Genomic DNA, 57,210 nt, shown 5'->3' with positions numbered 1-57,210 from the left:
GCCGCGGCGAACGAAGGCGGCGGGTGAGGAACCTCCCGACGCCGCTCCGATGTTCCGATTCTGAGCCGGAAATCCCCAACTGGAGGTGGACCATGCACGCGAAGAGAACCTGGCTCGCCGGTCTCGCCCTGTTCCTTTTCACCCTTCCGATGATGGCCTCCGTCGAGGTTCGACTGACCCTGCCGCAGAAAGCGCAGCTCGATCTCAAAGGGCGCAGCTCGATGACCATCGCCCCCTTCCTGGTGGTCACCCAGGAGGGGCAGGAGCGGGTTCAGAACCGCAACATCGATGTCCAGAAAGAGTTCGAGAAGTACCTCTCGAAGACCCTGCGTCGCGAGACCAAGCTCAAGCTCATCGAGGCGCCGCGCCTCGACTATCCGACCTTTGATCTCGACCAGCTGTCGCGCGAAGGGGATTTCTGGGTCTCCGTCGGTGAGCGCACCCAGGCGGACCTGATTCTCGCCGGTGGCCTCGACTTCGACATCCAGGATCGCACCGGCTACCGCACCGAGGAGTACACCTCGCCGTTCAATGGCCGACAGTATTTCCGCCAGGTTCTGGTGGAGCAGACGGGCTTCGAGTACGACATCTTGATGCACGTCTACGACGGCCGCACCGGCGAGCTGCTGCACAGCGACAACTTCAAGGATTTCCAGAGCTACGAGCGCGAGCAGGCGGATCCCTTGGCCGGCATGTTCGAGAACCTCTATGCCCTCGAAGACCGCATCGTCGGTGTGTTCACCCAGAAGGAAATCGAAGCCACCCGTGTTCTCTTCACGGACTGAGAAGGAGCCCTCCTTGAAGCTTTCGAAGACTCTTTTCCTCGCCGCCACGGGGCTCGTCGCCCTCTCTCTGGCGTTGCCGCTGGTGGCTCAGCTCGGTCCTCAATACGGTGGGCGCGGCTTCGGCAAGAACAAGGTCCAGTACCGCGATTTCGACTGGAAGATCTACCACTCGACCCACTTCGACGTGTACTACTACACCGAGGAAGAGGCCTCCCTCGAGAAGGTGGTGTCCTTCGCCGAAAGCGCCTATGACCGGCTGTCGCGGGAGTTCGATTACCAGATTCAGGAGCCGACGCCCCTGATCTTCTATGCCACCCACTCGGCCTTCGAGCAGAACAACATCATTCTCAACTTCATCCCCGAGGGGGTGGGGGCCTTCGCATCACCGGTGCGCTTCCGGATGGTGCTGCCGATCGACCTGCCGGACGATGAGCTGATGAACCTCATCCTCCACGAGCTGACCCACATCTTCCAGTACCACATCCTCTTCCAGGGCCGCTTCGGCAAGGCGATCGCGGCGCGGCCGCCGCTCTGGCTGATCGAGGGCATGGCGAGCTACATGGCGGAGGACGAGACCACCCGCGACAAGATGTTCCTGCGCGACGCGGCGGTCAACGACATCATTCCGCCGATGACGAGCTGGAACGGCGGTGGCTTCTTCGCCTATCGCATCGGCCATGCGGTGCTCGATTACGTCGAGGAGACCTACGGTAAGGACGGCTTCCAGGACTTCGTCTTCGAGCTGCGGAGCTCGATCGGCTCTTCCGTCGGTCGCGCCGTCGAGCGCGCCTTCGGGGTCGAGCCGGAGGACTTCGATGCCGATTTCCGCCGCTGGCTGCGGCGCAAGTACCTGCCGGAGCTGCTCGAGACCGGTGAGCCACGGGACTTCGGCCGTCCCTTCCGGGTGACCCGCGGTCTGCCCAGCCAGATCATCTCGCCGGCGGCCTCGCCTTCCGGCGATCTCCTGGCGGCCTTCACCTCGGAGCGCGGCGACGTCGACATCACGCTGTTCGACACCAAAAAGCGGCGCAACCTGCGCAACCTCACCAAGGGCTTCAGCAGCGACTACCAGTATCTGGTGGCGCAGGAGCTCACCCTGGGACGCAAGTTCGGTCGCGATCTCGCCTTCTCGCCGGACGGCAACACCATCGCCGTCTTCGCCAAGCGCGAGCGCAATCGCAGCCTGCTGCTGGTCGATGCCCTCAACGGCAAGGTGCGCAAGCGCCTCGACCTCGACCACCTCGACCAGCATCTCGCGCCGGCCTGGCATCCGGACGGCCGCCGCCTGGCCTTCTCGGCGATCAAGGATGGCGCCTTCGACATCTACATCGTCGACACCGAGACCGGCGAAGTCGAGAACTTCACCCAGGATTCCTTCTTCGATGCGGCACCCACCTTCTCGCCGGACGGCAAGAGCCTGGTGATGACGACGGTGATCGGCGAGGGCCACGCCAAGCTTTTCCGCATTCCCCTCGACGATCCGAGCAAGCGCTTCCAGCTCACCTTCGGCGATTGGAGCGAGACCGATCCGATCTTCTCGCCCACCGGTCGGCGGCTGTATTTCACCTCCGATCGCACCGGCGTCGAGAACATCTTCGGCCTCGATCTCGAGAGCGGCGAGCTGCACCAGTACACCAACGCCGTGACCGGCTGCTTCATGCCGACGGTGTTGCCGCAGGCGGACGGCACCGAGCGCTTGGTCTACACCGCCATGTGGAAGGGTCGCTTCGACCTCTACGCCATCGAGGTGCCGGAGCCGGTGGTCGAAACGGAGACGGTGCAGATCGCCTCCGAGGCGTCGGATCCGGAGGCTCTGCCGGTCTTCGAGCCCGACATCCAGGTGCCGATCGATGATTCGAACATCGAGGATTACGGCGGCTTCAAGCTGTTTCTCGAAGGCGCCGACGCGGTGGTCGGCATCGACGATGATCAGACCCTGCTCGGCCAGATCGTGCTCAGCTTCACCGACTACCTCGGCGACCAGCGGGTGATCGCGGTGCTGAGCTCGGTCGAGAGCCTGTCGAACTTCGACATCACCTACATCAACCTGAAGAACCGCTGGCAGTGGCAGGTCAACCTGTTCGATGATCGCCTGTTCTACCGCACCTTCGATGATTTCCGCGGCGTCGAACGGGGCGATTCCGCCTACGAGCAGCGCGGTGCGGTGTTCTCGGTGGTGTATCCGTTCACCTTCCAGACCCGATTCGAGGTTGGCGCCGGCTATGTCTTCCGCGAGTTCGACCAGGTCGTGCAGGTGTTCGATCCGGAGCTCGGTCCGGGCACCGGCATCGTGCGAGTCGAAGACGATTTTCCGATCTTCAACCTCGCCTTCGCCGGCGACTCGTCGGCCTTCAACGAAACCGGTCCGGTGAGTGGCCGCCGCTGGCGCCTCGACTTCAGCTACGCCCTCGACACGGAGGAATCGGGCTCGCTGTTCACCTCGACGGAGCTCGAGGTCCGTCAGTACCTGCCGGTGACCCGGCGCAGCGGTTTCGCCCTGCGCGGCTTCTTCGGCGTCAGCGATGGCAACCAGCCGGGACTCTTCGCCCTCGGCGGCTTGGACAACCTGCGCGGCTTCGACTTCCGTTCGCTGGTCGGGACCCACGCCTTCGTCACCAATATCGAGTACCGATTCCCGCTAATCGATGTGCTGGCGACGCCGATCCTCGGCTTCCAGGGCATCCGCGGGATCATCTTCCTGGATGTCGGTGGCGCCTGGTTCGACGAGTTTGAAGATTTCGATATCTGGGATTCGGACAACGATCAGTTCGCCGATGCCCGGGCGTCCTACGGTTATGGAATCTCGGCGCGCTTCGCCGGTCTGACCATCAACTGGGACTTCGCTCGCCAGTACCGCTTCGACCTCGCCGAGGAAGGCTTCAAGACGGACTTCTGGATCGGGACGCGGTTCTAGTCTTTCAGGGGGGTTGTTCCAACCCCCCTCGCCGCAAGAAATGCGATTCTTGCGGCTCACCCCCGAGACGAGCCTCCGGCTCGCGCGCCCTCCTTTTCGGAGGGCGCGTGCGTTCCGTGTCTGGTTCGGCTTCGAGGCCTGAGCGTCAAGTTTGTTCCACTCCTGTCGCCCCAATTCGAGGAGGTCCCGAGACGAGCCCCCGGCTGGCGCGCCCTCCGTTCGGCGGGCGCGTTCGTTTCGTGCTCGACATGGGTTCGATGACCTTTTCGGGGAATTGCTCTCACCCCTCGCCGGGCGTCCCAGTTCAGGGCGGCCCCGACGCGAAGTGTCCTGGCCCTTCGTCCCCCTTCGTGGAGGGCGTTGCCTGTTTCCTTGTTCCCTGGGGATTCCGGGGAATACAATGGTCCCTCCATGCAAATCGACGTGCTAGGAGCTTTTGGCGGCGAGAGTCTCGACTGCCGGATGACCTGTTTGCGGGTCAACGGGACGGTGGCGGTGGATGCCGGCTCGCTGTCCCAGGCGCTGCCCGTCGAGGAGCAGGGGCAGGTGCGATCGATCCTGCTGACCCACTCGCACATGGATCACACCAATTCGTTGCCCTTCTTCATCGAGAACGTCTACGGGCAGACTTCCGAGGCGATCGATCTCTATGCCTCGGCGGCCACCATCTACGCCATCCGCAAGTACCTCTTCAACAACGCCACCTGGCCCGACTTCAGCCGCTTGCCGAACCACCTGTTGCCGGCGGTGCGTTTTCACGAGCTGCGCGACGAGGTGCCGGTGGTGCTCGACGGCGTGACCTTCACTCCGATCTCGGTGCATCACCCGGTACCGACCTTCGGCTTCCTCATCGAGCAAGGCGGCAAGGCGGTGCTGTGGTCGAGTGACACCGGCCCGACGCGCCGACTCTGGGAAGTGGCCAATCAGACCCCCGGCCTGGGCGCGGTGTGTATCGAGACCAGCTTCGACAACTCGCTGCAGCAGGTCGCCGACGTCTCCCAACACCTCACGCCCTGCACCCTCGAGCTCGAGCTCCACAAGTTGGAGAAGAAGGTGCCGGTGCTCCTGCACCACCTCAAGCCGCCTTGCGTGAAGCAGATCCGGCAAGAGGTGAAGGCGCTCAAGAACCCGGATCTCGACTTCCTCGAGCAGGGCCGCAGCTACACCTTCTGATTGCGTCGCGGGTGACGCTGGCCGGTCGCCGGCGGCGCCATTCTCATCTCGCTGTCACCGGTGAGTCGTGATACCTTCAAAGCGCGAAGAGAACGAGCTCTCTCGATCCACCCCAGACAAACGGTCCCACTCGTGATTTCTCACGTTTCTACTCGAATTCGGCGGGAGAGGTACCAGCCCTGATGCGCATCGCTGTGCTGGGTTCCGGGAGCCGCGGCAACGCCCTGGTGGTCGAATCCGAGGGGCGATTGCTGCTGGTCGATGCTGGGTTCTCCTGCAAGCAGCTCGAGAAACGTCTCGCCTCCCTCGGGGTCGAGGCGGCGGACCTGGCGGCGGTGCTGGTGACCCACGAGCACGGCGATCACATCCGCGGGGTCGACGTCCTGGCGCGGCGCTATGGGCTGCCGGTGTATGCCACCGAGGGCACCTTGGAGGCCTGTCGCGGACTCCGCGACGAGGTCCGCGAGGGGGCCTGCATCATCGCCTCGGGTCGGCCCTTCCATGTCGCCGATTTCGAGGTCGAGCCCTTCGCCGTGCCCCACGACGCTCGCGAGCCGGTGGGGCTGGTGATTCAGAGCGCCGACGGTCACCGCCTCGGGCTGGCGGCCGATCTCGGCAGCCGCAGCCGTCTCGCCTGGGGCCGTTTGACGGACCTCGACATCCTGGTGATCGAGACCAATCACGATCTCGAGATGCTGCGCAACGGTCCCTACCCGTGGTCCCTCAAGCAGCGGGTGGCGGGGCGTCACGGTCATCTTTCGAATCGCGATGCGGCGGACGGCTTGCCGGAGCTGATCAATGATCGGCTGCGCTGGGTCGTCCTGTACCATCTTTCCCAAACCAACAATCTGCCGGCCCTGGCCGCCTCGGAGGTGGGGGAGACCCTCGCCCGCGAGGGTGCGCCGGCGCAGGTGGCCATGACGGAGCAGGATCGTCCCACTTCCTGGCTGGAGGTATCCCCTTGAAGGCAAGAGTCACTGTCTATCCGCGTCGCGAAATCCTCGACCCTCAGGGCAAGGCGATTCTCGCTGCCCTCGCCGGCGTCGGCTTCGACGATGTCGAAGACGTGCGGGCCGGCAAGAGCTTCGAGATCGTGCTCGGCACCGACGACTCCGAGCAGGCCAACGCCCGGCTCGACGAGATGTGTCGCAAGCTGCTCGCCAATACGGTGGTGGAGGACTACGCCATCGAGATCCTCGAGGAGCCCGAACCGTGAGGTGTGGAGTCGTCGTCTTTCCGGGCTCGAACTGCGATCACGACGTCTACCACGTGCTGAAGCACGTTCTCGAGCAGGAAACGGTGTTCCTCTGGCACGGCGACGAAGACCTCAAGGGTTGCGACCTGGTGGTGTTGCCGGGCGGGTTTTCCTACGGCGACTACCTGCGCGGCGGAGCGCTGGCGGCGTTGTCGCCGGTGATGGCGGCGGTCAAGCGCCATGCCGAAGCCGGCGGGTCCGTGCTCGGTATCTGCAACGGCTTCCAGATCCTGCTCGAAGCCGGCCTCCTGCCGGGGGCGATGCGGCGCAATGAGAACCTGCGCTTTCTTTGCCAGGATGTTTTCCTGCGGGTCGAACGGGACGACCTGCCCTTCACCCGCGAGTACTCCACGGGGCAGGTGGTGCGCATGCCGATCGCCCACGCCGAGGGCAACTACGAGGACACGGCAGAAGCCCTCGACCAGCTCGAGGCCGGTGACCAGGTGGTGTTTCGCTATGTCGACGCCGACGGTGGCGACGCCGGCGGCAACGTCAACGGCTCGGCGCGGGCGATCGCCGGGGTCTGCAACGCCGGTGGCAACGTGCTCGGCATGATGCCGCACCCGGAGCGCTGCTCCGAGCAGATTCTGGGCAACACCGATGGCTTGGCGCTGTTCGCCGGCACCGTGCGGTCGACCCTCTCGGGGGTGGTGTCGTGAGCACTGCGGAGCCCACCGTCGATCAACAGCTCGCCGCCGAGCACGGTCTGACGGAGGAGGAGTTCGGCACCCTCTGCTCGCTCCTCGGGCGGACCCCGAACTACACCGAGCTCGGCATCACCTCGGCCCTGTGGTCGGAGCATTGTTCCTACAAGTCGTCGCGTGCGTATCTGCGCACCTTCCCGACGGAGGGGCCCCATGTCCTCCAGGGACCCGGCGAAAACGCCGGCGTCGTCGACCTCGGCGAGGGGCTGGTGGCGGCCTTCAAGATGGAGAGCCACAACCACCCCAGCTTCATCGAGCCCTACCAGGGGGCGGCGACCGGCGTCGGCGGCATTCTGCGCGACATCTTCACCATGGGGGCGCGGCCCGTCGCCTGCATGGACTCGCTGCGCTTCGGCGAGCTCGACGCACCGCGCATGAAGTACCTGGTGGACGGCGTGGTGCGCGGCATCGGCGACTACGGCAACTGCGTTGGCATCCCCACCGTCGGCGGCGAGACCGGCTTCCACCGTTCCTACAACGGCAACATCCTGGTCAACGCCTTTGCCGTCGGCATCGCTCGCCGCGAGCGCATCTTCACCGCCAAGGCCACCGGCGTCGGCAATCCCATCCTCTACGCCGGCAGCCGCACCGGCCGTGACGGCATTCATGGCGCCACCATGGCGTCCGAGTCCTTCGACGGCGAGAGCGAGGCCAAGCGTCCGACGGTGCAGGTGGGCGATCCCTTCACCGAGAAGGTGCTCCTCGAAGCCTGCCTCGAGGCCATGCGCACCGGCGCCGTGGTGGCGATTCAGGACATGGGGGCCGCCGGCCTGACCAGCTCGGGCTTCGAGATGGCCGGCCGGGGCGGCACCGGCGTGAAGCTCGATCTCACCGCCGTGCCGCTGCGCGAGCCCGGCCTTTCGCCCTACGAGATCATGCTCTCCGAGTCTCAGGAGCGGATGGTTTTGGTGGCGCGTCGGGGGCGCCAGGAGGAGATCGAAAAGGTCTTCCGTCGTTGGGGCCTCGAGGTCGCCCAGATCGGCGAGGTCACCGATACCGGTCGGGCGGTGCTGTCGATGCACGGCGAGGTGGTGGCCGATATGCCGATCGCGCCGCTCACCGAGGAAGCGCCGATCTACCGCCGCCCGGCGGAGCCGCCCCAGGATCTCGCCGAGCGCCATCGGCGGCAGGATCTCGACCTGCCGGACGATCCCGGGCAGGCGCTGTTCGATCTGCTGTCGACGCCGGAGATGGGCAGCAAGGAGTGGATCTGGCGGCAGTACGACCACACCGTGCGCACCAACACCATTCAGGGTCCTGGCGGCGATGCCGCGGTGCTGCAGATCAAAGGCGCCGCCTCGGGCCTGGCGATGACCAGCGACGTCAATCCCACCTACTGTTGGCTCGATCCCCGCACCGGCGGTGCTCAGGCGGTGACCGAGGCGGTGCGTAATCTCGCCTGCGTCGGCGCCGAGCCCCTCGGGCTGACCGATTGCCTCAACTTCGGCAACCCCGAGAACCCGGAGATCGCCTGGCAGTTCCAGGAGGCCATCGTCGGCATGTCGGAGGCCTGTCGGGCTCTCACTGTGCCGGTGATCTCGGGCAACGTGTCCTTCTACAACGAGACCGATGGAGTTTCCGTCCACCCGACGCCGACGGTGGCGATGGTGGGCGTGGTGCCGGTGCTCGATCGGGTTCCGGAGTCGAGCTTCGTCCGCGAGGGGCATCGTTTGGTGCTGCTCGGCGAAGATCGCGAGGAATATGGCGGCTCGGCCTATGCCCGCCTGTTGCTCGATGTCGAGCAGGGAGCGCCGCCGGCGGTGGACCTCGACCACGAAGCGCGTTTGGCGGAGCTGCTGCGGGTGCTGGCCTTCAACGGCAGCCTGTGGACCGCCCACGACCTCTCCACCGGCGGTCTCGCGGTGGCCCTGGCGGAGGCCACCTTCGGTCGCCGCCTGGGGGCGCGGGTCGAGGTTCCGGGGAGTGCCCTGGGGCTGTTCTCGGAGACCCAGGGGCGAGTGCTGGTGGCCTGCGATGGCGGCGAGCTCGACACCGTCCTCGGCCGGGCCGAAAAGGCCGGAGTGGCGGCCCGGGAGATCGGCGAGGTCGGCGGTGAAGAGCTCGACATTGGCTTTGACGGGGGCCGCCTGCAGCGTTCCGTCGCCGAGCTTCACGAGGCTTGGTCGACGGCTTTGCCGCGAGCGCTCGGAGTCTGAGGCCCCGCGCCGGGAGGGGTAAGCCGTGGCATCGAGGTTACGGACGATGGCACGGACCTCGCCGACGCGCTTCCGCTGTCGGCGGCCGACCGCCGGCCGGCGGTGCACATCCCGCTCCGCGGAGGCCCCTTGATCACCGTCGAGGAGCGCTGGGGAGTCGTCCGATTGAAGATGACCCGGCGCCTCTTCGGGCGGCCGATCCACAGCGTTTCGGCCTATCTCTTGGACCGTCTGCTGATCGACGCCGGGCCACCCGGCTGCGGCGCTGCCCTCGTCGAGTGGTTGCGGCAGGACCGGCGCGGTCGGCGGGTCGAAGCGGTGCTCTTGACCCATCACCACGAGGACCACGTCGGAGGTGCCGCTCGGCTGGCGGCGGAGCTGCGTTTACCCCTCTTCGCCCCCGCGCTGGCGGTCGAGCGCTTGGCTCGCCGGCAGCCCATTCCGCTCTATCGCCGGCTGGTCTGGGGAGTCCCCACGCCGTGCGTCGCTCAGCCCCTCGAGGACGAGTCACGCTTCGCCGGTCGCTCTCTCGAGGTGATCGCCACTCCGGGCCATGCCTTCGACCACGTGTGCCTGCTCGACCGTGAAAGCGGCTTGCTGTTCAGTGGCGACCTCTATGTCCACGAGCGGGTGCGCTCGCTGCGGCGCATCGAGAACCCCTGGATTCACCTCGACTCGCTGCGCCGGGTGCTGGCGCGGGAGCCACGCAATCTGGCGTGCGCCCACGCCGGCTTCGTGGCGGCAGCCGATCCGGCCCTGCAGCGCAAGATCGACTTCTGGGAGACCCTGGCCCAGAGCGCTGCCGAGCTCGCCGCCGCCGGCTGGTCGCGGCGCCGCATCCGCCGCCGACTGCTCGGTCGGGAGAGCTGGCTGACCTGGCTCAGCCTGGGTGACTTCTCGAAGGCACGCCTACTGCGGTCGCTGCTCCGGCCGCCGGGGTCAGACTCCCGGTAGGGTGAGGGGAGTGGTCGCCGGCGCCGTCTGCCAGGCGAGCTGGGCGGCCCGACTCAGCAGCAGAATCAAGAGCACCAGGCCGGCTCCCGCGGCCGGTCGGCGCAGCCGCTCCGGGAGCCAGCGGGCGCCAGCCAGCAGTAGCGCCGCCGCCGCCGCCGACAGCCACCAACCCTCGCGCAGCAGTGCCTCCGCGATGGCGCTCGGCAGCGCCGTGAAGTAGAGCGGTACGGCGACGGCCCCGGCGAGCGCCCAGCGCGGCCGGCGGCTGAACAGGATCTCTCCGGCAGCGATCATCCAGGAGCAGCGGGCGAGGCTGGCGATGGCGAGATCCGAGAGCGAGGTCCAGGGCCCTTCGCCGCTGCGCAAGAGCTCCTGGAAGACCGCCACGGCGAGGCAGGTGATCGCCCCGAAGGCGGCGGCGAGGCGCCATCCCAAGGGCTCGAGCTTGCGCCAGCCGGCGAGCAGCGTCAGGTCGATCAGCAGCAATATCGGCAGACACACCATCAGCGCCCGCACCGCCGCGTCCGTCGGCCGGTAGGTGCCCCAGCCGGCGGCGATCAGGGCGTCTGGTCGCGCCGCTGTCTGGAGGGCGGCGAACATGATGGCGGCGAGCAAGAGGGGGATCGCCAGCAGTGTCCAGGAGCGCCGTTCGTCGGGCTCTCGGCGGGCGAGCTCCCAGGGGCCGAAAACATGGCCACCGAAGGTGACGAAGGTGATCGCGAGGGCGAGGATCTCGATCACGGCTCAGCTCGGCCGCGGCCCGGCGTCGGGCCAGGGGATTTCGACCAGCCACTGTTCTTCCCCCAGGGCCGCGAGATGGTGCGAGACGGAATCGCCACCGGGCGGCACCGGCCAGTGCGGGGCGATGGCGGCGAGAGGGGCGAGGGCGAAGCGGCGCTCCAGCAAACGGGGATGCGGCAGCCGTAGCTCGCGACGCTGGCTGACGGTGTCGCCGTAGAGCAGGAGATCGATGTCGAGGGGCCGGGGGCCGTCGCGCTCGCCGGGCCTCGCCACCAGCGCCCGGCCGGCGGCCAGCTCGAGACCCTTGGCGAGGGCGAGGACCGCATCTGGCGAGAGCACCGTTCGCCCGACGGCGACGGTATTGAAGTAGTCCTGTTGGGGAGGGGCGGCGCGTTGGCGCCGGGCGGCGAGGGGGCGGCTGCGGTAGAGGGGGCCGACCTGCAGGGAGCCGACGAGGTCTTCGAGGCAATCGAGAGCCTGCCCCAGAGTGCCGACCGCCGACTCGCCGCGAGACGGTAGGTTGGCACCCAGGCCAAGGGCGAAGGGCACGGCGTCAGTCGTCGTCTTCTTCGTCCTCGAGGTCGACATCGATCGGCTCGCCGGTGGGTTCGGCGACCTCTTCCTCCTCTTCGTCTTCCTCTTCTTCCTCGTCGCCGTCCGACTCTTCTCCGAGCTCTTTCTCCTTCTCGTCGTCTTCGAGCTCTTCTTCGTCGGTCACTTCCTCTTCTGGCTCCGGCTCCGGCTCGGCCGCCTTCTTCTTCTTCTTCTTCTTCGGGGGTTTCGGGGTGGCGGCGTCCTCATCCTGGTTCCAGCCGCACTTCGGGCAAATCTTTTCCGGCCTGCCGAGGTCGTAGAACTTGGCATCGCAGTTCGTACAGGCGTGCTTGGCTCCCAGCTTTCCGTCCGGCATCGATTGTCTCCCCGAGAGATCGTTCCCTGATTCGAGAGGCGCAGAAGCTAGCACCGAGATGTCGAGGCTGTCAACCGACTGCGCAGGGACCGAAATGAATCGTCCGGAGGATCCGTTATGCCCTGGTGGAGGCGCTCCTGCAGGGCGTCGTTTGCACCGGATTCTCGCCGGGAGGTAGCATGAATTCCATGACGCGCTTGCGGAACCTTCTTCTCTTGTCATTGCTGCTGTCGGGGACCTTCTCCGCGGTTGCCGCCGAGATCGCGGATCCTCGCGATAAGAGCCTCTCCGGGAGCGCTCGCCTCGAGGCCCTGATCGAGCGCATCAAAGGCGCCCAGGGCGATCTCGAAACCCTCGAAGCGCGCTTCGTTCAGCATCAGGAAAGCGCTCTCCTGCTGGAGCCCGAGGAGTCCTCGGGCACCTTTCAGTTCGCGGCCCCCGATCAGGTGCGCTGGGAGTACACCGACCCGACGCCGATCTCGGTGGTGATCGATGGCAAGTCGATGACCACCTGGTACCGCGATCTGGGACGGGCCGAGACGCTCGAGGTGGGACGCTACTCGAGCCAGATCTTCAAGTATCTCGGTGCGAGTGGCTCGATGGAGACGCTGCTCGATTACTTCGACGTCAACGTTCGTTTTCCGAGCGATGGCGCCGATCCCTATGCCTTGGTGATGAAGCCGCGCTATTCGCGCATTGCCAAGAAGCTCGAGTCGATGACCCTGTGGGTCGATGCCGAGGCCTATCTGCCGGTCCGGCTGCGCTACGTCGGGGCCGACGGCGATTCGACCGAGTACCGCTTCGAAAACCTCAAGATCAATCAGGGGATCCCGGCGGAGCGCTTCGAGCTCGACCTGAACGAGGAAGTCGACGTGCAGCGCATCGACCTGCCGCGTAGCGGTTAGCCCGTCCGATGCCCCTGTCCTTCGAAGTCCTCGAGCGCTGCGGCGCAGCGCGGCGGGGACGGCTGCACACTCCTCACGGGGTGATCGAGACGCCAGCCTTCATGCCCGTCGGCACCCTCGGGGCCGTCAAGGGCCTTGGCCCGCCGACCCTGCGCCAGCTCGGAGCCTCGGTGATGCTCAGCAACCTGTACCACCTCGAGGTGCGGGCCGGGGTCGATCGCATCGAGCGCCTCGGAGGAGTGCACGCCTTCACCGGCTGGTCCGGTCCGATTCTCACCGACAGCGGCGGCTACCAGGTCTTCAGCATGGCCGATCGCCGCACCATCGACGACCAAGGGGTGCGCTTCAAGAGCCATGTCGACGGCCGGGCGATGGCCTTCACGCCGGAGCGGGTCCTGCGCCTGCAGGCCCAGCTCGGGGTCGATATCGCCATGATGCTCGACGAGTGTCCCCCCTGGCCGGTCGACCTCGCCACCGCCAGCGCCTCCTGGCGCCGTACCTTGGACTGGGCCCGGCGGGCACGACAGGGCTTGGCCGAGGAACACCGCCGGGGTTGGAGCGGTGACCTTTTCGGCATCGTTCAGGGAAGCGTCTACCCGGAGCTGCGGGCCCGCGCCGCCGTCGAGCTGGTGGAGCTCGATTTCGCCGGCTACGCCATCGGTGGGGTGAGCGTCGGCGAGCCGACGCCGGAGCGTCGGGCGGTGGTCGAATGGACCGCTCCCGAGCTGCCCGAGGACCGTCCCCGCTATCTGATGGGGGTGGGCTATCCGGCCGACCTGGTGCACGCCGTGGCCCACGGAATCGATCTCTTCGATTGCGTGCTGCCGGCGCGCAACGCTCGCCACGGCTACTTCTTCACCCGCCAGGGGCCCCTCAAAATCAAGAACGCGCGCTACGCCGAGGACCCGGAGCCCGTCGACGGCGATTGTGGCTGCCCGGTTTGTGGCTCCGTCAGCCGTGCCTTCCTGCACCACCTCTTCCGTTCGCGCGAGATCACCGGCGGGGTGCTGGCGACGCAGCACAACCTGTTCTTCTATCTCACCCTGATGGCCGATCTGCGAGCCGGGATCGCCGCCGGCGACCTCGACCGGCGCGCCGCTCGCTGGTTGCCGGAGGGCTGAGCCGAAGACGGCCTTCGGAGGGGCTTCCGGGAGGTCGTTTGAGGCCCCTTCCGGGCGGCCGTGGCGGCGACTTGCAAAGCGCCGTCCGGTCCTCTATTCTCCGGGTTCTCGGTTTGCGCCGCGAAGGGTTGTTGTGTGCCCATGGACGCTGTGCCGAGGAAGTTTTTAGAAACGAGGAACCGACCGATGCCCTCAGCTTTCATGACTCTGGCTCCCTTCTCGATTCTGGCGCAAGGGGCCGCTCCCGCCGGCAACTCCCTGATGAGCTGGGTGCCGATGATTCTCATCTTCGCCGTTTTCTACCTCGTGCTCTTCCTGCCCATGAGGCGGCGACAGAAGGCCCTTCAGAACATGATCGCGAACCTCAAGAAGGGCGATCGGGTCTACACCAACGGCGGCCTCTACGGTGAGGTCAGCTCGACGGAAGGCTCGACGGTGATCCTCAAGGTGGCTCAGAACGTCAAGGTCAAGGTCGCCAAGTCGGCGATTGCCGGGCTCGAAGGGCAAGAGGAAGGACAACGTCAATGAAGAACCGCAGCCTGTTGGTCCGCGGCCTGGTGATTCTGGGTCTGGTGGTGTTGGCCGCTTTCTCGGCCCATCCGCTGGACGAACGCATCAAGCTCGGTCTCGATCTCCAGGGCGGCATGCATCTGGTGCTCCAGGTGCAGACCGCCGATGCCGTCGATTCGGAGACGGACAAGGACATGACCCGTCTGCTCGACGTCGCCGAGGAACGCGATCTCGCCAATCTCGAGGCGCGCAAGACCGGGCCCCAGTCCTTCGAGGTCACCGGCGTCGATCGCGCCACCCAGGACGTCTTGGTCGACATCGTCAAGGACTTCCGCAACAGCGTCGGTGCCGAGTCCTGGGACAGCCGGCGCAGCGCCAACACGGTGCGCTTCGACATGACCGGAGCGAGCGTCAAGGACATCGAGCGATTGTCGGTGCGCCAGGCCCTCGAGACGATTCGCAATCGTGTCGACGCCTTTGGCGTGTCGGAGCCGGTGATTCAACCCCTCGGCGACAGTGATCGCCTGGTGGTGCAGCTCCCCGGCGTCGACGATCAGGATCGCGTTCGCGATCTGATCAAGCGCACCGCGTTCCTCGAGTTCCGGTTGACCGATTTCCCGCGCTCCGGCGGTGGCGGCGCGCCCACCCGGGAGGCGGTGCTGGCCAACTACGGCGGCACCCTGCCCTCCAACGTCGAGATTCTCGAGGGCAGCGAGCGCGACGAGCGCGGCCGGGCGCGCGAGTACTTCGCCGTCGAGGCCACCAGCGTGGTCACCGGTCGCGACCTCAAGAATGCCCGACCCAGCCTCGGTCAGTTCAACGAGCCGGTGGTCAACTTCACCTTCAATGCCGAGGGTGCCGACCGCTTTGGCGAGGCCACCGGCAACAACGTCGGACGCGGCCTGGCGATCATTCTCGACAACAAGGTGGTGACGGCGCCGGTGATCAACAGCCGGATCAGCGACTCGGGCATCATCGAGGGCAACTTCACCCAGCAAGAGGTGGAGGACCTCTCGACGGTGCTGCGCACCGGTGCCTTGCCGGCCGGCATCACTTACCTCGAGGAGCGCACCGTCGGTCCGTCCCTCGGGCGCGACTCCATCGAGCAGGGCCTGCGTGCCGGCTTGGTGGGCTTCGGCCTGGTGATCCTGATCATGTTCGTGGTCTACCGGTTCACCGGCATCAACGCCATCGTCGCCTTGGTGCTCGATGTCGTGCTGGTGTTCGGGGCGCTCGCCTACTTCGGGGCGACCCTCACCCTGCCCGGTATCGCCGGCATCATCCTGACCGTCGGTATGGCGGTGGACGCCAACGTGCTGGTCTTCGAACGCATCCGCGAGGAGCTGCGGGTCGGGCGCACGGTGCGCTCGGCCGTCGATGCCGGCTTCAGCAAGGCGTTGTCCTCGGTGCTCGACGCCAACATCACGACCTTGATCGCCTCCCTGTTCCTGTTCCAGTTCGGAACCGGGCCGATCCGAGGCTTCGCCGTGACCCTCTCCATCGGTATCTTGGCTTCCGTCTTCACGGCGGTCATCGTCAGCCGCTGGATCTTCGATCTGATTTTCTCTCGCCGCGGGCGGGTCGAGCGGCTGTCGATCTAGACAGCGTTATTCGCCGACGAGGGTTGAGAAGGAGTCGTTATGGAGTTCTTCCGCGACAGCCGCATCAACTTCATGAAGTACCGGAAGGTGATGGTGGTCATTTCGTGCATCTTCCTGACGTTGGGAGTTCTGGGGGTTTTCGTCCAGAAAAAGCTCAACATCGGGATCGATTTCGCCGGCGGTACTCAGCTCACGCTGCAGTTTCGGGAAGAGCCCGAGATCGATACCGTTCGCGCCCTGCTCGCCGATGCCGGCATCGACGACGCGGTCATCCAGCGCTTCGGCGAGGTCGAGGCCAATGAGCTCATCCTCAAGGCGCCGACCGTCGCCGGCAGCGAGGAAGGCAGCCGCGCCGCCATCATCGCCGCCCTCGATCAGCGCTACAACGAGGGCCGCTCGGTGGAGTCGGACCTCAATCGCGAAGGCGTCGAGGATCTGACCGCGACCCTGATGCAGGCCGACCCGCTCGCCTTGATCTCGGCGGAAGGGGCGGAGGAGGCGCGCGCCCGCTACACCGTGATCGCCGACTCGGTGATCGAGGAGCGTCGCGAGCGCGGCATCCTGACCTCGTGGGACGACCTTGCCGGCGTCGGTCTCGATCCCGCGGTCCTGGACGTCCTCAAGCGGGACATCTACCTGGGCTCCTTCTCGGTGCTCGGGGTCGAGAACGTCGGACCGCAGATCGGCAAAGAGCTGCGCCAGAAGGGCATCTTGGCGGTGGTTCTGTCGATGCTCGGCATGCTGGCCTACATCTGGGTGCGCTTCGAGCTGCGCTTCGGCATCGGTGCTCTGGTGGCCGTGTTCCACGATGTGCTGGTCTGCCTCGGCATCTATGCCTTCGCCGGATTCGAGTTCAACCTCACCACCATCGCGGCTTTCCTGACCCTGGTCGGTTACTCGGTCAACGACACCGTGGTGATCTTCGACCGGGTGCGCGAGAACATGCGCAAGTCGCGCCGTCGCCCCCTGATCGATGTCATGAACGAGAGCATCAACCAGACCCTGTCGCGCACCATCCTGACCTCCGGCACCACCCTGCTGGCGGTCGGTTCGCTGCTGGTGCTGGGGGGAGACGTGCTGCGTGGCTTCGCCTTCGTGGTGACCATCGGTATCGTGGTCGGCACCTACTCTTCGATCTACGTCGCCAGCCCCTTCGCCTTGCTCTGGGAGCAGTTCTTCGGCTCCGAGGCGAAGGCCGCCCGGGCCGCCCGCAGCAGCGCCTAGCGACCGGAGAAGAAGCCGTCACCCGGCTTCTTCTTCTACCGCCTGTGTTTTCCAGGGGGGCGCCCCTAGCCCCTCTGGAAATTGCCGTATAATCGAGGACCCTCTGAAATGGTGCGGCCTTCGGTAGGCGTGAGAGGTCGCGCGGAAGGCCTCCGGAGACCATGCCGACGGTCCGCAAGATCAAGCCCAAGCCCCCGGTGGCAGGGCCGCGGGTGGGCTCCATCGATCAGGTCGTCGCCCGCCTCGAAGAGCACGGGCGCCTCGTCGACGAGGGCTTGATCCGGCGCGTTTGGGACTACGCCGTCGAACGGCACGGCGACCAGAAACGCCGCTCCGGAGAGCCCTACGTCAGCCACCCCCTGGCCGTCGCCTATCTACTGGCGGACCTCAAGTTCGACCACGTCTGCGTGGCCGTCGGCCTGCTCCACGATGTCCTCGAGGACACCGAGTCGAGCCGCGCCGAGCTCGAGAAGCTGTTCGGCGTTGAGATCACCGACATGGTGGACGGCGTCACCAAGATCGGCCGCCACGAGTATGTCCGCCGGGACCAGGCGCAGGCGGAGACCTTCCGCAAAATGATCCTGGCCTCGGCCAAGGACATCCGCGTGGTGGTGGTCAAGCTCGCCGATCGGCTCCACAACATGGAGACCCTCGAGCACATGCCGAACGATGCGCGGCGCCGCATCTCGCGCGAAACCCTCGAGATCTACGCGCCGATCGCCCACCGTCTGGGCATGAGTCGGGTCAAGGGCGATCTCGAAGACCTCGCCTTCTACTATCTCTATCCCCACCAGTTCGCCGAGCTCTACTCGCGGGTGACGGAGAAGATGAAGGGGGCCAAGGGGGCGATGGAGAAGATCCGACGCTCCCTCGCTCGCCATCTCGGCGACGGCGCAATCGAGGCCGAGATCACCTTCCGGGTGAAGCGCTATTACTCGATCTACCAGAAGCTGCGGCGCCAGGGCATCGACATCTCGCGGCTCTACGACTTCCTGGCCTTCCGCATCATCACCCGCACGTTGCGCGACACCTATGCCGCCCTCGGTGTGGTCCACCAGCATTGGCGCCCGATTCCCGGTCGCTTCAAGGACTACATCGCGATGCCCAAGCCCAACCTGTACCAGAGCTTGCACACCACGGTGGTCGGCGAGAGCGGCCAGCCCTTCGAGGTGCAGCTTCGCACTCGCGAGATGGACCGCATCGCCGAGGAGGGTATCGCCGCCCATTGGCGCTACAAGGAGGGCAAGTCCTCTGCCGGCGAGGACGCCAACATTCTCTGGTTGCGCCAGCTCCTCGATTGGCAGAAGGAGGTCAAGGACCCCCGCACCTTCCTCTCCACCCTCAAGATCGACCTCTATCCGGACGAGGTCTACGTTTTCTCTCCGAAGGGGGAGGTGTTCTCCTTTCCGCGCGGCGCGACTCCCCTCGACTTCGCCTACAAGGTGCACACGGATCTCGGTCATCAGTGCTCCGGGGCACGGGTCAACGGCAAGCTGGTGCCGCTGCGGGCCAAGCTCCAGAACGGCGACATGGTGGAGGTGATGACGTCTCCCAATCGCCGACCGAGCCGCGATTGGTTGAGCTTCGTCGCCACCTCGCGGGCCAAGAACAAGATTCGCCAGTGGCTCAACACGCAGCAAAAGCAGCGCTCCGTCGAGATCGGTCGTCGCGTCCTCGAGAAGGAGTTGCGACGCTACAAGATGAGCCTCAAGCGTTTCCTCGATCAGGAGGGATTGACCCGCTACCTGGAGGATGAGGGCATCGGCGGGGTCGACGATTTGTTCAGCCGCCTGGGCTTCGGCAAGCTACCGTCGCGCTTGGTGGTGAATCGAGTGCTGCCGGAGGAGGAGACCTCCAAGCCGTCCGAGGAGCCGAGCCGCATCCGCCGTGCGGTCGAGAAGATCCTGCCCTTCGGTAAAGGTCCGATCGTGGTCAAGGGGCACGGCGACATGCTGGCCTTTCTCGCCCAGTGCTGCAATCCGCTACCGGGGGAGAACATCGTGGGCTACATCACCCGTGGCCGAGGGGTCTCGGTGCACTCGGTGGATTGCCCCAACGTCCGCAATCTGCTCTACAACGCCGAGCGTGAGATCGAGGTCGATTGGGCGCGGCAGAAGGACGACCTGTACCGCATCTCGCTTCTCATCGAGACCGAGGATCGCCCCGGCATCCTGGCGCGGCTGGCGGAGGCCATCGCCGGACAGGAGAGCAACATCACCCACCTCCAGGCCGAGACCGAGGAGATGGGGAAGGGCATCATCTCGGTGGTCGTCCAGGTGCGCGACAGCAAGCACCTCGACAAGATCGTGCGTCGCATCCGCGGCCTCGCCGGGGTGCGCACCGTCGATCGCCGCATGAGCGGCGCCATCTCCTAGCCCGACCATCTTCCGCAACCTTCGACCTTCGCCACGAAATCTGGTGAGAAGCTCGGGTTCCGGGCAGCGCAAAGCCGCCCCCGGTGGGGGGCGCTTCCGTCGCAATCCTGCGGATGGGGGACGCTCGGCGTTGGCCGGGCGTCGGATTCCTGCGGTCCTTCGGGGTCAGCTCTCGGCGGGGGCCTTCCAGTTGCGCGCCACCGGCTTCTGGACGGCACCGTTGCGAATGCAGCGGGTGCAGGCCCAGATGCGCTGGGTGGTACCGTCGATGACGGCGCGCACTTTCTGGAGGTTTGCCCTGAAGGGCCGATTGGTCACGTTGTGGGCGTGACTGATGCTGCGCCCGAAGGTCGTTCCTTTACTGCACAGAGCACACTTAGCCATGGTTTCGAAATCCTCCGTTCACCAAAGACGGCGAAGATATCAGATGCCCCCAGGTGGGGCAAGAGCCCTCGGGAAGGGCTCAAATGCACAGGTTCTTGGGCAGGTTTTCGTGGGTGGCAGCGAACATTCCGGTTCGTGCCCGATGACGTATGTGCTTCATTTTCAACAGCATTCGGGGTTATAATCTTCGATGGTCGCTGGATATTGCCATAGATGCATTCAATCCTTGACTCCCAGATTTTTTGCTGGTACGCTGCGGCGGCACTTTAACTATTTGCCGTTAAGTCGCCGCCATTATTGATTTTTTTCGAGGGGCTGGGCTGACATGTTCTTCGCGCGCAATAAGGGGGTCGTGGGCCTTGACCTGGGCAGCTCTGCCGTCAAGTTGGCAGAGATCCGGGAAAAGAAGGCCGGGGAGTACCATCTCCAGCGTCTCGGCATCGAGCCTCTGTCGCCGGAGGCGATCGTCGATGGATCCATCATGGATTCGTCGTTGGTGGTGGACGCCATCCACAAGCTCAACAACGAGGCCAGCGTCAAGAGCACCAGTTACGCCACCTCGTTGTCTGGCCATTCGGTCATCATCAAGAAAATCCAGTTGCCCTCGATGCCGGCCGAGGAGCTCGCCGAGTCGATCCAGTGGGAAGCCGAGCAGTACATTCCCTTCGACATCAACGACGTTCGCCTGGACTACGTTGTTCTCAGTGAAGGTGAGCCCGGTCACGACAACATGGAAGTGCTGCTGGTAGCGGTGAAGCGTGACAAGGTCAACGACTACACCTCGGTGATCAGCCAGACGGGCAAGTCGCCGGTGTTGGTGGATGTCGATGCGTTCGCGGTCCAGAACGCCTTCGAGGCCAACTACGACCTCGACCCCTTGAAGACGGTAGCGCTGATCAACATGGGCGCGGGGGTGACCAACATCAACGTCCTGAGCCGCGGCGCCACCGTCTTCTGGCGAGACATCTCCTTCGGCGGGAATCAGTTCACGGAGGCGCTGCAGCGCGAGTTCAATCTCTCCTTCGAGCAGGCCGAGCAACTCAAGCGCGGCGAGTCCGTCGATCGCTACAGCATCGCCGACGCCCGGCCGGTGCTCGATGCGGTCTCGGCCGAGATGGCCTCCGAGATCCACAAGACCTTCGACTTCTTCTCGGCGACCTCTTCCGAAGGGCCCGTCGATCAGCTCTACCTCTCGGGCGGTTGCTGCCTGACCACGAATCTCGAGCAGATTCTGCGCGAGCGCTTCGAGGTGCCGGTCGAGAAAATGGATCCTCTGCGCCGAATCAACTATCGCGAGAGCGACTTCAATACCGAGTGGTTGAGCGCCATCGCGCCGATGTTGGCGGTGGTCATCGGGTTGGCGATCCGCAAAGTGGGGGACTGAAGAGCCCATGATCAAGATCAATCTCCTTTCCGAGGGACGCAAGCCCGTCGCGGTCCGCAAGGGTCGTCGCGAGGCCGGCCCGTCGACGCGGGAGTGGGCGCCGATCATGTTGGGCCTGGCAGTGCTGGCCGGAATTCTGGTCTTCGGCCTCTGGTGGTGGAGCCTGCACAAGGAGATCCAGTCGAACCAGCGCGCCCTGGTGCAGGCGCGAGCCGAGTGGGCCGAGCTCGAGCCGATCATCCGCGAAGTCGAGGACTACAAGCGCAAGCAGACGGAGCTCGAGCACAAGATCGCAGTCATCAAGGATCTGCGCCGCAACCAGCGCGGTCCGGTGCAGGTGATGGACGAGATCTCGCGCGCCCTGCCGGAGCTGCTCTGGCTCGACAACATGTCGATGAACAACAGTGCAGTGACGCTCACCGGGAGGGGCTTCAACCCCAACGCGGTGGCCAACTTCATCGAGAACCTGGACTCGGTGCCGGAGTTCCAGGAGCCGATTCTGCGCGACACCCAGCAGCAGGGCAACGTCTACAACTTCACCGTTGTCTTCAATTACAGCTACTTGAAGCCGGCCGACGAAGAAGGCGACGAAGCGGCTGTGGCGGCGGGCGGATAGGAGGCGGAAGCGATGGCACTCGAAACCGGCCTCGAAGGCAAGCCCTGGTACTTCGGCCTGATCCTCGGCCTCGTCCTGGGCGGTGCGCTGCTCTTCCTCGGCAAGAAGGTTCAGATCGAGCCGAAGCAGCAGCAGATCGATTCGCAGCGCAGGGAGCTCGCCCAGCTCGAGACTCAGATCGAGCAGGGGCGGGCGGCGAAGCGAGAGCTGCCGCAGTTCCGCGAAGAGGTGCGCAAGCTCGAGATCGAGCTCGACAAGCTGCTGCGTATCCTGCCGGCACGGCGCAACACGCCGGAGCTGCTGCGCCGGATCCGCGCTCTGACCGAGCAGGGGGACTTCGGCTTCCAGCGCTTCACGCCGGGTGGCTTCATCGATCGTGAGTTCTACAGCGAGTGGCCGATCAGCATCTATGTCACCGGCGACTACCACAACCTGGCGCTGCTCTTCGACCGGGTGAGCCGGTTCTCGCGCATCATCAACATCGAGAACCTCAACGTGGGTGCGGCGCCGGGGCCGGGCGGACAGACCATCTCGGCATCCTTCACGGCCAAGACCTTCATCTACAAGGAGCCCGATCCAGAGGCGCTCCAGGAGCCAGCCAATTGAACCGCGCACGATGGATCCGTAGCCGACTGATGCTGCTGGCGCTGGCCGGCCTGCTGCTGGCGGTTCCCGCCGTCCTGGCGCAGGAGCCGGAGGCGGTCGAGACGAGCGCCGACGGCGACGAGGTGCTCGCCGACGACGGAGTCGACTCCGACCTCGCCGCCATCAATCAGATGCTCGAGGGCGACGAAGAGGCCTTCGAGGGCGATAGCGGCTACACCTACGATCCGGGGGATCGGCGCGATCCCTTCAAATCGCTGCTGGCGGCCCGCGACCAGACCGAGGTCGAAGGGCGGCGCCCCGATGGTGTTCCCGGCCTGTTGATCGACGAGATCGACTTGACCGGCGTTTTCAAGACCGGTGGGCGATGGGTGGCGCAGGTACAAGCCGCCGACAAGGACAAGGGTTACCTGCTGCGAGAAGGCGATCAGCTCTACGACGGCGACGTCATTGCGATCAACCGCAGCGAGGTGATCTTTCGCCAGATCGTGCGAGACCGAACCGCTTTGAAACCGTTTCGCGAGGTGGCGAAGAAGCTCAATCCTTAGCCGAGGTCCGAACCGGTTCCGCGCGGCGGAGCCGATTGGGAGGCGAGTGCCATGGGAGAAGGGGATAACCGAATGATGAGGTCTAGAGCCAAAACCTGGGTCCTGATGCTGGCGTTGCCGGCCGCTTTGTCCTGGGCCGGGTGCGCTTCCTCCGCTGCCTCGCAGCCGGCGTCGGGAACCGATGCCAGCGCCGAGACGACGGTGAGTGGCTCCCCGTCCGCGGCAGTCGAGCCGACCGATACGGCAGTCGAGGTGCGGACCGTCGAGCTGCTCGAGGGGGCGCCCGACGCTGCCCTGCGGGTCTCCGCCGACGGCGACCTGATCTGGACCGGCTACCGGGACGAGCTCGGCCGCCTGATCGTCGAGCTACCCAACGCCGTCCTTGCGGATGCGCTGCCGGAGGAGATGGAAGGGGCCGGCTTCGTCACCGCCATCGCCCTGTCCGAGAGCTACGAGGGGGGCAAGCCGACGACCCGCATCGTGGTCGACTCCGGAGTACCTTTCGAGCACTCGATGGCCGGAGAAGGAGCCTCCCTGGAGGTCTTCCTGATGCCCTCCGAGCGGACCGCGGAGGCCGCGCCGACGGCGACCGCCGACGCGGAGCTCGATTACGAGCCGCTGCCGGCCGCCGACGAAGAAACGCTGGCCGCAGCCGAAGAGCTCGAGGCGCCCCCGGCGATCGAGACGGCGGCCCTCGAGCCGGCCCCGGTGGCGGTCGACCAGCGGGTGGGCACGGCCGACGAGCCGCTGCACGCACCGGCGCCGGCGGGCCCCTTGGCGAGCCGCCTCGATGGGGTCGAGATTCTGCCCTCCGCCCGCGGTACGGCGGTGCGCATCGCCGGCGACGGCGAGTTCAGCTACTCGACCTTCGCCCTCTCCGACCCCAATCGTTTCGTGATCGACCTCGAAGGGGTGATCAACCAGAGCGCCACCTCGACGATGGTGATCGACGGGGTCGATGTCGAACGGGTTCGCATGGCCCAGTTCCGACCCGATCCGGATCCGGTGTCGCGGGTGGTGTTCGATCTCACCGAGCAGGTGGTGCCGCAGGTCGAGCGCACCGGCGAGGGTTTGGTGGTGCGCTTCGGCGCTCCGGCGACCCCCGCCGTCGAGAGCGCGGACCTCGCCGGTGTCGGCGCCGAGAACGGTACCGATGGCTTCGCCCAGGGCGGTAGCGAGGTCGAAACCTCGGACCTCTACGCCGACGACAGCTACGAAGTCGAAGAGGCTTACGAGGCCACGCCCGATGCAACCACCGGCTATGGCGCTCCGGAAGTCGCCGAGGAGCCGGCAGTGGCGGCCTACGAGCCGGTTGCGGTGGAGCCGCAGCCGTCGACCTACGAGGCTCCCCTGGAGACCTATGAAGTGACGGTCGAGCAAGAGCCGGTGATCATCGCCCAGGCGACGCCGCCGGTCGAGGTCACGCCGCCGGCCGCTCTGGAAGGCTCGTCGACCAGCGATCTCGAGCTCTTCCGTCGTGCCGAGGTCAAGCTCGAAGAACCGACCGATGCCGCTGCCGGAACCCAGAGCTTCACCCCTCAGGCCATCGGCGGTGCCGAGAAGGAGTATGTCGGCGAGCCGATCTCCTTCAGCCTGCGGGACTCGGATCTGGTCGAGACGCTGCGCGCCTTCGCCGTTCTGAGCGGTCTCAACCTGGTGATTCAGCCCGGAGTGCAGGGCAGCGTCACGGTCGAGCTGGTGGACGTGCCCTGGGATCAGGCCTTCGAGCAGATCCTGAAGATCAACAGCCTCGGCTACGAGCTCGAAGGCAACGTGATGCGCATCGCGCCGATCACGACGTTGCGGGCGGAAGCCGAAGAGCGGCAGCGCCTCGAGCAGGCGCGCTCCCTCTCGGTGCCGCTGTTGACCATCATCAAGCGCCTGAGCTACGCCAACGCCCAGGCGGTGGCCACCCTGCTGCAGTCGCGCGGTGGCGTGCTGAGTCAGCGTGGCAGCGTGATCGTAGACGGTCGCACCAACACTCTGATCATCAAAGAGCTGCCCACCATCATGGACACGGTGATCGCGGTGATCGAGAACCTCGACATCGCCGAGCCTCAGGTGATGATCGAAGCGCGCATCGTCGAGACTCGCAAGAGCTTCACCCGCACGCTGGGCGTCGATTGGTCCCTCGGTGGGGCGGCCAATGCCGCCAACGGCAACACCACCGGCCTGACCTTCCCGGCGACGGTCGATGGCTCCGGCGGTGTCAACCTGGTGACCGGCGGCAACACCGGCTTCCTGAACCTCGCCCTCGGCTCGCTGGGTGGGACCTTCAACATCGACGCCGAGCTGGTGGCGGCCGAGAACGAAGGCCTGGTGAACGTCCTGTCGGCACCGAAGGTCGCGACCCTCAACAACGAGCGGGCGTCGATCCAGAGCGGTTTCCAGATCCCGATTCAGACGGTGGCGAACAACACCGTCAGCGTGCAGTTCGTCGAGGCCACGCTCAAGCTCGAGGTGACGCCGCAGGTGACCGCCGAAGGCACCATCCTGATGCAGATCAACATCCAAAAGCGCAACCCGGAGTTCGCCCTCGCGGTGCAGGGAGCGCAGGCGGCACCGATCTCGACTCAGGAAGCCCAGACCCGGGTGATCGTGCGCGACGGTGGTACCACGGTGATCGGTGGCATCTACGAGGTCTCGACCAACGATGGTCAGGATCGCGTACCGGGTCTTGCCAACATCCCGATCTTCGGGCATCTTTTCAAGAACAAGAGACGCGAGGACTCGAACAACGAGCTCCTCATCTTCATCACTCCGCGAGTGATGCGGCTGTAGCCCGCGGGAGCCTGGATCATGAAGAAGCAAGCCATTCTCTTCCTCGTTTTGCTCACCCTCCTGGGGTTGGCTGGTTGTGAGTCCCGAACCGACCGGAGCGAAGGCGGCGTCGTTCTCTCGGTATCCGACTTCGACGGTCTGCCGGTGCAGGCCGCCGTCAATGCCCAGGCCGGTGCTCCTCTGCAGCTCGGTCAGGTGACGATTCAGAACATTCCGAAGGATGCCGGGGCGGCCGTCTCCGACTTGATGAACGTCGAGATGCGGTCCTACGAGATCGTCTACACCCGGACCGACTCCGGAACCCGGACGCCCGGAACCCTCGTCGGCAGCATCTTCGGCGTGGCGCCCGTCAACGGCACCGTCGACTACGACAACCTGGTCATCTTGCCGGGCGATCAGTTCAACAATCCGCCGCTGTCGGATCTGCTGTTCATCAACGGCGGAACCGACACGGAAACCGGTTTTCAGACGATTCGCCTCAACTTCCAGATCCGGTTCTTCGGCAGAACCCTGACCGGCGATGAGGTCGTGACCGCTCCCAGTCGGTTCGATGTCGCCTTCGTACCGTAAGAGACGAGAGGGCTGATCATGAACGTGCGTACGACTACCATCCTTCGATTCGCCCTGCTGGCGATCGTCGGCCTCTGCGTCCTGATGCTGCCGGGCTGCTCGAGCGATTCGTCGAGTGAGCCGGCGCCCACCGGTGGTGGTGGAGCCGGCGGCGGTGGAGGTGGCGGCAGCAACTTCACCGTCACCGTGACGGCCTCGCCGACGATTCTGCCGGCTGGCGGGACTGATCCGTCTCTCATCCAGGTGCAGGTGCGCCAGGCCAACGGCGCGCCGCCGGCCAACGGCACCACGGTGGTGGTGACCACCACCCTGGGCAGCCTCGGTACTCCCGGTGGACAGAACTCCGTCGCCCTCAGCCTGACCAACGGCAACGGCGCCATCCAGCTCTTCCCCGGCACCAGTGCCGGTCTGGCCTCGGTGCAGGCCCAGATTCAGGGCAGCGTCGGGGTGGCGCGGGTCGAGTTCCGCGAGGCCGAGACCTTCTTCGTCTCCTTCATCGACCCTGGCGTCGGTCTGCCCGCGGGAGGTGACACGGTCACCGTCAACGGTGGTGGCTTCGTCGCTCCGGTGCGGGTGACCTTCGGAGGCATCAACGCGCAGGTGCTGTCGGTGTCCTCGAATCGGATTCGGGTGGTGACGCCGCCATCGCCGAACCCGGGGAACGCCCAGGCGGTGGTCAACATCGTGGTGACCATCGGTCTCAACACGCCGGACCAGGCCACCGACAACCTGTCCGGCGGATTCACCTACTCGCCGGGTGGCGAGACCGAGATCCCGACGGTCTTCTCGGTCACCCCGTCGACGGGTCCGAACGAAGGCGGCACCCTGGTGACCCTGGCGGGCTCCGGATTCCAGGCGCCCCTGCAGGTGGTCTTCGGGCAGGGTGGCTCGCCCGACGCCTTCACCGGTCAGGAAGCCGAGATTCGCTCCGTCTCGCCCACCCGCCTGGAAGTCTTGACGCCGGCCGCGACGGGCTTCGGCCAGAACAACCAGAACGCTTCGGTGGATGTGCTGGTGCGCAACCTCGATAGCGGGCTGGCGTCGATTCGGCCCTCCTCTTTCCGCTACGGCTCGGAGGTTCTGATCACCTCCGTCGGACCGGGCTCGACGCCCTATTTCGGAGGCGATCTGGTCACCGTCTTCGGCCAGGGCTTCGATGCGCCGGTGGCCGTCGGACTGGCCGGCTTCGCCCAGAGCGTCCGCTCCGTGACCGGTACCGAGATCGTCGTCGAGACCAGCGCCATCGTCACCGACACCTGTGACGATGTTTCCGGTGGTGCGTCGGTGACGAATATCGAAACCGGTGACAACGCCGAGATCAACCAGCCGATCTTCACCTACCTGGTGGAGCTGTTCTCACCGGTTGCGACCTTCCTGGATCCGACCTTCGGCCCGCAGGGCGGAGGCACCCTCGTGACCATTCGGGGCGCCAATCTGCGGGACCTCCTGGTGACCCTCGGCGAGCGGCCGGCGGAGATCATTTCGGTCAACGCTGACTTCAGCGAGATCGAGGTGCGGACGCCGTTCCTGCCGACGGAGCTCCTCGGCGAGGAGGCCTGTGACGACAACAACGACGGCACCGCCGGCACGCGTTACGTGCCCACGGCGGTCGATCTGCAGGTGGTCAACCGAGCGACGACCTGCCAGTTCAGCTTCCCGGACGCCTTCGTCTACAACCCCAGCAACTCCAGTTGCCGGGGAGACACGGCTCCGCCTCCGCCGCCCTCGAACTGATTCGAGCGGCGTCGTAAGAAGCTGACCAAATCTCGGGGCGATCTACCTGGACGGTAGGTCGCCCCTCTCCGTATACTCGTTTGTCATGAGCCTGAAACGGATCTTTGGGGTTTCCCTCTGCCTGTTGACCATCCTGCTGACGATGGCGGCCTGCGACAGCGCGTCGCCGGTCGCTCCGGCGGGCACCACTCTGTCCATCACCGTCGGTCAGAGTCGGATCTCCATCAACGGTTCGACCACCGTGCGCGTCACGGCCCTGCGTTCCAATGGAACACCGGTCAACCCGGGAACTCAGATCCGCCTGAGCACGACGCTGGGAACCATCGACGGCATCATCACCACCGATGCCGACGGCGTCGCCCTCGGAACCTTGCGGGGCGACGGTCGCATCGGCATGGCGACGGTGAGTGCCTCCGTCGGCACCACCGAAGCGGCCACCGTCGATGTCGAAATCGGCGAGGCGGCCGCCAACGTCAGCCTGCAGGCGAACCCTTCGTCGATCGCCGAGACCGGTGACCGCATCGAGCTGCTGGCGTTGGTGCGCAATGCCGACGGCCAGCCCTTGCGCAACGGTGACTCGCTGGTCAATTTCACCGCCGATCTGGGCAGCTTGTCGTCGGGGGGCATCTTCCTCGACACCGACTCGGACGGCGTCGCCCGCGACACCTTGCGGGTCTCCGAGAGCGACATCAGCACCCTCTCCGGCGACTCCTTCAGTGTCGGCGCCCAGGCCGGTGGCGCCGGGGCGCCGGCTTCCGTGACGATCAGCATTCAGCGGCCGCCCGATGCCGAGTTCAGCTTCGTGGTCAGCGGCCTGACGGTGGCCTTCACGGACGAGTCGACCAACAACCCGACGCGTTGGCGTTGGGACTTCGGCAACGGTCAGTCGAGCACCTTGCAGAACCCGACCTTCGTGTTCAGCTCGGCGGGCGAGAAGCTGGTCACCCTGGAGGTCGAGAACGCCATCGGCATCGACCAGATCTCGAAGGCGGTGCAGATCACCAACTAGGGCGCAAGCCTCGGAAGGCTCTCAGGGCGTGCCGACGGGCACGCCCTTTTTGCTGGCTGGGGCTCGGCGACGATCTTCCTCCAGCCTTCCATCGGCTGCTGTGGCGCGGACCCTGAGCTGGTCCCCGAGCAAGCCGCTTTCTCCTTGGCGGAGAAGGCGTTACAATCAACCGAGCTCCCTGTTCAAGGTCGGCGGCTATAATTGCTCGACGGGCAGAGGAGCGCCTGGGTGAACGCGAAAACGGATTCGGCAGGGCCGGCCTTCGTCGGTCTTCGAGGGGACTTCCATGGCTGACAACGATCCCGCGCAGGGGCGCCTCGCGGAGCTGCGAGAACGCTGGGAAGCCGACCGCTCTTCGCGCATCTTCCTGCAGCTCGCGGAAGAGTATCGCCGCGTCGGCCGCACCCACGAGGCGCTGGCGGTGCTGCGCGAAGGTCTCGAGCAACACCCCAACCACCTCTCGGCCCAAGTCGCCATGGGGCGCAACTTCCTCGATCTCGGGGAACCGGTGCAAGCGACCACCACCTTCGAGGAAATCGTCGCCAAGGATCCCACCCACCTGGTCGCCAACAAGCTTTTGATCGAGGCTCGCCTGCGGTGCGACGACGCCGAAGGCGCCGCCGATCGTCTGGCCCACTATCGCCAGCTCAACAGCGGCGATCCGGAAATTCCCGATCTCGAGGGCCGGATTCACGCCCTGCTCGAGCAGGCGGCGGCGGTCCCCGAGCCGGATCCTGTTCCGCGGGCAGCGAGTGAACCCTCTCCCTTCGGGGAGATCTTCGCCGACCCCGATCGCCGCCGATATCTGCGCTCCCTCGACGAAGGAGGGCTGTTTCCAGTCCCCAAGGAGTACTACGAGGAGCCGCCACCTCCCGCCCCTGCGGCCGCTTTCTCGCAAGTGCCGGAAGCGGACTCGGCACCGCCCGAGATGGCGGCCGTTGCGGTCCACGGCGGCGATCCCGTGGCGGAGTCGCCGCCGGAAACCGATCCGGCGGCGACCGCGACCCTGGGCAGCCTCTACCTCGAGCAGGGGCACCATCGCGAAGCCGGCGAGATCTTCGAGGAAGTGCTGCGCCAGGAGCCCGAGAGCCCGCGGGCGCGGGAAGGGCTCGATCGTGTCGAGGCCCTGGGCGATCCGCCGCTGCAGGCAACCGACTTCCTGGTGGGGACGGAAGATTCCGAAGATCCGCCCCGGGTCAGCCTTCTGAAAGCCTACTTGGACCGAATTCGGCGGCGGAGCAAGCGTCATGTTTCTTGAGAAGCTGAGCCAGATCAGCAATCGCATCGACGGCGCCATCGCACTGTCGCTGATCGACAAGGACGGCATCGCCGTCGAATCCGTGAGTGCCGACGAGAACCTCGATCTCGAGCTGCTGGCGGCGGAGTTGGTGACTCAGGCACGGACGATCTCCGACCACCATCGGGACCTCGAGGTCGGGGATGTGCGTCAGTTCTCCATTGCCACCGACCGCATGACCCTCATCGTGAGCGCGGTGACCCCGGGCTACTACCTCCTCCTCGTCCTCGGCCCTCGCGGAAACTACGGCCGCGCCCGCTTCGAGCTGCGGCGCGCCAGTCTCCTGCTGGAAAAGGACCTCTACCTGTAAGTCGGCCAGGCGACCAGCGCCGGCCCAAGCGATTCAAAGGGGTATGGATGTGCTGACCTTCGAGCAGATCAAGGAGTTGATCGAATTGGTGGGGAAGCGAGAGCTGAGTGGGCTCGAGATCGAGCGCTCCGGCTTTCGCCTGAAGGTCGATGGCAAAAGCGCGCCGGTCGCTTTGGCGCCAGCGGCGGCCCCGGCGGTGGAGGTGGTGGCTGCGCCGGCGCCGACGGCGGTTGCCGCGCCGGTGGTGGTCGAGGAAGAGCCGGCCGAGGCCGTCGACGAGGGAGGCCACACGGTGACCTCGCCGATCGTCGGTACCTTCTACAGCTCACCCTCTCCGGATGCCGATGCCTTTGTCGCGGTCGGCGATCGGGTGCGCCAGGGGCAGGTTCTCTGCATCGTCGAGGCGATGAAGATCATGAACGAGATCGAAGCCGACGCCGCCGGTGTGGTGAAGCAGATCCTGCCCAAGAATGGCCAGGCGGTGGAGTACGGCGAGCCCCTTTTCGTCCTGCAGGCGGACTAGTCGGCGGCGCCAGATGTTCAAGAAGATCCTCATCGCCAACCGAGGGGAGATCGCCCTTCGGATCATCCAGGCATGTCGCGAGCTCGGCATCCAGACCGTGGCGGTGCACTCCACCGCCGATCAGGAAAGCCTGCACGTCACCTATGCGGACGAGGACGTCTGCATCGGCCCGCCGCCGCCGGCGGGCAGCTACCTGAACGTCTCCCGCATCATCTCGGCGGCCGAGATCACCGGTGCCGACGCCATTCACCCGGGGTACGGCTTTCTGGCGGAGAACGCCGCCTTTGCGGAAGTTCTCGGCGAGTGCGGCCTGAAGTGGATCGGGCCGCCGGCGGAGACCATCCGCTTGATGGGCAACAAGGCCCAGGCGCGCAAGTCGGCCGATGCCGCCGGCGTGCCGGTGTTGCCGGGCAGCAAGGAACCGCTCGAGTCGCCGGAGGAAGCCGCCCGGCGGGCGGCCGAGGTCGGTTACCCGGTGATTCTCAAGGCCAGCGCCGGCGGTGGCGGTCGCGGTATGCGCATCGTCCAGGAGGAGTCGGAGATCCGGGGCCAATTCGCCACCGCTAGCGAAGAGGCGGAGCTGGCCTTCGGCAACGGCGACATCTACCTCGAGAAGTACCTCGTCGAGCCTCGCCACATCGAGTTTCAGGTGTTCGGCGACTCCCACGGTAACGTCATTCATCTCGGCGAGCGTGAGTGCTCGATCCAGCGGCGTCATCAGAAGTTGATCGAAGAAGCGCCGTCGCCGGCCTTGGACGAAGCTCTGCGGGAGCGCATGGGACGGGCGGCGGTGGCCCTCGCCGAATCGGTGGGCTACGAGAACGCCGGTACCATCGAGTTCTTGCTCGATCAGGACGGCTCCTTCTACTTCATGGAGATGAACACTCGTATCCAGGTCGAGCACCCGGTGACGGAGATGGTGAGCGGCGTCGACCTGGTGCGGCTCCAGCTCGAGGTCGCCGCCGGCGATCGGCTGACCATCCCGAGCGGTCGCAAGCCGCGGGGGCACGCCATCGAGTGCCGCATCAATGCCGAGGACCCGGAAAAGTTCACTCCCTCGCCGGGGCCGCTGAAGACCTTCCACCTGCCCGGCGGGCCGGGAACGCGAGTCGATACCCACGGCTACGAGGACTACGTCATCCCGCCTTACTACGATTCGTTGGTCGCCAAGCTGATCGTTCACGACCACGATCGCCGGGCGGCGATTCGGCGCATGGCGCGAGCCCTCGACTTCTTCGTTGTCGAAGGGATCAAGACCACCATCCCGCTGCATCAACGGATCCTGCGCGATGCCGCTTTCCAAGAGGGAGATTTCTCGACCCGCTTCATGGAGCGATTCCTGGCGTCCAACGCGCCGGATCCGGCGGCCCAGTGATCCCCCGGCGGCGCCCGCAACCGTCGGCGATTTATGGCATCGCCGATGTTCGGGCGCTGGCGCCGACGGCGCTACCGGATGCGGTCGAGGAGCTGGCCGACGCCGGCCTCGAGTGGATCCAGCTACGCTGGAAAGAACCCGATGATCGCCGCTTTTACGACCTGGTAGCGGCCACCCTGGAGCGCCTCGAAGGCCGTTCCGTCGCGCTCTGGATCGACGATCGCGCCGACCTCGCGGCCCTCTTTCCGGTGGCCGGGGTGCATGTCGGCCAGCGCGATCTGCCGCCGGCGGCGGTGCGTCGAGTGGTGGGGCCGGACTGCTGGATCGGCCAATCGACCCATGATCTCGACCAGGTGCGACGAGCCCACGACGACCCGGATGTCGACGTCGTCGCCCTGGGACCGATCTTTCCGACCGTCAACAAGCAGAATCCGGATCCAGTGGTCGGCCTCGACGGCTTGCGGCAGGCGCGCGCCGCCACCGACAAGCCCTTGGTCGCCATTGGCGGCATCGACGCCGACCGACTGCCCGAGGTGCTGGCTGCCGGTGCCGACTCGGCAGCGGTCTTGGGAGCTGTCACGCAGGCACCGCGGCCGCGAGCCGTAGCGCGCTTGCTGGCCGCCGCAACGGCCGCCGTCGAAGTCCAGGGAGGGACCGCACGATGAGCGCAAAAGAACAGTTCGGCAGTCGCTGGGGGCTCCTGCTGGCGACCCTCGGCATGGCCGTCGGCACCGGCAACATCTGGCGCTTTCCGCGGGTCGTGGCGTCGAACGATGGCGGCAGCTTCCTGGTCGCCTGGTTCGTCTTTCTGCTGTTGTGGTCGATTCCGCTGATGATCGTCGAGTTCTCCTTCGGCAAGCAGTCGCGCCTCGGCACCGTCGGTGCCTTCCGGCGCCTCGCCGGTCGAGGCCGCTCCTGGATGGGTGGATGGGTGGCGCTCTGCGCCACCGGCATCATGTTCTATTACGCGGTGGTGGCCGGCTGGTGCCTGCGCTTCCTGGCCGCTTCCTTGACCGGTGAGCTGCAGCGGCGCGAACCCGGGGCGCTGTGGGACGAGTTCTCCGCCTCCTGGGCCGCCGTCGGGACCCAGGTGTTGGCCCTCGGCGCCGCTCTGGTGGTGGTTTGGTTCGGGGTTCGCGGCATCGAGCGGGTCGCCAAGGTGTTGATTCCCTTGCTGGTCGTCCTGGTGGTGATCCTGGCCGGCCGTGCGATCACCCTGCCGGGAGCGGAACGAGGCCTGGAGTTCCTCTTCACCCCCAACTGGGCGGCCCTCGGTCGACCCCAGGTCTGGCTCGAGGCGCTGACCCAGAACGCTTGGGACACGGGGGCCGGTTGGGGGCTGATCCTGACCTACGCCATCTACATGAAGGTGCGCGAAGACGTTCCCCTGAACGCCGCCCTCATCGGCTTCGGCAACAACTCGATGTCGCTGCTGGCCGGCATCATGGTGCTGTGCACCGTCTTCGCGATCAACCCCGGGGCGCGCGACGAGATCGTCGGCGCCGGCAACGAGGGGCTGACCTTCGAGTGGATGCCCCAGCTCTTCGCGGCCATGCCCGGCGGCAGCGTCTTCATGGTGCTGTTCTTCCTCGCCCTCTCCTTCGCCGCCCTCACCAGCCTGGTGTCGATGCTCGAGCTGGCGACGCGGGTTCTGATGGACTTCGGTTTCCGTCGGCGCCGCGCCTTGCTCTGGGTCGGGGGCGCCGGCGTGCTGTTCGGAATGCCGTCGGCTCTCTCGATGCAGGTATTCCAGAATCAGGATTGGGTGTGGGGCCTCGGCCTCATGCTTTCGGGCCTCTTCTTCGCCCTCGGGGCGCGCAGCTATGGGCTCGAGAAGCTGCGTCGGGAGGTGGTCAATGGCCCGGGGTCGGACCTGCCGGTGGGGCGATGGTGGACCTTCGTGGTCGGCGTGCTGGTGCCCCTCGAGGCGCTGATTTTGATGCTGTGGTGGCTCTATCAGGCCTCCGGCGGTGACTGGCTCGACCCCTTCGGATCGTTCAGCGTCGGGACCATCATTCTGCAGTGGGGCGTTGCGCTGCTGGCGCTGGTGGCGATGGAGCGCTGGTTGTCCCGCGCCGGGGAGGGAGGCTGATGGACGGAACCGCGATCTTGTGGATGGTGATTCTCTGTGGCTGCGTTTGGGGTGGATTCCTGACGCTTCTCTTTCGCGCTTTGCGTAGTGAGGGGAGGAAGGAGGAACGCTCCGGGCGTTGATCGCCGGGTGATCGCATGCGAGTCTTTCTGACCGGCTTCATGGGGGCCGGCAAGACCTCCGTGGGCCGGATGCTGGGGCGTCGCCTCCAGTTGCCGTTCCGCGACCTCGACCAGGAGATCGAGCGCACCGCCGGTAGGCGGGTCGCCGAGATCTTCGCTCGTGAGGGCGAGGCCGGCTTTCGGCGCCGCGAGCGAGAGGAGCTCGAGGGTCAGTGTCAGTCCCCTCGGCTGGTGCTGGCGACGGGCGGTGGGACGGTGGTGCAGCCGGGGATCGCCGACCGTCTGCGGGAGCTCGGCCGGGTGGTATGGTTGCGGGCTGATTTCGCTACCCTGATCGAGCGTCTCGAACGCCGCGCTCGGGGTGTCCGGCCGCTGTTTCGGGATGCGGCGCAGGCGCGCGCTCTCTACGAGGCCCGTCTGCCGTTCTACGGACAGTGTGACCTGGTGATTGAGATGGGCCCGCGGGAGGAACCGAGCGAGGTGGCCGCCCGGGTGGCTTTGGGGCTCGAAGAGCTGGTGGTGGGAGGACGATGAAGTACTTGATCCTGTCGGACATGCACGGCAACTGGGAGGCACTGCGAGCTGTGCTGATCCATGCCCGCCGCAAGCGCTTCGACGCCGTCCTGATGCTGGGCGACGTGGTCGGCTACGGCGCGGCGCCGAACCAGGTGGTCGAGGGCCTCCTCGGTCTGTCGCCGAAGGTCTACGCCATCCGCGGTAATCACGACAAGGTGGTCGCTGGAATCCAGGAGGGCGAGAACTTCAACCATGCCGCCCTCGAAGCCGCTCGCTGGACGGCGGAACGGTTGACGGCCAAGAACCGGCGCTACGTCTACGAGCTGCCGGAGGGTCCGATCCGGGTGGCGGAGGATGTCGCCATCTGTCATGGCTCACCGCTCGACGAAGATACCTATGTGCTGTCCGACTTCGACGCCTTCGAGATCTTCTCGGCCTTCGACTCGCCCTTGACCTTCTTCGGTCATACCCACGTGACCTCGATGTTCTGGGTGCGCGGGGGGCATGTGAGGGTCGAGGCCCTGCGTGGCAAGACGGGACGGATCGCGCTCCATCCGGAGGCGCGCTACCTGATCAATCCCGGGTCCATCGGCCAGCCGCGAGACCGCGATCCGCGAGCCTCCTACATGACCTACGACAGCAGTCGCCGAGTGGTGCGCTGGTATCGCGTCGCCTACCCCATCGATAAGGCCCAGAAGCGCATCCTGAGCGCCGGCCTGCCGGGCATGCTCGCCGAGCGGCTGGCCTTCGGAATGTAAGCGCGATCTCGCGTCGGCCGGAGGCGCTGCCGACAGCGGCGGCGGCCGTCCGTGTCCTCAGGCAGCGCCGTCAGCGAGCTGCTCGCTCAGACGGGCCTGCCGAAAGCGGCGCACCATCGCCAGCACGCCGCCGAACAGGATCACGTAGAGCCCGAACCAGACGAGCTGGATCAACGGTTTCTCGGTGAGATCGAGGGCCAGCCGCGGCGGCTCGGCGGTGACCGCCATGCCGGCGGCGCCGATGACTTCCAGGATGACGGCACCGTCGGTTGCGTTGATGCCGCCGACCCGCAGGGCTCCACCGCCCGGGAGGGACAGCGGCGGAGCTTCGGCCGCGCCGCGCTGGTCGAAGGTGTAGCGCGGCGTCAGGGCCGTCGTCTGCCCCTGGTGAACCACCTCGAGGGTGGCGCCGACGGTGATCGGCTGATCGCTGGCCATCTGCGCCATCGCATTGCCGCCGGCTGACAGATCGAAACCCAGGAACTGGACCCGCAGGTCGCCGACCTCGAGCTGCTGGCCCTGGGCGAGCTGCAGCCGCTCCGGCGCTCCGGCGGGGCGTCCGGGATCGTACTCGATGGGCGAAATGTAGAGGTCCATGTTCCACAGCTTGCGAATGTGGGGATTGACCATCAGCTGACGGGTGCGGTCGTTGATGAACATCTTGGGGTAGGCGTAGTACTCGGAGCCGTTGGGCCGCTCGACCTTGATCTCCAGCCGCTCGCGCTCGGTGGCGGTGCGCGGCATGGTTCGGGTGAAGGTCAGGGTGGTGCCGTTGTCGAGGGTCTGCGGCTGGTTCTGGGCCAGGGTGACCTTGACCTGGCGATCATAGGCCGACGACGCCAGGAATCCGATCAGGATGATGCCGACGCCGACGTGGGCCAGATAGCCGCCGGCGGCGGTGACCCCGCCGACGCGGGCCCGCGCCATGGTCTTCTCGAAATTGGTCACCAGGGCGACCGTTGCCAGGAAGATCAGCAGAATGTGGAGCTTGCCGTAAGCGCCCAGGTAGAGCGAGAAGAGGCAGGCGGCGACGCCCACCAGGGAGGGCACGATCAGGCGTTTCAGGATTTCCCGCGGCGGGCGCTCGCGCCAGGTGAGGTAAGGCACCACGCTGAGCAGGAAGGCGGTCAGCAGGGCGATCGGCTGGTTGACCTGGTTGTAGAACTCCGGCCCCACCTGTCCCGGGTTCTCCATGAAGCCGGTGAGCAGAGGCGCCGAGGTGCCGACGGCGATGACCACCGCCGATGCCAGGACGGTGATGGTCGAGAAGACCAAGAAGAACCCGCGGGTGAGGAGAGAGTCTTCATTGGTCTGGGTCGGAACCTGGCCCAGGCGGGTGGCGATCAGCCAGGTTGGAAGCACGATGAAGAAAACCATCAGGGCGACCAGCCAGCGCGAGATGCCGAGGTCGACGAAGCTGTGGACGGAAAAGTCCGCCAGCACGCCGGAACGGGTCAGGAAGGTGCCGTAGAGCACCGCCAGGTAGGAGAGGACGGACAGGATGTAGTTGGCTCGCCGGTAGCGCTTCCGGGTGCGTTCCATGTAGAAGCCGTGGATCAGCACGACGAGCAGCAACCAGGGAATCAGTGAGGCGTTCTCGACCGGATCCCAGCCCCAATAGCCGCCCCAGCCGAGGGTCTTGTAGGCCCAGTACCCGCCCATCAGGATCGCGGCGCCGAGAATCAGGAAGCCGGCGAGGGCCCAGGGGAAGGCGCGCGCCGCCCAGTCGCGATAGTTACGGCGCCAGAGGGAGGCGACAGCGAACGAGAAGGGGATCGCCGTCAGCGAGTAGCCGATGAACATCACCGGCGGGTGGATCACCATCCAGTCGTCCTGCAGCAGGGGGTTCAGGCCTTTGCCGTCGATCGGCGTCTCGGCCAGCATGACGAAGGGGTTCTCCCGCACCAGGATGAACAGCAGGCCGAGCTGGGTGAGGGTGTAGACGCCCATCACCGGCGCCTCGAGATCGCGGCCGGTGGTGCGCCAGAGGAGAACACCGAGCAGAGCACCCCACAGCAGCCAGATCAGGAAGCTGCCCTTCTGACCGGCCCAGAAGGCGGCGATCTGGAAGTGGCCGGCGAGGTCGAGGCCGGAGTGCTGGAAGACGTACTCGATGCGGAAGTCGCGGCGCCAGAGGGCGAGGAAGAGGATCGCCGACGTCAGGACCGTGGCGAGGGCGAAGAGGCCATAGGAGCGGCGCGCGAAGGGGCGAGCAGTCTCGTCTCCTCGCAGGACCAGCGAATAGCCCCAAAGGGTGGTGACGGCGAAGGCCAGGGCGCACCAGAGGGAAACCGCCCCGGGGAGATAGAGCTGCGACAGAGATCCCACTTTCTGATTCTCCCGGCGATCACCAGGCGGAGCCTGAGAAGCGCCCGCTCGGACGCCGCCTGGCGAATATTTTCGATCGGGGCCGCTGGTGCCCCGTCAGCGACTGATTCTACCTCTCGTCCGGTGCCTCATCGCGACCGGCCTCGGGAGTGAGGAGAGGGAGCGCCTCAGGAGTATTCCTTGGTCTCGACGCCCTGGTACTTGCTGGGACACTTCACCAGCAGCTTGTCCGCCGCCAGCTCGTTGGTCGCTGCGTCGAACTGACCGATGGCGACGATGCTGATGGCATCCTCGAAGTTGGCCGGCTTGAGGCCGTCATAGCGCACCCGCAGGGTGTCGTCCGATTCCGGATCGAGGAGGGTGAATCGCAGGCTGCCGCCGGCCATGTCGTAGTCGATGTCGCTCTTGTCGAGACCTCCGGCGACCTGCACCACCCGTTCGGCGGTGCGCGCCTGCTCGTAGGACACGTAGGGGGTCAGGGTGTCCTTGAAGGAAGTCAGGGAGTAAGCCGCGAAGGTGACCAGCAGCATCGCGCCGACGAAGTAGGGGAGCTTGTTTTTCATCACGTGGTCTCCGGCTCGGTGGACGACCTAGGAGTCTTTCTCGAGGTCCCGCAGACGTTTTTGTAACCGCAGGACATAGAGGAAGATTCCCGTCCAGATGACGAGGTTGACGGCGACGATTCCAAGCTTGACGGTCAGGTCCATGAGTAGACTCTCCCTCCTATGGTACCGCGAAGGGTCGTCACACGGCCCGGCGGCGCTGCAGGGCGGTGAGTCGCACCTGCAGGCGCTGCAACCAGAAGAACAGGCCCATGAAGCCGATCCAGCTCGCCAGCATGACGAGGAGGACCGACGAGTCCATGTCGACGTTGCCTTCGGCATTGACGACCGGCTCCGGGTGCAGTGACACCATCAGCCGCGGCACGATCCAAAACAGGGACGGCGCCACCACCAGACCGAGGACCGCGTAACCGGCGGCGAGGCGCCGGCTGGTCTCGTGATCGGCGACGGCGCTGCGCAACGCCAGGTAGGCGGCGTAGAACAGCAGCACCAGAGCGATCGAGCCCTGACGGGGATCCCAGTTCCAGAACGCCCCCCACTCGAGCTTCGACCAGATGGCGCCGGTGGCGGTGGCGAGAATGCAGAACACGAAGCCGAGCTGGATCGCCGCCTCCGCCGCCCGGTCGAGGTGCTCACGACGGCGCACCAGATAGAGGCCGCTGAGAATTCCACCGAGGAAGAAGGCCGTGAAGGCGGTCCAGGCCATCGGCACGTGGAAGTACACGATGCGACTCGATTCGCCGTTGCCGACGAAGCCTTGCAGGGCAGGAGCCCAGAGGAAGGCGGCCACGATGGCCAGCGAGAGCCAGCTCCAGAGGAGCCAGGGAAGGAGTTTTCTCATGGATTCCACATCGGCGGGAAGAGCATGAATCCCGCGACGACGATGCTGCCATCGTACACGAGGAGATGGCTGAAAGATACCGCCGCCGGCTCTCCGCTAACGGCTTCTCGGGTGAGGGCGACGACGATCACCAACAGCGGAATCAGCACCGGGAAGAGGAGCACCGCGAAGAGGGTTCCGCGGCCCCGTGCCTGGGCGACCATGGCGGCGATCAGGGTGCTGGCGGCGGCCAGGCCGATGCCGCCGGCGGCCAAGGCGGCGATCAGCTTGAGGGGCGATTGCACCGGTAGCTGCATCATGGCGAGAAACAGCGGAGTGGTGATGATCTCGAGGGCGAGGATCAGGGCGCAGCCGTAGAAGAGCTTGCCGCAGAACAGGGCCGAAGGGGTGGCGGCCAGTCGCAGAGCGGTGGCGGTGTGGGTCTCCTCTTCGGCAACGAACAAGCGCGGCAGGCCGGCGGTGGCCGCGAACAGCAGGATGATCCAGAGCACCGCCGGCAGCACCACCGCGCCCAGCGGGGAGGCTCCCAGGGGGCCGAGAGAGAAGCTCACCAGCACCAGTGTCGAGAGGGCGAACAGGCCGAGGGTGTTGAGGGCGATGCGGCTGCGGAACTCGCTTCGCCAGTCCTTGACGAAGACCGCCGCCGCCTCACGCAGCCAGCTCGACATGACTCGCCACCCGTGGCAGATCGAGGGAAGAGGGGTTGGCGACCACCGCCATGCCGTGCTCGAGGTGCTCCTGAAGCAGCTCTCGGGCGGTCGCCCGGCCGGGCTCGTCGAGATTCTGGAAGGGCTCGTCGAGGAGCAGCAAACGCGGCCGATGGAGCAGCGCCCAGGCCCAGCGCAGGCGCTGCGTCATGCCCGAGGACAGGGCGCCAGCGGGTCGCTCGAAGGGCAGGCCGACGCGCTCCAGAAGCTCCCTGCCGCGCTGCGCGGGCACATCCCTCAGGCGGGCGAAGAAGGTGAGGTTCTCGAGCGTGCCGTGGGTCTCGTAGAAGGCCAGGTCTGGGGCCAGGTAGCCGACCCGGCGGCGGCGCTCGGCGGCGCCCAGCGTGTGGCCCCCGAGGCGCAGGCCGATCTCGCCGCGATCGACGGCGAGGAGCCCGGCCAGGCACTTGAGCAGGGTGCTCTTGCCGGAGCCGTTGCTGCCGGTGATCAGCAACACTTCGCCGGGCCGAACCCGGCCCGAGACACCGCGCAGCACCGGCAGACGGCCGAAGCGCCGATGCAGGTCGGTGAACTCGAGAAGGTCGGGAACCGCGGCCATGGTGGCGAGTGTACAAGCAAGCCGCGATCTCCTGACCGCCTTGACGCAGGGGGCGCGACTCACCTCATGGGGCGGGCTTTCCAGGACAGCGCGCTTGGAGGGGACCCCGAGCTCGCGATTCGCGGGCTGGAGAGGGCTCAGGCCCTGCTGGGCCGAGGTAGCGGCGCAGAATCGAACGCCAAGAATGCGCGGTCCGAGCCCACCGGGCGAGGCGGCGGCGAGAGCCGCCGAGGTCGGGGGTGCCCGGCTGAGGGGTGAGCCCGCACGACCTGTGCGTGCGGGCCGGGCCGCGTACGCGAGGGGGGCGCCTTTAGCCCTCCTGAGACAGCAGCCTGCTAGCATCGCCGCATGTTGCGAAACGCCCTCCCCCTGGCCTTTCTGCTGCTCACCGCGTGCGCCAGCACGGCGCCCTCTTCGTCGCCTTCGCCATCGTCCACCGGGGCGTCGCCCACCTCGACTCCGAGCCGTGCCGGCGAAGCCTCGCCGGAGCTCGAGGAACGGGCTCTGCTGGCGCTCCTCGCGGATCGCCGAATGGTCGAGCGCGTCACCCTCGAGCAGACCATGAAGGGTAGTCCGGGGCTGCGGCGCGAGCTCGCCGTCACGCTCGGACGGGTGGGCGATCGGCAGGCCCGCTTCGAGCTCCAGGAGCTGCTCTTCGACGATGCCCCGGAGGTGCGTCGGGCGGCGGCCTTCGCCCTTGGCGAGATGGGCGACGAGCGCGCCCGTCGGCCGTTGCTGCGGGCGGCGGCGGGAGAAGACTCGGCGACCGGGGGTCTCGCCGTCGAGGCCCTCGGCAAGCTCGGGACGGCGGTGATGGAGGTTTCCGAGGCCCTGGCCGCGCTGCCTGCCGAGGAGAGCTGGCGCCGCTTGCTGCCGCATCTCTTCCGCTTCGACGAAGCGGCGACGGTGACCCTGGCGGAGGAGGCCCTGGCGGTTTCCGATGGCGAGCTGCGCGGTCGAGCGGTGTACGCGCTGGCGCGCAATCCGCGGCCCGAGGCACTGCCCCGGCTGCGCACCTTGGTCGAGGCGGCGGACCCCTGGTCGCGGGCCCTGGTGGCCCGGGCCCTGGGCCGGATCGGTGAGCGCCAGGATCTCGCTCGTCTGCGTCCGCTGCTCGATGACCCGGAGCCGGGGCCGACGATCCAAGCTCTGGCGGCGGCCGCTCGCCTGCTCGAAGCGGGAACCGCGGCCGCCCCCGAAGGTTGGGTGCCGCGTCTTCGGGAGCTGCTCGACGACAGCCGCCCGCAGGTGCGCCTGGCGAGCCTGCCGGCGGCCGCCTACTGGCTCTTCGACGACACCATCTTCGAGTCCCTTCTGGGGCGTCTCGAAGACCCGCTCGAAGGCGGTGAGGCGCTGGTCGCCATCGCCCGCGGCGAGCACGGACGGGCGGCGGAGCTGGTCACCGCAGCGGCTGCCTCCCGCACCCTCTGGCGGCGGGCCGCGGCGGCTCGGGCGGCGGTCTTCCTGGACGATCCGGAGCTGCTCGATCGTCTGCTGCGGGACCCGCAACCGCGGGTTCGGGTGCGCGCCCTCGAGTCTTTTCTGGCGCGCGCCGTGGTGACTCCCGAAGCGGTCGCCGAACGGGTCGGCGAGATCCTGGCGCGCGATACCGATCCGGCGATGCGCTCGGTGGCCTTCGGCTGGGCCGTCGATCATCCTCTGATTCCCATCGAGGTTCTGGGGGAAGCGGCGGTTTTCGCCCTCGGCGACCGCAATATCGAGTCGAGTCTGGCGGCGGTGCGCGCCCTCGCCGCCCGCGGCGAGACCGAATCCCTCGACCGCGGCGCCGTGGTCGCTCTGCTCGAAAAGATGGCCGAGCTCTCGGACTTCACCGTTCGCCGCTCCGCCGGTCAGGCGCTCGCCGCCCTCGGTCGGCCGGCGCCGCCGACCGGCTCCGCCAAGGGCCTGGGGGACACCTTGGTCTACCGCGAGATCATCCAGCGCAGTGCCGCGGCGCGTTTCGTGCGCCTGCGCAGCGATGCCGGCGATCTGGTGCTGCGCCTCGATTGCCCGCAGGCACCGCGCACTTGCTTGAGCTTCCTCAGCTTGTCGGCCCAGGGCTTCTTCGATGGTCTGACCTTCCACCGGGTGGTGCCCGACTTCGTGGTCCAGGGGGGTGATCCGCGGGGTGATGGCTTTGGCGGGCCGGGTTTCACCCTGCGCGACGAGATCAATTCCCTGCGCTACGAGCGCGGTACCGTCGGCATGGCCCTCGCCGGGCCCGACACCGGCGGTAGCCAGTTCTTCATCGCCCTGTCGCGGCAGCCCCATCTCGACGGCGGCTACACCGTCTTCGGCCAGGTCGTGGACGGCGACGAGGTCTTGGACCTCATCCTGCCGGGCACGCGAATCCTCGGCATCGACGAGATCACCGGCGCAGACGTGCGGTAGGCTGGCGCCTTCGAACCTTCGGCGTTCGACAACGTACTTCATGACCAAGGGAGGGGTGCGCCCGCGCTGCTGGCCGTCTTTGGCCGGTCCGGCGTTGCCGGTTCAAGTGCCCGGATATCCCTGGCGACGACTTGCAACCTTCTTTCGCGATCGCACGTAGAAACCATGCAGCGAGGTACCGACCCCCGGAGTGACGAGGAAATCGTCGTTCTCGTTCTCGAAGGAGACGTCGAGGGGTTCGGTTCTTTGGTGGAGCGCTATCAGGGGCGCCTGGTCAACTACCTGTTCCGCCTGTTGCGGAACCTCGACGAGGCCCACGAAATGGCGCAAGAGGTCTTTTTCAAGGTCTACCAGGCGCTGGATCGGTTCGATTCGCGGTACCGCTTCTCGACGTGGTTGTTTCGGGTGGCGCAGAACGCCGCCATCGATCAGATTCGTCGGAGGCGACTCAAGCTGATTCCGATCCATCGTCAGGAAGAGTCGGAGGAAGAGAGCCGCGACTGGGATCTTCCCAGTCCCGACCGGGGCCCCTACCGGGACCTGCGGAATCGGGAGCGGGGAGACGCCATCCAGCAGGCCATCGATGGTTTGCCCTGGGAGTATCGCGAGCTGATCGTCCTACGGCACTACGGCGAGCTGTCCTACGAAGAGATCGCTCGGGCCAAAGAAATGCCTTTGGGAACGGTCAAGAACAAGCTGTTTCGGGGCCGTCAGATGTTGAAAGAGAAACTGGTCGAGTTCGTGGGGGATTGACGACCGGTGGCTCGGAGGAAGACGCGCATGGACATGATGGACTGTTCGACCTTTGAGGAGTGGATCGACCTCGAGCTCGAAGGGGCTCTACCGGCGGCCTCACGCCGGGGACTCGACGAGCACCTGGCGACCTGCGGTGGCTGCCGAGCGACTCGGCGGGAAATGCTACGCCTGCATTCGGTGCTGGCTGAAAGCCACGTCCCGGTGCATGCCGATTTCACCACCGCGGTGATGTCCAGTCTGCCCTCGGCGGGCTGGGAGGGCGCTAGCGTCAAGGCTTGGCGCTGGCCCGTCGCACTGCTGGTGGTCCTGGCCATCGGAGCTTCCGCCATCGTCGGCTCGAGCTCTGCTCGCCTGGCGCCGGACGCTCCCTTCCTCGGCGCCATCGCGGCGATCGCCGATCTCGCTCAGACCTCGGTGCTGACCGGCGCCGGCTTCCTCTCGGCCTCTTGGCAGGGGCTCGGGCTGGTGGTGGCCGAGATGCTCAGTACCTCGAAGGGTAATCTCCTGGCCTTCTCTGGCCTGGTGGTGGCGGTCAATCTCTTCCTCTTCGCCCTCCTTCGGCGGCGCCCAGCGCCGGTCGCAGGGCACGATTCCCGCTGAGCGGTGGCCGAGCCATCGCGGCGCGGCCGGCACGTGGCCGCTTGCTAGACTCACCGACGTGAAATCCGGCCTTCTCCTGCTGGCCCTGCTGATCTCCTTCGGGGCACCGTCACCGGTGGCTGCCGAGGCGGAGAGCAGTGCCGCCCTCATCCTGCACGAGGGCAGCGTGGCGCGGCGCCAGCTCGTCGCGCTCGGCCGCGACCTCGAAGTGCGTGGTGAGGCGCGGTCCGATGTCGCGGCCCTCGATGGCTCTGTCTTGGTGACCGGGCGGGTGGAAGGCGATGTCATCGTGCTCGGCGGAGGGGCGCGTCTCGACTCGACGGCGCGAGTCGCCGGCGATGTCTTCACCCTCGGGGGACCGATCGAGGCCGAGCCCGGCGCCGAGATCGGCGGCCGCTCGGTCTCCTATCCCACCGCCTCCGCCGCCTGGCTCACCCTGCTCGAGGGTCCGAGCATCGGACTGTCGCCCTTTTCCCCTCTGGTGCTCGGTGGCAAGCTGGCCCTGTTGACCGCCTGGCTCGCCCTGGTCCTGCTGTTCTTCAGCACTTCGGGCCGCCAGGTGATGGGCACCTCGCAGGTGATCCGGGTGGAACCCTTCCGCAATTTCTTCGTCGGCGTGGTGGGCATTCTGGCGCTGGTGTTGACCACCCTGTTGTTCAGCGCCTTCGCCGCCGCCCTGGTGGGAGTGCCCTTGCTGGTGTTGGTGGTGGTGCTGGCCCTGGTTCTCAAGCTCTGGGGCATGGTAGCGGTGTTTCATGCCCTCGGTTCTTGGATCGGACGCCGCATGGGTAACCGCCCGATGCGCGCCCTCAATGCCGCCACCCTCGGCCTGGTGGTGCTGGGAGTGATCAAGTTCATTCCCTATGTCGGCATCTGGGCCTGGTCGATCGCCACCTTCATCGGCGTCGGCGCCGCCCTCTCGACCAAATTCGGTCGCCGCGAGCCGTGGCTCGCCCCCGCTTAGGGACGCCTCAGAATCAGCAGCAGCGAGTCCTCGTAGCCGAGCTCCGTGTAGGGCTCGAGGGCGATCTCTTCGAGGGATTGCGGCAACAGCGAGCGCAGCGCTGCCTCGGAGTAGCGCAGGAAGAGGAGTCCGTCCTGGTGCTCTTCGGCGAAGCCCCCGTCGGGGTTGCGCCACAGGCTGTGGAGCAGAACTCCGCCCGGGCACAGGAGTTCGCCTTGCTTGGCGAGGGAGGCGGTGAGCTGGTCTCGGCTCAGGTGGTGGAGCACTTTGTTGCTGTAGATGGCGTCGAAGGGCTCGGTGAGGGGCAGGTGGCGGGCATCGAGCTGGAGCAGGGGAATTTCGGGGCGGCACGCGGCGACGTGCTCGAGGAAGGCTGGCGAGTGATCCGATCCGGTGACCTCGAAGGTCTCGGCGAGGATCTCGAGATCCTTGCCGAGACCGGTCCCGAGCTCGAGCACGCGGCTCCTCGCCGGAATCAAGGTCCGCAGCCGGTCGATCAGCTCCCGGCCATCGATACCGTCACTGATGGCGGCGTACTCGGCGATTCCCTCGGGGGTGTCGTAAAGGCTCATGGTTTCTCCGCCGGTGCCGTCCGTTGGCGCGACGCGCCCGGTCGCGCGGCATCATGACACCGGCGGAGGTCGGGGTCACTCTTCGTCGCCGGCGGCTTCCTTCGTCGCCTCGGCGGCCACCGGTGCGAGGATCCGGCCGTCGGCGCCGAGCTCCAGCTCGAGAGCGTCGGCGAGGAAGGCGAGCTGAGCACCCCAAGCGAGGCGGCGCGCCTGCGGCGAGGCTCCGACGCCGTGGCCGGCGTCCCGCGCCACCCGCAGGAGGATGGGATGGTGGTCGCAGCCCTGGGCCGCCTCAAGGGCGGCGACCAGCTTGTAGGCGTGGGCCGGCATGGCCACTTCGTCGCGCTCGCCGGCGATCACCAGGGTCGGCGGATAGCACGTACCCCGCCGCAGGTTGTGGATCGGCGAGTAGGCGAGCAGGGCGGCGCGGTCGGCGGGGTCGTCCGGCGAGCCGAACTCCTGCACCCAGCGCTTGCCGCCGGTGAACTCCGGAAAGCGCAGCATCTCGACGATCGGCACCGTCACCAGGGCGGCGGCGAAGAGCTTGGGACGCTGGACCAGGGCGGCGGCGGCGAGCACGCCGCTGGCGCTTCCGCCGTCGATGGCCAGCCTCTCCGGCCGCGTGTAGCCACCCTCGATCAGCCACTCGGCGGCGGCGATGAAGTCGTCGATGCTGGTTTGCTTCTGGCGTCCCTTGCCGGCGCGATGCCAGGGTTCGCCGTACTCGCCACCGCCCCGGATCCCCGGCAAGGCGTAGACCCCACCCATCTCGATCCACGCCATCACCTTGGGTTGGAACCATGGAAATGCCGACCATCCGAAGGCGCCGTAGCCGTACATCAGGAGCGGTCGTGGCTGGTCGAGGGAGAGCCCTTTGCGATGGGCCAGGAACATCGGGATGCGGGTGCCGTCGCGGCCCTTGTAGAAGACCTGGCGGAGCTCGAAGTCCTGCGGATCGAAGGCCAGGTCGGGGCTGCCAAAGGGCGTCGTGCGGCCGCTCTTCGGATCGAGCCGATAGGGCAGGTTGGGCATTGCGATGCTGTTGGCGCTGAAGAAGGCGGAGCGGTCGTGGCGGCGACCGCGGAAGCCGCTGAAGGTGATGGCGTTCTGGGGCAGGCTCTGGCGGTAGACCTGGCGCCCGTCGAGCTCGAAGGCGCGCAGCTGAGGCAGAGCGTCGATCACGTAGAGGGCGAGGAAGCGGTCGGCGACCAGATTGACCGAGGTGAGGGTGGCTTCGGCTTCGGGGATCAGCGTTCGCCATCTCTTGGAGTTGGGCTGGCGGCGGTCGACAGCCACCACCCGGGAGCGCGGTGCGGCGAGATCCGTCTGCACGAAGAAGGTGTCGCCGTCGTTGCCGAGATAGCGATAGGACGCCGCTTGCTCTCCGAGCATCCGGCTCGGCCCGTCGTTGGGCTTGGTGAGGTCGAGCAACAAGATCTCGCTGTTGCTCGAAGAGCCTTCGCTGGTCGTCAGGACCAAGAAGCGGTCGTCATCGTCGATGCGCAGTACCGAGGCCCAGCCGGGTCGCTCGAAGAGCGTCTTGTCTTGGCTCTTGCCCTGACCGAGGCGTAGAGAGCGGATGCTCTGGTCCGAGAGGGTCGTCGTCAGCTCGGTGCCCGCGGCGGGCTCGTCATAGGCGCCGTAGAAGAGGCCTTCGCCATCGGGATGCCAGACCAACGTGGCGGCGCGCAGGCCGCGCAGCTCTCTCGGCAGATCGCGACCGCTGGCGACGTCGCGAATGCGCCACCGGCTCCAGCTCGAGCCGACCTCCGCCAGGCCGTAGGCGACGCGTCGGCCGTTCGGGCTCGGCACCCAGCCGGTCAGCCGGCGCTCGGGGCCGGCGAATCGGGTGGGGTCGACCAACAGGCGCTCGCCCTGCGGGTCGGAGACGTAGAGGGCGATCGCAGGGTCGGACCAGCGGCCGCGGGTGTAGAAGGTCTTGCCGCCTCGCTCGACCGGCGGGCCGAGGCTTTCGTGGTCGCTGATCTCGCCGATGCGTCGAGCCAGCGCCTGGTAGCCGTCCAGCCCTTCGACGAGGGCGCGCGAGCGCTCGTCCCGCAGATCGACCCAGCCCTTGACCCGGTCCGAGTCCACCGCCTCGAGCCAGCGGTGAGGGTCTTCCTGGGCCCCGAGGCCGGGGCTCGACAGGGCGATGATCAGCAGGCCGAGGGTCGATCCTCGGCCGAGAAGGGATCGGCCGATCCGGGTGGCGGCTTGCCGGCGCCACGGGCGGCGGTTGCCATGTCCTGCGATGGGCCGGGGTCGAGGGGCCTGGGTTCGAGGGGCCATGGAGTGTCTCCTTGGGTCGGTCATCGGGCAGCCTCGGAAGGCCTGGTGAGAGCTCACGATGGATTGATCTCCGGTCCCACTCAAGCAACCTGCGGTGAATTTCCGGCGAAACGAATCTTAAGGCGCAAGGTGTTGAAAACAGTGCTTTCCTAGTCTTCCGTTAATCGCCTCCGAGAAGGCCTTTCGGGGCCGCCGTTGCTACACTTTCGAGGTGGACGAGAGCACGCGACTTCGCTTTGGTGTCTTCGACCTCGACGCCCGCTCCGGGGAGCTGAGGCGGCGTGGACTGAGGGTGCGGCTGCACGAAAAGCCACTGCGCGTCTTGCTCGCTTTGCTCGAACGGCCGGGGGAGCTGGTGGAGCGCGAGGAGCTCCACCGGCGGTTGTGGCCGGACAACACCTTCGTCGACTTCGACAACAACCTCAACGCCGCCGTCAAGAAGCTGCGCGATGCCCTCGGGGACGCCGCCGAGAGCCCGCGGTTCGTCGAGACGGTGCCGCGTCGCGGGTATCGCTTCGTGGCGCCGGTGAGACGTTCCGGGGAGGGCGCGCGCAGGCTTTGGCGGCGCTGGACCTGGGGAGGGACGGCGTTGCTGGCGGCGGCCGCCGTCTTCGCCTTCGGCTGGGCTCTGGGGCGCGGCCAGTCGGCCAGCGGCCCGCCCTCCGCATCGGTCCCGGAGGGGCGCCGTCTTCTGGTCGTTCTGCCCTTTGACAACCTCGATCCGGATCCCGGTCAGGAGTACTTCGCCGACAGCTTGACGGAGGAGATGATCACCCACCTCGGCCGGCTTGCACCGCAGCACCTGGGGGTGATCTCGCGAGTCTCCGCCATGACCTACAAGGGCGCTTCCAAGACGGTGGCGGAGATCGCCGACGAGCTCGCCGTAGGCTACGTCCTCGAGGGCAGCGTTCGGCGCTCCGACGATCGCTTGCGGGTGACAGCGCAGCTGATCGAGACGGCTGGCCAGACCCACCTCTGGGCGGAGACCTATGACCGTCCTTTCGGCGATGTGCTGGCAGTCCAGGAAGAGGTTTCGGCGCGGGTGGCGGACGCCCTGGCGCTCCAGCTTGTGCCGACCGTGGCCGGCCAGCGCTCCACCGATCCCGCCGCCTACGAGGCTTTCCTGCGCGGCCGATTCGAGTGGAATCGCTTCTCAGAGGAAGGCTATCGCCGGGCGATCGCGGCGTTTGGCGAAGCGGTCGAGCGGGATCCTGCCTTCGCCGCCGCCTGGACAGCTCTCGCCGATGCCTGGAACCTGCGGGCCTTCGGCGGTGAAGTGAGCGTCGTCGACGCCTTCCGGGAGGCCCGAGGAGCGGCTGATCGGGCCCTCGAGCTCGAGCCCGGATTGGGGCCGGCGTGGGCCTCGCGGGCCTTCGCCCGCCTCTACGCCGACTTCGATGCCGAAGGCGCGGCCACCGACTTCGCGCGTGCCGTCGAGCTCGCTCCCAATGCCGCCATGACTTACCACTGGCAAGCCGGTGCCTTGTCGGTCCTGGGGCGCCACGACGAGGCGATCGCGGCCGTGCGCCGTTCCCTCGAGCTCGATCCGGTGTCCTTGAGCGTGATGTCCGATCTCGGCTGGTACTTGCTCTTTGCCGATCGCCCCGAGGAAGGCCTCGACGAGTGCCGCCGCACCCTCGAGCGCGATCCCGCCTACGGCTGGGCAAAGACTTGCGTGCGGGTCGCTCTTCTCATGCTCGGGGATGTCGAGGGGGTGGTCGATGCGGCGCGCCGCGAGCGTGATCCGCAAGCCGCGCTCTTGCCACCGGAGCCATCGGCAGCGCTGGCGGCTCTCCAGCGCGAGGCTCTGACCGGAGACCAGGCCACCGACCCGTTCTATCGCGCCACCCTGTGGGCCGGTCTGGGCGACAGCGATCGTGCCTTCGCCGAGCTCGAGCGTGCGGCCGCGAAGGGCGACCCCTGGCTCGTCTTCCTGCACCTCGATCCGCGCCTCGATGCACTCCATGGGGATCCTCGCTTCGAGGCCTTGGGTCGGTCCCGATCGCCTCAGCTCACGCCGGAAACCTCGCCGCCACGGAGTTGATCCCGCGCGAGTCCAGAATCTCACCATCCATCTTTTCGCGCACCGCAACCACCATGGCCTGGCCGACCTCCGCGTTCGAGGTGGCCCCACCCAAGATTCGGAACATTGGCGACAGCGGAGTGAGCAAGGCATAGGCGAAGCGGTAGAGCTTGCCGCGGACCTGCGCCCCATGGAGGCCGCGGATATAGGCTGGCCGAAACACCACCACGCCAGCGAAACCGAGCGCTTGCAAATCGTCCTCGGCGCGTTTCTTCACCCGTGCCCACATCGCCTTGCCGTCCGCGCCCGAGCCGGACAGGAAACAGAACCGCGCCTCGGGGTTCTGCTCGAGCAAGGTGCGCGCCGCGTGCATGGTCAAGCTGTAGGTGATCTGAGTGTAGGTCGCCTCGTCCAGGCCCTGCGACGAGATGCCGAGGCACCAGAAGCACGCATCGACCTCTGCCAGATGGTCGGCGATGCTCGACAGATCACCCATGTCGTCAACGACCAGCTCGGTCAACTTGGCGTGCTCGGTGCCGGTGGGGCGCCGCCCGAGGGTTGTGACTGCGCTCACGTCGGGGGCGTTCAGGGCCTCGGCCAACACGCCTTGGCCGACGAATCCGGTTGCCCCGGAGATCAGTACATGCATTGCTCAGCTCCCTGGATGTGTTGGTTGAGTGATCTCGGTGAGGACGTTGTCTTTCTGAATCGAGGGGCCGTGGTGGGAGGGCGCCTGGCTCAGAAGCTCGTTCCCAGGAGCTGATTCGAGAGCTCCCAGAGACCGGCGGCGCCCTTCTCGTCGTAGGCGTGGGGCAGGTAGCCGCCTTGCCCGAAGTCGTCGCTCTCGGCCGGTTTCGAGATCTGGCAGTCTTCGAGGTAGAGGCCGCTCTTGCCGTTCAAGCTGGCGCTGGTCGCCGCCCAGCAGGTGGTCGCCGCACCCTGCGGAATGGTCTTGAAGAGATGCCCGTAGTCCTCGAACATCTTCTCGATCGCACCCAAGATGGACGGGTCCAAGTTCCTGTCCAGCTCGGTCTCGATGCCGCCGGGATGAACGGCGAAGCTGGACACTCCATGCTCCGCCCAGCGGCGGCTGAGCTCGAGGGAGAACCAGATGTTTGCGGTCTTCGATTGACCATAGGCTGCCATCGGATCGTAAGGGCGACGCTCGTAATTGGGATCGTCGAGGTCCACCGGAGAGAACCAGTGTCCGGCCGAAGACAGGTTGATCACCCTCGCGGAACCGGCCCCCTGGAGCGCCGGACCGAGGAGGTTGGTCAACAGGAAGTGACCCAGGTGGTTGGTGGCGAACTGGCTTTCCCAACCCTCGGCGGTGCGGGTGAGCGGCGGTGCCATGATGCCGGCGTTGTTGATCAGCAGATCGAGAGTGTCGTGGCTGGCGAGCCAGGTTTCGGCAAAGGACCGCACGGTCGAGGGTTTGTCCAGCTCCAGCGTTGCGGTCTCCGGCGTCCGTCCGGTTGCCGTGTGGATCTCTTCGGCGACGCGATTCAGCTTCTCGCTCGAGCGGGCCACGAGCGTCAAGTCGGCGCCGTGGATTGCCATCGCTCGGGCCGTTTCGGCCCCTAGGCCGGTCGATGCACCGGTGATGATCACGGTCTTGCCGGTCAGGTCGACGCCGCTGAGTACGTCTTCGGTGGTGGAAGTACGATCAAAAGTCATGTCCGTGTCTCCTTGGTCTCCGAGCCTTCAACTCTTGGATGGCGACTGGCTCGTGTTTGCAAGAGATACAGTATGGGCTCATATTGATGAGAACTAGACATCTATCGATCGATTTTTTGCCTATTTGCCTCGGTGACATTGAAATGGGTGGAATCTCGATAGACAATACCCCTCATGACGACCGAAGCGATCCGGCGACTCGTCGCCCGCCATGCTCCGACCGATGGAACCCACCCCACCCAGATGGAGGGCATCCAGCTCTTCAGGCTCACCCGGCCCGTGGCGTGCCTGCCGGCGGTGTATTCGCCGAGCGTCTGTGTCGTCGTCCAGGGCAGCAAGCGGGCGTACCTCGGAGAGGCCGTTCACGTTTACAGTCCAGGTCACTACCTCTGCGCCACCATGCCGATGCCTGTGCAGGCAGAGGCGCCGGTCGCCTCGCCGGACAAGCCTCTGCTGGGTCTGCTCGTCAGCTTGGAGACGAGATCTTTGGCCGAGACCGTCGTCGAGTTCGAGACCGCCTCCGTCCCTTTGCCTCAACGAAGGTCCGCGGAGGTCGTCCCGGGCTTGGCCGTCGTCCGATGGGACGATGCCTTCAGCTCGGCTCTGCAGCGGATGCTCGAGCTCCTGGAGGACCCTCTCGCGCTTCGAGTGCTCGGCCCGGGTCGGCTGCGAGAGTTCTTCTTCGCGGTACTTCTCGGAGAGGCCGGGCCGTCGATCCGCAGGACCTTTGGGACCTCCCATGGCCTGTCCCGCGTCATGAGTTATCTGCGCGAGAATCTCGACCGGTCCCTGTCGGTCAATGAGCTGGCCCAACGAGCTGGAATGAGCCGGGCGGTTTTCGACCGCCGCTTTCGAGAGGCGACCACCTTCTCGCCACTCCAGTTCATCAAGAAACTACGACTGAACGAGGCGGCGATGCAGATCGCTCAAGGGGCCAACATCGGTGAGGCAGCTGGCAGTGTGGGGTACAGCAGCTTCTCCCAGTTCAGCCGTGAGTTTCGCCACCACTACGGGGAAGCTCCTCGAGCTTGGGGAAGGCTGGCCCGGACGAGCACCACCGACACCCAGCTCTCGGCTCTGTAGGCGCTCAACAGGCCATCGCTACGCTAGAGGATCGCGGAAAAGCGGTCACAATGCCGCTTTCGGAGTGAGATCGCCCTGCGGTTGACCCTCTGGGTCCCTTCCCATAGGCTGGCGCCTCGCCGCCTTCTGCGGCCCAGGGAGATTTCTATGTCGAGCGATTTTTCGGACTTTTCCGTCGGCGTCGTGGGTGCCGGCACGATGGGGCACGGCATCGCCCAGGTGGCGGCCGCCAGCGGCTTCGCCGTGACCCTCGTCGATGTGATTCCGGAGGCCCTCGAGCGCGGCGTTGGTGCGATCGAGAAGAGCCTCGGGAAGCTGGTGGCGAAGGAGCGCCTGACGGAGGCCGATCGCGAGGCCACCCTCGGGCGCTTGCAGACCGCCGCGAGCCTCGACGCCCTCGCCGATGCCGACCTGGTGGTGGAAGCCATCGTCGAGCGTTTCGAGGTCAAGAAGCAGGTCTTTGCCGAGCTCGACGGCCTGTGCTCGCCGCGCACCATCCTGTCCTCCAACACCAGCTCGATCTCGATCACCAAGCTGGCGGCCTGCACCTCGCGGCCGGAGAAGGTCATCGGCATGCACTTCATGAACCCGGTGCCGCTGATGAAGCTGGTCGAGGTGATCCGCGGTCTGTCGACGGACCAGGCGACCTACGACACCGTCGAGGCGGCCTCACGGCAGATGGGCAAGATCCCGGTCGAGGTGCACGACGCTCCGGGGTTCGTCTCCAATCGGGTGCTGATGCCGATGATCAACGAGGCCATCTTCTCGCTCTGGGAAGGGGTCGGCACCGCCGAGGCGATCGATCAGGTCATGAAGCTCGGCATGAACCATCCAATGGGTCCCCTCGCCCTCGCCGACCTCATTGGCCTCGACGTCTGTCTCGACATTCTGCGCGTGCTGCAGGATGGCTTCGGCGATCCCAAGTACCGTCCCTGTCCTCTGCTGGTGAAGATGGTCGATGCCGGCCATCTCGGCCGCAAGAGCGGTCGCGGCTTCTACGACTACGGATAATCCTTGGCCGGTGAGCTGCGGGGCTCCGTCTACTGCCAGGCGTGCGGTGCCTCCAACGCCGACGAACAGGAGTTCTGCGAGCGCTGCCACCAGAAGCTGCTGGTGCTGTCGGGTCCGGCGTCGCAGGAAGACTCGCTTTTCGAGGAGGACGCCGAGGAGAGCTTCTCCTTCGACGAGCATCTTCTGGAGCGCATTTCGATTCTCGAAGAGGCGGTGCGCCGCACCGCCGATTCGGTGCGCCAGCTCTACGGCGTCATGCACAAGCAGGAGCGCGGTCTGCTGGTCCAGCAGACCGGTCTGTCGGCGCTGCGCGAGCTGCTCGAGCGCAAGGGCACCCTGGCTCCGGACGAGTGGACGGACCTGTGGGAGTCGAAGATGGACTTCCAGCTCCTCGCTCTCGAGAAGAAGGAGCGCTTTCAGGCCGTCCGGGAGCGCATTGCGGCGCTCTACCGCGGCGACCGCCGGGCCGAGTTCACGGCCTACCTGGACGAGGTCGAGGACGCGCTGACGGTTTCCGACCTGGCGCGGGCGACGGAGCTCCTCGAGGCAGCCCATCGCCTCGATGGTCGCAACTCCGAGCTCGCCTTCTTCCTCGGCGAGACCTCCTTCAACGAGGGCGATTCGTCGCGCGCGCTGATCTACTTCGGGCGGGTGCTCGAGGTCGAGCCGGATCACTACGAAGGTCTGGTGTACAGCGGGGTCATCCTGCACGAGATGGGCGATCACGCCCGCGCCGAGGAGCTGTTGCGTCGAGCGGTGGCTCTCTACTCGGAGGCTTTTCTGCCCAATTTCAGCCTCGGGGCGGTGATCGCGGCGCAGGGCAACCTGGCGCGGGCGGTGGTCTTCCTCGAGCGCGCCGTCGAGATCGAGAGCGTGCCCCAGGCCCACTACCTTCACGGTAGCTGCCTCTACGAGATGGGCAAGCTGACGCCAGCGATCCGCCAGCTTCAGGAGGCGGTGCGGCTCGACCCTTCCTTCGAAGAAGCCCACCACCTGCTCGGCCTGGCGTACCTCGATCGGCGCTGGAATCGCAAGGCTCTGGCGGCTTTTCGCGAGGCTCAGCGGCTCAATCCGAATCGCCTGCGCTACCAGGATCTGGTGCGCTACCTGTCGGGACCGGCCGGAGCGCCCTTGCCGCGAGTCGAGGGCCGAGCCGCCGAGTGGATGGCGCGCGGCGAGGAGCTGCTCGACGCCGACCGGCCGACCAAGGCCCTGTCCTGCTATCGCGAGGCCCTCGAGCTCGAGCCCGACAACCCGACGCTGCTGATGTCCTACGCCCTGCTGTGCCTGCAGCTCGACCGGGACCGCGAGACCGAGTCGGTGACCCGCAAGCTGCTCGCCCTCGAGACCGACGAGATGCTCAATGCCACCGCCTGCGCTGCCCTGATCGGTGCGCTGCGCAGCCAGGGTCGCCTGCGCGAGGGCCATCGGCTGGGCCAGAAACTCCTCGAGGACAGCGCCAGCCGCTTCACCAAGACCATCGCCTACTACGAGATGGCCTACAACCTGGCCGAGATGGAAGCGGAGCTCGACCAGGCCCTCGACTACGCTCGCCGTTCCCTCGATCTGGCGCCCGATGAGCTGCAGCAGTTTCCTCTCGCCGCCCTCGGTTGGGTGCACTACAAGCGTGGCGACTTCGTTCGCGCGGTGGATTTTCTGGCGCGTTCCGGTGAGCTCGGGCCCTCGGCGACGACCTTCACCCATCTCGGGATGGCCCTGCTCGCCTCCGGTCAGGAGGAGAAGGCGCGCACCGCCTTGGCGCGGGCCCGTCAGCTCGACGGCCGTGGCGATGGCCTGGAACAGAAGATGATGGACTGCATGCGGGACTCGACTCGGCTGCTCGAGCGAGTTCGTCGCCGAGAGAAGAAGTAGGTCAGGAGAAAAAGACCATGCGTTGGAGTCGCTATTACCTGTACACCACTCGCGAAGTTCCCGCCGATGCGGAAGTCGTCAGCCATCGGCTGATGATGCGGGCCGGCATGATCAAGAAGGTCGCCGCCGGCATTTACACCAACCTGCCTTTCGGATGGCGCAGCTTCTCGAAGCTGATGACCATCGTGCGTCGCGAGCTCGACGCCTGCGGCGCTGTCGAGCTCTCTATGCCGGCGGTGCAGCCGGCGGAGCTGTGGCGCGAGTCCGGCCGCTGGCAGCGCTACGGCAAGGAGCTGCTGCGCATGAATGACCGCCACGGTCGCGAGTTCTGCTTCGGGCCGACCCACGAAGAGGTGATCACCGACACGGTTCGGCGCGATGTGCGCAGCTACCGCCAGCTGCCCCTCAGCCTCTACCAGATCCAGACCAAGTTTCGCGATGAGATCCGACCGCGCTTCGGCCTGATGCGGGGCCGCGAGTTTCTGATGAAGGACGCCTATTCGTTCCACGCCTCCGCCGACAGCCTGGACGAGACCTATCAGCAACTGCGCGACGGATACTCGCGCATCTTCGAGGCCTGTGGTCTCGACTACACCGTTGTCGAGGCCGACACCGGTGCCATCGGTGGCTCCGACTCGCACGAGTTCATGGTGGTGGCCGACACCGGCGAGAGCGAAGTGGTGCGCTGCCCTGACTGCGGATACGGCGCCAACGTCGAGAAGGCCGAGACCCTCCCTCTGGAGGCACCGTCGGCGGTCGAGGGCGACCTCGAGGTCGTCGAGACGCCGGGCAAGAAGACCGTCGACGAGGTCACCGAGTTTCTCGGTGTCGACACCAGCCGCCTGGTCAAGACTCTGATCTACGAATCGGACAAGGGTTTCTGCGCCGTCGCCATTCGAGGCGACCGCGAGGTCAACGAGGTCAAGCTCGGCAATTTCCTCGATGCTCAGTTCCTGGTGCTGGCCAGTGATGAAAAGGTCGCCGCGGCGATCGGGGCGCCGGTGGGTTTCGCCGGCCCCGTCGG

54 protein-coding genes (1 of these 54 only partly in view) are annotated in these 57,210 nt (G+C 66.4%); 40 read left to right on the top strand and 14 right to left on the bottom strand.

Going from position 1 to position 57,210, the window contains the following annotated elements; translation table 11 throughout:
- The 9 genes from AAF604_12680 to AAF604_12640 all read left to right on the top strand — a co-directional run.
- On the top strand, positions 1-27 hold the final stretch of the coding sequence (locus AAF604_12680; GenBank protein ID MEM7050513.1) for a tetratricopeptide repeat protein. It extends 378 nt beyond the left edge of the window; 27 of the gene's 405 nt are visible here — the last part of the coding sequence; the start codon falls outside the window, past its left edge; the stop codon is at positions 25-27.
- A gap of 65 nt (positions 28-92) precedes the next feature.
- Positions 93-785 (top strand): hypothetical protein, encoded by a 693-nt coding sequence (locus tag AAF604_12675; protein MEM7050512.1) that lies wholly within the window; start codon positions 93-95, stop codon positions 783-785.
- Positions 786-798: 13 nt separating this feature from the next.
- The gene (locus tag AAF604_12670) at positions 799-3,699 is read left to right on the top strand and encodes a BamA/TamA family outer membrane protein (protein MEM7050511.1); all 2,901 of its coding nucleotides are present in this window, start codon (positions 799-801) and stop codon (positions 3,697-3,699) included.
- Between the two features lie 411 nt (positions 3,700-4,110).
- A complete protein-coding gene (locus AAF604_12665; GenBank protein MEM7050510.1) occupies positions 4,111-4,872 on the top strand; it encodes a 3',5'-cyclic-nucleotide phosphodiesterase in 762 nt (253 codons plus the stop codon).
- A gap of 182 nt (positions 4,873-5,054) precedes the next feature.
- Complete coding sequence (locus tag AAF604_12660) at positions 5,055-5,837, top strand: MBL fold metallo-hydrolase (protein ID MEM7050509.1); 783 nt, start codon at positions 5,055-5,057, stop codon at positions 5,835-5,837.
- Positions 5,834-6,088 carry a phosphoribosylformylglycinamidine synthase subunit PurS gene (purS, locus tag AAF604_12655; protein ID MEM7050508.1) on the top strand — a complete coding sequence of 85 codons (255 nt, stop codon included), beginning with the start codon at positions 5,834-5,836 and terminating at the stop codon, positions 6,086-6,088. The genes AAF604_12660 and purS overlap by 4 nt, the downstream gene beginning before the upstream one ends.
- Entirely contained in the window at positions 6,085-6,786 is a 702-nt protein-coding gene (gene purQ / locus AAF604_12650) for a phosphoribosylformylglycinamidine synthase subunit PurQ (protein MEM7050507.1), read from the top strand. Before purS ends, purQ begins: the two co-directional genes overlap by 4 nt.
- Positions 6,783-8,987: a phosphoribosylformylglycinamidine synthase subunit PurL gene (gene purL, locus AAF604_12645; protein ID MEM7050506.1), complete on the top strand. Its 2,205-nt coding sequence runs from the start codon at positions 6,783-6,785 to the stop codon at positions 8,985-8,987. The genes purQ and purL overlap by 4 nt, the downstream gene beginning before the upstream one ends.
- A 129-nt stretch (positions 8,988-9,116) precedes the next feature.
- Entirely contained in the window at positions 9,117-9,941 is an 825-nt protein-coding gene (locus tag AAF604_12640) for an MBL fold metallo-hydrolase (protein ID MEM7050505.1), read from the top strand.
- Here the strand turns inward: AAF604_12640 and AAF604_12635 are convergent.
- Genes AAF604_12635 through AAF604_12625 form a run of 3 tightly spaced genes read right to left on the bottom strand, consistent with a single transcriptional unit; the run spans position 9,927 to position 11,592 of the window.
- Positions 9,927-10,682, bottom strand: a complete 756-nt coding sequence (locus AAF604_12635; protein ID MEM7050504.1) for a hypothetical protein — start codon at positions 10,680-10,682, stop codon at positions 9,927-9,929. The two genes, AAF604_12640 and AAF604_12635, sit on opposite strands and share 15 nt — an antisense overlap.
- A gap of 3 nt (positions 10,683-10,685) precedes the next feature.
- Positions 10,686-11,231 carry a 2-amino-4-hydroxy-6-hydroxymethyldihydropteridine diphosphokinase gene (gene folK, locus AAF604_12630; protein ID MEM7050503.1) on the bottom strand — a complete coding sequence of 182 codons (546 nt, stop codon included), beginning with the start codon at positions 11,229-11,231 and terminating at the stop codon, positions 10,686-10,688.
- Positions 11,232-11,235: 4 nt separating this feature from the next.
- A complete protein-coding gene (locus AAF604_12625; GenBank protein MEM7050502.1) occupies positions 11,236-11,592 on the bottom strand; it encodes an FYDLN acid domain-containing protein in 357 nt (118 codons plus the stop codon).
- 179 nt (positions 11,593-11,771) lie between these two features.
- Here AAF604_12625 and AAF604_12620 point away from each other — a divergent pair, with 179 nt between their 5' ends.
- The 6 genes from AAF604_12620 to AAF604_12595 all read left to right on the top strand — a co-directional run bounded on the left by AAF604_12620 (position 11,772) and on the right by AAF604_12595 (position 19,328).
- Complete coding sequence (locus AAF604_12620; GenBank protein ID MEM7050501.1) at positions 11,772-12,497, top strand: outer membrane lipoprotein carrier protein LolA; 726 nt, start codon at positions 11,772-11,774, stop codon at positions 12,495-12,497.
- Between the two features lie 8 nt (positions 12,498-12,505).
- Entirely contained in the window at positions 12,506-13,618 is a 1,113-nt protein-coding gene (tgt, locus tag AAF604_12615; protein ID MEM7050500.1) for a tRNA guanosine(34) transglycosylase Tgt, read from the top strand.
- A gap of 186 nt (positions 13,619-13,804) precedes the next feature.
- Entirely contained in the window at positions 13,805-14,146 is a 342-nt protein-coding gene (gene yajC, locus AAF604_12610; GenBank protein MEM7050499.1) for a preprotein translocase subunit YajC, read from the top strand.
- Positions 14,143-15,729, top strand: coding sequence for a protein translocase subunit SecD (gene secD, locus AAF604_12605; GenBank protein ID MEM7050498.1), 1,587 nt, complete (start codon positions 14,143-14,145; stop codon positions 15,727-15,729). Before yajC ends, secD begins: the two co-directional genes overlap by 4 nt.
- Positions 15,730-15,768: 39 nt before the next feature.
- Positions 15,769-16,953: a protein translocase subunit SecF gene (gene secF / locus AAF604_12600; GenBank protein ID MEM7050497.1), complete on the top strand. Its 1,185-nt coding sequence runs from the start codon at positions 15,769-15,771 to the stop codon at positions 16,951-16,953.
- Positions 16,954-17,114: 161 nt separating this feature from the next.
- A complete protein-coding gene (locus AAF604_12595) occupies positions 17,115-19,328 on the top strand; it encodes a bifunctional (p)ppGpp synthetase/guanosine-3',5'-bis(diphosphate) 3'-pyrophosphohydrolase (protein ID MEM7050496.1) in 2,214 nt (737 codons plus the stop codon).
- 165 nt (positions 19,329-19,493) lie between these two features.
- On the opposite strand, the gene rpmB is transcribed toward AAF604_12595, so the two are convergent.
- Positions 19,494-19,712, bottom strand: a complete 219-nt coding sequence (gene rpmB / locus AAF604_12590; protein ID MEM7050495.1) for a 50S ribosomal protein L28 — start codon at positions 19,710-19,712, stop codon at positions 19,494-19,496.
- 352 nt (positions 19,713-20,064) lie between these two features.
- Between rpmB and pilM the strand changes: the two genes are divergently transcribed.
- The 16 genes from pilM to AAF604_12510 all read left to right on the top strand — a co-directional run bounded on the left by pilM (position 20,065) and on the right by AAF604_12510 (position 35,950).
- Positions 20,065-21,096, top strand: coding sequence for a type IV pilus assembly protein PilM (gene pilM, locus AAF604_12585; protein ID MEM7050494.1), 1,032 nt, complete (start codon positions 20,065-20,067; stop codon positions 21,094-21,096).
- 7 nt (positions 21,097-21,103) lie between these two features.
- Positions 21,104-21,712, top strand: coding sequence for a PilN domain-containing protein (locus tag AAF604_12580; GenBank protein ID MEM7050493.1), 609 nt, complete (start codon positions 21,104-21,106; stop codon positions 21,710-21,712).
- Between the two features lie 12 nt (positions 21,713-21,724).
- Positions 21,725-22,318 carry a type 4a pilus biogenesis protein PilO gene (gene pilO / locus AAF604_12575; GenBank protein MEM7050492.1) on the top strand — a complete coding sequence of 198 codons (594 nt, stop codon included), beginning with the start codon at positions 21,725-21,727 and terminating at the stop codon, positions 22,316-22,318.
- Positions 22,315-22,863 carry a hypothetical protein gene (locus AAF604_12570; GenBank protein MEM7050491.1) on the top strand — a complete coding sequence of 183 codons (549 nt, stop codon included), beginning with the start codon at positions 22,315-22,317 and terminating at the stop codon, positions 22,861-22,863. Before pilO ends, AAF604_12570 begins: the two co-directional genes overlap by 4 nt.
- Positions 22,864-22,935: 72 nt before the next feature.
- Positions 22,936-25,644, top strand: coding sequence for a type IV pilus secretin PilQ (pilQ, locus tag AAF604_12565; protein MEM7050490.1), 2,709 nt, complete (start codon positions 22,936-22,938; stop codon positions 25,642-25,644).
- A gap of 18 nt (positions 25,645-25,662) precedes the next feature.
- Positions 25,663-26,214, top strand: a complete 552-nt coding sequence (locus tag AAF604_12560) for a hypothetical protein (protein MEM7050489.1) — start codon at positions 25,663-25,665, stop codon at positions 26,212-26,214.
- Between the two features lie 18 nt (positions 26,215-26,232).
- Complete coding sequence (locus tag AAF604_12555) at positions 26,233-27,948, top strand: IPT/TIG domain-containing protein (protein ID MEM7050488.1); 1,716 nt, start codon at positions 26,233-26,235, stop codon at positions 27,946-27,948.
- A gap of 85 nt (positions 27,949-28,033) precedes the next feature.
- Positions 28,034-28,957 (top strand): PKD domain-containing protein, encoded by a 924-nt coding sequence (locus tag AAF604_12550; protein MEM7050487.1) that lies wholly within the window; start codon positions 28,034-28,036, stop codon positions 28,955-28,957.
- A gap of 286 nt (positions 28,958-29,243) precedes the next feature.
- On the top strand, positions 29,244-30,215 hold the full coding sequence (locus AAF604_12545; protein ID MEM7050486.1) for a tetratricopeptide repeat protein: 972 nt from the start codon (positions 29,244-29,246) through the stop codon (positions 30,213-30,215).
- On the top strand, positions 30,205-30,564 hold the full coding sequence (locus AAF604_12540) for a roadblock/LC7 domain-containing protein (GenBank protein ID MEM7050485.1): 360 nt from the start codon (positions 30,205-30,207) through the stop codon (positions 30,562-30,564). Before AAF604_12545 ends, AAF604_12540 begins: the two co-directional genes overlap by 11 nt.
- Before the next feature lie 52 nt (positions 30,565-30,616).
- Entirely contained in the window at positions 30,617-31,087 is a 471-nt protein-coding gene (gene accB, locus AAF604_12535; GenBank protein MEM7050484.1) for an acetyl-CoA carboxylase biotin carboxyl carrier protein, read from the top strand.
- A 13-nt stretch (positions 31,088-31,100) separates the two neighbouring features.
- Complete coding sequence (accC, locus tag AAF604_12530) at positions 31,101-32,462, top strand: acetyl-CoA carboxylase biotin carboxylase subunit (GenBank protein MEM7050483.1); 1,362 nt, start codon at positions 31,101-31,103, stop codon at positions 32,460-32,462.
- Positions 32,459-33,127, top strand: coding sequence for a thiamine phosphate synthase (gene thiE, locus AAF604_12525; GenBank protein ID MEM7050482.1), 669 nt, complete (start codon positions 32,459-32,461; stop codon positions 33,125-33,127). The genes accC and thiE overlap by 4 nt, the downstream gene beginning before the upstream one ends.
- Positions 33,124-34,554 (top strand): sodium-dependent transporter, encoded by a 1,431-nt coding sequence (locus AAF604_12520; protein MEM7050481.1) that lies wholly within the window; start codon positions 33,124-33,126, stop codon positions 34,552-34,554. Before thiE ends, AAF604_12520 begins: the two co-directional genes overlap by 4 nt.
- Before the next feature lie 137 nt (positions 34,555-34,691).
- Positions 34,692-35,210, top strand: a complete 519-nt coding sequence (locus AAF604_12515) for a shikimate kinase (protein MEM7050480.1) — start codon at positions 34,692-34,694, stop codon at positions 35,208-35,210.
- Positions 35,207-35,950, top strand: coding sequence for a metallophosphoesterase family protein (locus AAF604_12510; protein MEM7050479.1), 744 nt, complete (start codon positions 35,207-35,209; stop codon positions 35,948-35,950). Before AAF604_12515 ends, AAF604_12510 begins: the two co-directional genes overlap by 4 nt.
- A 57-nt stretch (positions 35,951-36,007) precedes the next feature.
- On the opposite strand, the gene ccsA (AAF604_12505) is transcribed toward AAF604_12510, so the two are convergent.
- From ccsA (AAF604_12505) to AAF604_12480, 6 genes are all read right to left on the bottom strand, one after another.
- The gene (gene ccsA, locus AAF604_12505) at positions 36,008-38,278 is read right to left on the bottom strand and encodes a cytochrome c biogenesis protein CcsA (GenBank protein ID MEM7050478.1); all 2,271 of its coding nucleotides are present in this window, start codon (positions 38,276-38,278) and stop codon (positions 36,008-36,010) included.
- 167 nt (positions 38,279-38,445) lie between these two features.
- The gene (locus AAF604_12500; protein MEM7050477.1) at positions 38,446-38,841 is read right to left on the bottom strand and encodes a cytochrome c maturation protein CcmE; all 396 of its coding nucleotides are present in this window, start codon (positions 38,839-38,841) and stop codon (positions 38,446-38,448) included.
- Positions 38,842-38,868: 27 nt separating this feature from the next.
- Positions 38,869-38,985 carry a CcmD family protein gene (locus tag AAF604_12495; protein ID MEM7050476.1) on the bottom strand — a complete coding sequence of 39 codons (117 nt, stop codon included), beginning with the start codon at positions 38,983-38,985 and terminating at the stop codon, positions 38,869-38,871.
- 37 nt (positions 38,986-39,022) lie between these two features.
- Positions 39,023-39,682 (bottom strand): cytochrome c biogenesis protein CcsA, encoded by a 660-nt coding sequence (ccsA, locus tag AAF604_12490; GenBank protein ID MEM7050475.1) that lies wholly within the window; start codon positions 39,680-39,682, stop codon positions 39,023-39,025.
- Positions 39,679-40,350, bottom strand: coding sequence for a heme exporter protein CcmB (locus AAF604_12485; GenBank protein ID MEM7050474.1), 672 nt, complete (start codon positions 40,348-40,350; stop codon positions 39,679-39,681). The genes ccsA (AAF604_12490) and AAF604_12485 overlap by 4 nt, the downstream gene beginning before the upstream one ends.
- Complete coding sequence (locus AAF604_12480; GenBank protein MEM7050473.1) at positions 40,331-40,948, bottom strand: ATP-binding cassette domain-containing protein; 618 nt, start codon at positions 40,946-40,948, stop codon at positions 40,331-40,333. The genes AAF604_12485 and AAF604_12480 overlap by 20 nt, the downstream gene beginning before the upstream one ends.
- A gap of 348 nt (positions 40,949-41,296) precedes the next feature.
- Here AAF604_12480 and AAF604_12475 point away from each other — a divergent pair, with 348 nt between their 5' ends.
- From AAF604_12475 to AAF604_12460, 4 genes are all read left to right on the top strand, one after another.
- The gene (locus AAF604_12475) at positions 41,297-43,339 is read left to right on the top strand and encodes a peptidylprolyl isomerase (protein ID MEM7050472.1); all 2,043 of its coding nucleotides are present in this window, start codon (positions 41,297-41,299) and stop codon (positions 43,337-43,339) included.
- 165 nt (positions 43,340-43,504) lie between these two features.
- Positions 43,505-44,092 carry a sigma-70 family RNA polymerase sigma factor gene (locus AAF604_12470; protein MEM7050471.1) on the top strand — a complete coding sequence of 196 codons (588 nt, stop codon included), beginning with the start codon at positions 43,505-43,507 and terminating at the stop codon, positions 44,090-44,092.
- A gap of 33 nt (positions 44,093-44,125) precedes the next feature.
- Positions 44,126-44,695, top strand: a complete 570-nt coding sequence (locus tag AAF604_12465) for a zf-HC2 domain-containing protein (protein MEM7050470.1) — start codon at positions 44,126-44,128, stop codon at positions 44,693-44,695.
- A 58-nt stretch (positions 44,696-44,753) separates the two neighbouring features.
- Positions 44,754-45,659 (top strand): polymer-forming cytoskeletal protein, encoded by a 906-nt coding sequence (locus AAF604_12460; protein MEM7050469.1) that lies wholly within the window; start codon positions 44,754-44,756, stop codon positions 45,657-45,659.
- Here AAF604_12460 and AAF604_12455 read toward each other — a convergent pair.
- On the bottom strand, positions 45,656-46,231 hold the full coding sequence (locus tag AAF604_12455) for a class I SAM-dependent methyltransferase (protein ID MEM7050468.1): 576 nt from the start codon (positions 46,229-46,231) through the stop codon (positions 45,656-45,658). The two genes, AAF604_12460 and AAF604_12455, sit on opposite strands and share 4 nt — an antisense overlap.
- Before the next feature lie 75 nt (positions 46,232-46,306).
- The gene (locus tag AAF604_12450) at positions 46,307-48,520 is read right to left on the bottom strand and encodes a prolyl oligopeptidase family serine peptidase (GenBank protein ID MEM7050467.1); all 2,214 of its coding nucleotides are present in this window, start codon (positions 48,518-48,520) and stop codon (positions 46,307-46,309) included.
- Positions 48,521-48,731: 211 nt separating this feature from the next.
- Between AAF604_12450 and AAF604_12445 the strand changes: the two genes are divergently transcribed.
- On the top strand, positions 48,732-50,564 hold the full coding sequence (locus AAF604_12445) for a winged helix-turn-helix domain-containing protein (GenBank protein ID MEM7050466.1): 1,833 nt from the start codon (positions 48,732-48,734) through the stop codon (positions 50,562-50,564).
- Here AAF604_12445 and AAF604_12440 read toward each other — a convergent pair.
- Positions 50,533-51,192, bottom strand: coding sequence for an NAD(P)H-binding protein (locus AAF604_12440; protein ID MEM7050465.1), 660 nt, complete (start codon positions 51,190-51,192; stop codon positions 50,533-50,535). The genes AAF604_12445 and AAF604_12440 overlap by 32 nt on opposite strands.
- A gap of 89 nt (positions 51,193-51,281) precedes the next feature.
- Entirely contained in the window at positions 51,282-52,220 is a 939-nt protein-coding gene (locus AAF604_12435) for an SDR family NAD(P)-dependent oxidoreductase (GenBank protein ID MEM7050464.1), read from the bottom strand.
- Positions 52,221-52,394: 174 nt separating this feature from the next.
- Between AAF604_12435 and AAF604_12430 the strand changes: the two genes are divergently transcribed.
- The 4 genes from AAF604_12430 to proS form a co-directional block, all read left to right on the top strand.
- A complete protein-coding gene (locus tag AAF604_12430; GenBank protein ID MEM7050463.1) occupies positions 52,395-53,303 on the top strand; it encodes an AraC family transcriptional regulator in 909 nt (302 codons plus the stop codon).
- A 147-nt stretch (positions 53,304-53,450) separates the two neighbouring features.
- Entirely contained in the window at positions 53,451-54,314 is an 864-nt protein-coding gene (locus AAF604_12425; GenBank protein ID MEM7050462.1) for a 3-hydroxybutyryl-CoA dehydrogenase, read from the top strand.
- 3 nt (positions 54,315-54,317) lie between these two features.
- Positions 54,318-56,186: a tetratricopeptide repeat protein gene (locus AAF604_12420; protein MEM7050461.1), complete on the top strand. Its 1,869-nt coding sequence runs from the start codon at positions 54,318-54,320 to the stop codon at positions 56,184-56,186.
- A gap of 17 nt (positions 56,187-56,203) precedes the next feature.
- A partial coding sequence (gene proS, locus AAF604_12415) for a proline--tRNA ligase (GenBank protein ID MEM7050460.1) occupies positions 56,204-57,210 on the top strand: 1,007 nt, incomplete at its 3' end.

This window comes from Acidobacteriota bacterium (assembly GCA_039028635.1).
Classification (GTDB): domain Bacteria; phylum Acidobacteriota; class Thermoanaerobaculia; order Multivoradales; family JBCCEF01; genus JBCCEF01.
Note: the sequence above shows the minus strand (reverse complement) of the source record. Positions and strands in the feature narration are given on the sequence as shown.

Coding starts and splice junctions, on each gene's coding strand:
- AAF604_12675 (MEM7050512.1), top strand. CDS start 93: ATGCACGCGAAGAGAACCTGGCTCGCCGGTCTCGCCCTGTTCCTTTTC.
- AAF604_12665 (MEM7050510.1), top strand. CDS start 4,111: ATGCAAATCGACGTGCTAGGAGCTTTTGGCGGCGAGAGTCTCGACTGC.
- AAF604_12660 (MEM7050509.1), top strand. CDS start 5,055: ATGCGCATCGCTGTGCTGGGTTCCGGGAGCCGCGGCAACGCCCTGGTG.
- AAF604_12625 (MEM7050502.1), bottom strand. CDS start 11,592: ATGCCGGACGGAAAGCTGGGAGCCAAGCACGCCTGTACGAACTGCGAT.
- AAF604_12620 (MEM7050501.1), top strand. CDS start 11,772: ATGAATTCCATGACGCGCTTGCGGAACCTTCTTCTCTTGTCATTGCTG.
- tgt (MEM7050500.1), top strand. CDS start 12,506: ATGCCCCTGTCCTTCGAAGTCCTCGAGCGCTGCGGCGCAGCGCGGCGG.
- yajC (MEM7050499.1), top strand. CDS start 13,805: ATGCCCTCAGCTTTCATGACTCTGGCTCCCTTCTCGATTCTGGCGCAA.
- secD (MEM7050498.1), top strand. CDS start 14,143: ATGAAGAACCGCAGCCTGTTGGTCCGCGGCCTGGTGATTCTGGGTCTG.
- secF (MEM7050497.1), top strand. CDS start 15,769: ATGGAGTTCTTCCGCGACAGCCGCATCAACTTCATGAAGTACCGGAAG.
- AAF604_12595 (MEM7050496.1), top strand. CDS start 17,115: ATGCCGACGGTCCGCAAGATCAAGCCCAAGCCCCCGGTGGCAGGGCCG.
- rpmB (MEM7050495.1), bottom strand. CDS start 19,712: ATGGCTAAGTGTGCTCTGTGCAGTAAAGGAACGACCTTCGGGCGCAGC.
- AAF604_12580 (MEM7050493.1), top strand. CDS start 21,104: ATGATCAAGATCAATCTCCTTTCCGAGGGACGCAAGCCCGTCGCGGTC.
- pilO (MEM7050492.1), top strand. CDS start 21,725: ATGGCACTCGAAACCGGCCTCGAAGGCAAGCCCTGGTACTTCGGCCTG.
- pilQ (MEM7050490.1), top strand. CDS start 22,936: ATGATGAGGTCTAGAGCCAAAACCTGGGTCCTGATGCTGGCGTTGCCG.
- AAF604_12560 (MEM7050489.1), top strand. CDS start 25,663: ATGAAGAAGCAAGCCATTCTCTTCCTCGTTTTGCTCACCCTCCTGGGG.
- AAF604_12555 (MEM7050488.1), top strand. CDS start 26,233: ATGAACGTGCGTACGACTACCATCCTTCGATTCGCCCTGCTGGCGATC.
- AAF604_12550 (MEM7050487.1), top strand. CDS start 28,034: ATGAGCCTGAAACGGATCTTTGGGGTTTCCCTCTGCCTGTTGACCATC.
- AAF604_12545 (MEM7050486.1), top strand. CDS start 29,244: ATGGCTGACAACGATCCCGCGCAGGGGCGCCTCGCGGAGCTGCGAGAA.
- AAF604_12540 (MEM7050485.1), top strand. CDS start 30,205: ATGTTTCTTGAGAAGCTGAGCCAGATCAGCAATCGCATCGACGGCGCC.
- accC (MEM7050483.1), top strand. CDS start 31,101: ATGTTCAAGAAGATCCTCATCGCCAACCGAGGGGAGATCGCCCTTCGG.
- AAF604_12520 (MEM7050481.1), top strand. CDS start 33,124: ATGAGCGCAAAAGAACAGTTCGGCAGTCGCTGGGGGCTCCTGCTGGCG.
- AAF604_12515 (MEM7050480.1), top strand. CDS start 34,692: ATGCGAGTCTTTCTGACCGGCTTCATGGGGGCCGGCAAGACCTCCGTG.
- AAF604_12510 (MEM7050479.1), top strand. CDS start 35,207: ATGAAGTACTTGATCCTGTCGGACATGCACGGCAACTGGGAGGCACTG.
- AAF604_12500 (MEM7050477.1), bottom strand. CDS start 38,841: ATGAAAAACAAGCTCCCCTACTTCGTCGGCGCGATGCTGCTGGTCACC.
- AAF604_12495 (MEM7050476.1), bottom strand. CDS start 38,985: ATGGACCTGACCGTCAAGCTTGGAATCGTCGCCGTCAACCTCGTCATC.
- ccsA (MEM7050475.1), bottom strand. CDS start 39,682: ATGAGAAAACTCCTTCCCTGGCTCCTCTGGAGCTGGCTCTCGCTGGCC.
- AAF604_12485 (MEM7050474.1), bottom strand. CDS start 40,350: ATGTCGAGCTGGCTGCGTGAGGCGGCGGCGGTCTTCGTCAAGGACTGG.
- AAF604_12480 (MEM7050473.1), bottom strand. CDS start 40,948: ATGGCCGCGGTTCCCGACCTTCTCGAGTTCACCGACCTGCATCGGCGC.
- AAF604_12475 (MEM7050472.1), top strand. CDS start 41,297: ATGTTGCGAAACGCCCTCCCCCTGGCCTTTCTGCTGCTCACCGCGTGC.
- AAF604_12470 (MEM7050471.1), top strand. CDS start 43,505: ATGCAGCGAGGTACCGACCCCCGGAGTGACGAGGAAATCGTCGTTCTC.
- AAF604_12465 (MEM7050470.1), top strand. CDS start 44,126: ATGATGGACTGTTCGACCTTTGAGGAGTGGATCGACCTCGAGCTCGAA.
- AAF604_12455 (MEM7050468.1), bottom strand. CDS start 46,231: ATGAGCCTTTACGACACCCCCGAGGGAATCGCCGAGTACGCCGCCATC.
- AAF604_12450 (MEM7050467.1), bottom strand. CDS start 48,520: ATGGCCCCTCGAACCCAGGCCCCTCGACCCCGGCCCATCGCAGGACAT.
- AAF604_12440 (MEM7050465.1), bottom strand. CDS start 51,192: ATGCATGTACTGATCTCCGGGGCAACCGGATTCGTCGGCCAAGGCGTG.
- AAF604_12435 (MEM7050464.1), bottom strand. CDS start 52,220: ATGACTTTTGATCGTACTTCCACCACCGAAGACGTACTCAGCGGCGTC.
- AAF604_12430 (MEM7050463.1), top strand. CDS start 52,395: ATGACGACCGAAGCGATCCGGCGACTCGTCGCCCGCCATGCTCCGACC.
- AAF604_12425 (MEM7050462.1), top strand. CDS start 53,451: ATGTCGAGCGATTTTTCGGACTTTTCCGTCGGCGTCGTGGGTGCCGGC.